The sequence below is a fragment of the Streptomyces sp. NPDC055103 genome (assembly GCF_053607625.1).
Genome location: NZ_JBSGTX010000013.1, coordinates 1 through 56,504, shown reverse-complemented (window position 1 = coordinate 56,504; position 56,504 = coordinate 1). Strand labels below are relative to the sequence as shown.

55 protein-coding genes and 2 pseudogenes (1 of these 57 running past the window's edge) are annotated in these 56,504 nt (G+C 73.6%); 44 read left to right on the top strand and 13 right to left on the bottom strand.

Annotation, left to right across the window (positions count from 1 at the left end):
• From ACWFR1_RS11245 to ACWFR1_RS11210, 8 genes and pseudogenes are all read left to right on the top strand, one after another.
• Positions 1–397, top strand: partial view of a DEAD/DEAH box helicase gene (locus ACWFR1_RS11245; protein WP_453549132.1) — the 3' portion only. Its footprint begins 1,040 nt before the window's first position; only the last 397 of its 1,437 coding nucleotides appear in the window; its start codon lies off the left edge, out of view; the stop codon is at positions 395–397.
• Positions 398–538: 141 nt separating this feature from the next.
• The gene (locus ACWFR1_RS11240; RefSeq protein ID WP_453549130.1) at positions 539–1,819 is read left to right on the top strand and encodes a hypothetical protein; all 1,281 of its coding nucleotides are present in this window, start codon (positions 539–541) and stop codon (positions 1,817–1,819) included.
• Positions 1,820–1,870: 51 nt separating this feature from the next.
• The gene (locus ACWFR1_RS11235; protein ID WP_453549127.1) at positions 1,871–2,542 is read left to right on the top strand and encodes a 4'-phosphopantetheinyl transferase family protein; all 672 of its coding nucleotides are present in this window, start codon (positions 1,871–1,873) and stop codon (positions 2,540–2,542) included.
• Between the two features lie 178 nt (positions 2,543–2,720).
• Positions 2,721–4,478 carry a tetratricopeptide repeat protein gene (locus ACWFR1_RS11230; protein ID WP_453549125.1) on the top strand — a complete coding sequence of 586 codons (1,758 nt, stop codon included), beginning with the start codon at positions 2,721–2,723 and terminating at the stop codon, positions 4,476–4,478.
• 82 nt (positions 4,479–4,560) lie between these two features.
• A complete protein-coding gene (locus tag ACWFR1_RS11225; protein ID WP_453549122.1) occupies positions 4,561–4,992 on the top strand; it encodes a hypothetical protein in 432 nt (143 codons plus the stop codon).
• 99 nt (positions 4,993–5,091) lie between these two features.
• A complete protein-coding gene (locus ACWFR1_RS11220) occupies positions 5,092–5,577 on the top strand; it encodes an SAM-dependent methyltransferase (RefSeq protein ID WP_453549120.1) in 486 nt (161 codons plus the stop codon).
• A gap of 30 nt (positions 5,578–5,607) precedes the next feature.
• Positions 5,608–6,075 (top strand): annotated as a pseudogene (locus ACWFR1_RS11215) (response regulator transcription factor); the annotation flags it as partial.
• Positions 6,071–6,870 (top strand): annotated as a pseudogene (locus ACWFR1_RS11210) (histidine kinase dimerization/phospho-acceptor domain-containing protein); the annotation flags it as partial. The pseudogenes ACWFR1_RS11215 and ACWFR1_RS11210, both read left to right, overlap by 5 nt.
• A gap of 31 nt (positions 6,871–6,901) precedes the next feature.
• Here the strand turns inward: ACWFR1_RS11210 and ACWFR1_RS11205 are convergent.
• The 5 genes from ACWFR1_RS11205 to ACWFR1_RS11185 form a co-directional block, all read right to left on the bottom strand.
• Positions 6,902–7,423, bottom strand: coding sequence for an SgcJ/EcaC family oxidoreductase (locus ACWFR1_RS11205; protein ID WP_453549118.1), 522 nt, complete (start codon positions 7,421–7,423; stop codon positions 6,902–6,904).
• A 107-nt stretch (positions 7,424–7,530) separates the two neighbouring features.
• Positions 7,531–8,994 carry a carboxyl transferase domain-containing protein gene (locus ACWFR1_RS11200; RefSeq protein ID WP_453549116.1) on the bottom strand — a complete coding sequence of 488 codons (1,464 nt, stop codon included), beginning with the start codon at positions 8,992–8,994 and terminating at the stop codon, positions 7,531–7,533.
• Between the two features lie 141 nt (positions 8,995–9,135).
• Entirely contained in the window at positions 9,136–9,618 is a 483-nt protein-coding gene (locus ACWFR1_RS11195) for a DUF6114 domain-containing protein (protein ID WP_453549114.1), read from the bottom strand.
• Positions 9,619–9,620: 2 nt separating this feature from the next.
• Positions 9,621–10,277, bottom strand: a complete 657-nt coding sequence (locus ACWFR1_RS11190) for a DUF6230 family protein (protein WP_453549112.1) — start codon at positions 10,275–10,277, stop codon at positions 9,621–9,623.
• A gap of 196 nt (positions 10,278–10,473) precedes the next feature.
• Positions 10,474–11,148 carry a TetR/AcrR family transcriptional regulator gene (locus ACWFR1_RS11185; RefSeq protein ID WP_453549109.1) on the bottom strand — a complete coding sequence of 225 codons (675 nt, stop codon included), beginning with the start codon at positions 11,146–11,148 and terminating at the stop codon, positions 10,474–10,476.
• Between the two features lie 314 nt (positions 11,149–11,462).
• On the opposite strand from ACWFR1_RS11185, the gene ACWFR1_RS11180 reads away from it, so the two are divergent.
• On the top strand, positions 11,463–12,131 hold the full coding sequence (locus ACWFR1_RS11180; RefSeq protein ID WP_453549107.1) for a Tat pathway signal sequence domain protein: 669 nt from the start codon (positions 11,463–11,465) through the stop codon (positions 12,129–12,131).
• 60 nt (positions 12,132–12,191) lie between these two features.
• On the opposite strand, the gene ACWFR1_RS11175 is transcribed toward ACWFR1_RS11180, so the two are convergent.
• On the bottom strand, positions 12,192–12,650 hold the full coding sequence (locus ACWFR1_RS11175) for a Crp/Fnr family transcriptional regulator (RefSeq protein WP_453549104.1): 459 nt from the start codon (positions 12,648–12,650) through the stop codon (positions 12,192–12,194).
• 228 nt (positions 12,651–12,878) lie between these two features.
• On the opposite strand from ACWFR1_RS11175, the gene ACWFR1_RS11170 reads away from it, so the two are divergent.
• From ACWFR1_RS11170 to ACWFR1_RS11150, 5 genes are all read left to right on the top strand, one after another.
• Positions 12,879–13,574 (top strand): alpha/beta hydrolase, encoded by a 696-nt coding sequence (locus ACWFR1_RS11170; protein WP_453549102.1) that lies wholly within the window; start codon positions 12,879–12,881, stop codon positions 13,572–13,574.
• Positions 13,575–13,739: 165 nt separating this feature from the next.
• Complete coding sequence (locus ACWFR1_RS11165) at positions 13,740–14,495, top strand: amino acid ABC transporter ATP-binding protein (RefSeq protein ID WP_453549100.1); 756 nt, start codon at positions 13,740–13,742, stop codon at positions 14,493–14,495.
• A 43-nt stretch (positions 14,496–14,538) separates the two neighbouring features.
• Positions 14,539–15,387, top strand: a complete 849-nt coding sequence (locus tag ACWFR1_RS11160; protein WP_453549097.1) for a glutamate ABC transporter substrate-binding protein — start codon at positions 14,539–14,541, stop codon at positions 15,385–15,387.
• Positions 15,388–15,397: 10 nt separating this feature from the next.
• A complete protein-coding gene (locus tag ACWFR1_RS11155) occupies positions 15,398–16,063 on the top strand; it encodes an amino acid ABC transporter permease (RefSeq protein ID WP_453549095.1) in 666 nt (221 codons plus the stop codon).
• Entirely contained in the window at positions 16,060–16,974 is a 915-nt protein-coding gene (locus ACWFR1_RS11150) for an amino acid ABC transporter permease (protein ID WP_453549093.1), read from the top strand. Before ACWFR1_RS11155 ends, ACWFR1_RS11150 begins: the two co-directional genes overlap by 4 nt.
• Positions 16,975–17,061: 87 nt before the next feature.
• On the opposite strand, the gene ACWFR1_RS11145 is transcribed toward ACWFR1_RS11150, so the two are convergent.
• Entirely contained in the window at positions 17,062–18,030 is a 969-nt protein-coding gene (locus tag ACWFR1_RS11145; RefSeq protein ID WP_453549090.1) for an anti-sigma factor, read from the bottom strand.
• Positions 18,027–18,611, bottom strand: coding sequence for a sigma-70 family RNA polymerase sigma factor (locus ACWFR1_RS11140; RefSeq protein WP_453549088.1), 585 nt, complete (start codon positions 18,609–18,611; stop codon positions 18,027–18,029). Before ACWFR1_RS11140 ends, ACWFR1_RS11145 begins: the two co-directional genes overlap by 4 nt.
• Positions 18,612–18,834: 223 nt before the next feature.
• Between ACWFR1_RS11140 and ACWFR1_RS11135 the strand changes: the two genes are divergently transcribed.
• Positions 18,835–19,464: a fasciclin domain-containing protein gene (locus ACWFR1_RS11135; protein ID WP_453549085.1), complete on the top strand. Its 630-nt coding sequence runs from the start codon at positions 18,835–18,837 to the stop codon at positions 19,462–19,464.
• Between the two features lie 7 nt (positions 19,465–19,471).
• Here ACWFR1_RS11135 and ACWFR1_RS11130 read toward each other — a convergent pair whose 3' ends face one another.
• Positions 19,472–21,613 carry an MMPL family transporter gene (locus ACWFR1_RS11130; protein WP_453549083.1) on the bottom strand — a complete coding sequence of 714 codons (2,142 nt, stop codon included), beginning with the start codon at positions 21,611–21,613 and terminating at the stop codon, positions 19,472–19,474.
• Positions 21,614–21,746: 133 nt separating this feature from the next.
• A complete protein-coding gene (locus tag ACWFR1_RS11125; RefSeq protein ID WP_453549081.1) occupies positions 21,747–22,241 on the bottom strand; it encodes a MarR family winged helix-turn-helix transcriptional regulator in 495 nt (164 codons plus the stop codon).
• 177 nt (positions 22,242–22,418) lie between these two features.
• Here ACWFR1_RS11125 and ACWFR1_RS11120 point away from each other — a divergent pair, with 177 nt between their 5' ends.
• Positions 22,419–24,032 carry an SDR family oxidoreductase gene (locus tag ACWFR1_RS11120; RefSeq protein WP_453549078.1) on the top strand — a complete coding sequence of 538 codons (1,614 nt, stop codon included), beginning with the start codon at positions 22,419–22,421 and terminating at the stop codon, positions 24,030–24,032.
• Between the two features lie 287 nt (positions 24,033–24,319).
• Positions 24,320–25,699, top strand: coding sequence for a cryptochrome/photolyase family protein (locus tag ACWFR1_RS11115; protein ID WP_453549076.1), 1,380 nt, complete (start codon positions 24,320–24,322; stop codon positions 25,697–25,699).
• 51 nt (positions 25,700–25,750) lie between these two features.
• On the opposite strand, the gene ACWFR1_RS11110 is transcribed toward ACWFR1_RS11115, so the two are convergent.
• A complete protein-coding gene (locus ACWFR1_RS11110; protein WP_453549073.1) occupies positions 25,751–26,932 on the bottom strand; it encodes a MerR family transcriptional regulator in 1,182 nt (393 codons plus the stop codon).
• Between the two features lie 134 nt (positions 26,933–27,066).
• Here ACWFR1_RS11110 and ACWFR1_RS11105 point away from each other — a divergent pair, with 134 nt between their 5' ends.
• The 15 genes from ACWFR1_RS11105 to ACWFR1_RS11035 all read left to right on the top strand — a co-directional run bounded on the left by ACWFR1_RS11105 (position 27,067) and on the right by ACWFR1_RS11035 (position 43,890).
• A complete protein-coding gene (locus ACWFR1_RS11105) occupies positions 27,067–27,693 on the top strand; it encodes a sigma-70 family RNA polymerase sigma factor (protein WP_453549071.1) in 627 nt (208 codons plus the stop codon).
• A 200-nt stretch (positions 27,694–27,893) separates the two neighbouring features.
• Positions 27,894–29,519: a molybdopterin-dependent oxidoreductase gene (locus ACWFR1_RS11100; protein WP_453549069.1), complete on the top strand. Its 1,626-nt coding sequence runs from the start codon at positions 27,894–27,896 to the stop codon at positions 29,517–29,519.
• A gap of 115 nt (positions 29,520–29,634) precedes the next feature.
• Positions 29,635–31,794 (top strand): ATP-binding protein, encoded by a 2,160-nt coding sequence (locus ACWFR1_RS11095; RefSeq protein ID WP_453549067.1) that lies wholly within the window; start codon positions 29,635–29,637, stop codon positions 31,792–31,794.
• Positions 31,795–32,006: 212 nt separating this feature from the next.
• Positions 32,007–32,783: a hypothetical protein gene (locus ACWFR1_RS11090; protein ID WP_453549065.1), complete on the top strand. Its 777-nt coding sequence runs from the start codon at positions 32,007–32,009 to the stop codon at positions 32,781–32,783.
• A gap of 117 nt (positions 32,784–32,900) precedes the next feature.
• Positions 32,901–34,046 carry a sulfite oxidase gene (locus ACWFR1_RS11085; RefSeq protein ID WP_453549063.1) on the top strand — a complete coding sequence of 382 codons (1,146 nt, stop codon included), beginning with the start codon at positions 32,901–32,903 and terminating at the stop codon, positions 34,044–34,046.
• Positions 34,047–34,122: 76 nt separating this feature from the next.
• Entirely contained in the window at positions 34,123–34,953 is an 831-nt protein-coding gene (gene nadE / locus ACWFR1_RS11080; RefSeq protein WP_453549061.1) for an ammonia-dependent NAD(+) synthetase, read from the top strand.
• A gap of 68 nt (positions 34,954–35,021) precedes the next feature.
• Entirely contained in the window at positions 35,022–35,414 is a 393-nt protein-coding gene (locus ACWFR1_RS11075) for a VOC family protein (protein ID WP_453549059.1), read from the top strand.
• 78 nt (positions 35,415–35,492) lie between these two features.
• Positions 35,493–36,173, top strand: a complete 681-nt coding sequence (locus ACWFR1_RS11070) for an ABC transporter permease (protein ID WP_453549056.1) — start codon at positions 35,493–35,495, stop codon at positions 36,171–36,173.
• On the top strand, positions 36,170–36,844 hold the full coding sequence (locus ACWFR1_RS11065; protein WP_453549053.1) for an ABC transporter permease: 675 nt from the start codon (positions 36,170–36,172) through the stop codon (positions 36,842–36,844). The genes ACWFR1_RS11070 and ACWFR1_RS11065 overlap by 4 nt, the downstream gene beginning before the upstream one ends.
• Positions 36,841–37,791 carry an ABC transporter substrate-binding protein gene (locus ACWFR1_RS11060; RefSeq protein WP_453549051.1) on the top strand — a complete coding sequence of 317 codons (951 nt, stop codon included), beginning with the start codon at positions 36,841–36,843 and terminating at the stop codon, positions 37,789–37,791. Before ACWFR1_RS11065 ends, ACWFR1_RS11060 begins: the two co-directional genes overlap by 4 nt.
• Positions 37,792–37,945: 154 nt before the next feature.
• The gene (locus tag ACWFR1_RS11055) at positions 37,946–39,427 is read left to right on the top strand and encodes a cellulase family glycosylhydrolase (protein WP_453549049.1); all 1,482 of its coding nucleotides are present in this window, start codon (positions 37,946–37,948) and stop codon (positions 39,425–39,427) included.
• Between the two features lie 86 nt (positions 39,428–39,513).
• The gene (locus tag ACWFR1_RS11050; protein WP_453549046.1) at positions 39,514–40,821 is read left to right on the top strand and encodes an alpha/beta fold hydrolase; all 1,308 of its coding nucleotides are present in this window, start codon (positions 39,514–39,516) and stop codon (positions 40,819–40,821) included.
• Between the two features lie 145 nt (positions 40,822–40,966).
• A complete protein-coding gene (locus ACWFR1_RS11045) occupies positions 40,967–42,118 on the top strand; it encodes a substrate-binding domain-containing protein (RefSeq protein WP_453549044.1) in 1,152 nt (383 codons plus the stop codon).
• Between the two features lie 90 nt (positions 42,119–42,208).
• Complete coding sequence (locus ACWFR1_RS11040) at positions 42,209–43,141, top strand: SIS domain-containing protein (protein ID WP_453549042.1); 933 nt, start codon at positions 42,209–42,211, stop codon at positions 43,139–43,141.
• Positions 43,138–43,890, top strand: a complete 753-nt coding sequence (locus ACWFR1_RS11035; protein WP_453549040.1) for a PIG-L deacetylase family protein — start codon at positions 43,138–43,140, stop codon at positions 43,888–43,890. Before ACWFR1_RS11040 ends, ACWFR1_RS11035 begins: the two co-directional genes overlap by 4 nt.
• A gap of 25 nt (positions 43,891–43,915) precedes the next feature.
• Here ACWFR1_RS11035 and ACWFR1_RS11030 read toward each other — a convergent pair whose 3' ends face one another.
• A complete protein-coding gene (locus ACWFR1_RS11030; protein ID WP_453549038.1) occupies positions 43,916–44,689 on the bottom strand; it encodes a VOC family protein in 774 nt (257 codons plus the stop codon).
• A 182-nt stretch (positions 44,690–44,871) separates the two neighbouring features.
• Positions 44,872–45,840, bottom strand: coding sequence for an NAD(P)/FAD-dependent oxidoreductase (locus tag ACWFR1_RS11025; RefSeq protein ID WP_453549268.1), 969 nt, complete (start codon positions 45,838–45,840; stop codon positions 44,872–44,874).
• 123 nt (positions 45,841–45,963) lie between these two features.
• Here ACWFR1_RS11025 and ACWFR1_RS11020 point away from each other — a divergent pair, with 123 nt between their 5' ends.
• The 12 genes from ACWFR1_RS11020 (at position 45,964) to ACWFR1_RS10965 (ending at position 56,443) form a co-directional block, all read left to right on the top strand.
• On the top strand, positions 45,964–46,554 hold the full coding sequence (locus ACWFR1_RS11020; RefSeq protein ID WP_453549036.1) for a helix-turn-helix domain-containing protein: 591 nt from the start codon (positions 45,964–45,966) through the stop codon (positions 46,552–46,554).
• A gap of 113 nt (positions 46,555–46,667) precedes the next feature.
• Complete coding sequence (locus ACWFR1_RS11015; protein ID WP_453549034.1) at positions 46,668–47,636, top strand: NADPH:quinone oxidoreductase family protein; 969 nt, start codon at positions 46,668–46,670, stop codon at positions 47,634–47,636.
• On the top strand, positions 47,633–48,814 hold the full coding sequence (locus ACWFR1_RS11010) for an acyl-CoA dehydrogenase family protein (RefSeq protein WP_453549031.1): 1,182 nt from the start codon (positions 47,633–47,635) through the stop codon (positions 48,812–48,814). Before ACWFR1_RS11015 ends, ACWFR1_RS11010 begins: the two co-directional genes overlap by 4 nt.
• Entirely contained in the window at positions 48,811–49,914 is a 1,104-nt protein-coding gene (locus tag ACWFR1_RS11005; protein WP_453549029.1) for an acyl-CoA dehydrogenase family protein, read from the top strand. The genes ACWFR1_RS11010 and ACWFR1_RS11005 overlap by 4 nt, the downstream gene beginning before the upstream one ends.
• Positions 49,915–50,025: 111 nt before the next feature.
• Positions 50,026–51,651, top strand: coding sequence for an ABC transporter substrate-binding protein (locus ACWFR1_RS11000; protein WP_453549027.1), 1,626 nt, complete (start codon positions 50,026–50,028; stop codon positions 51,649–51,651).
• A complete protein-coding gene (locus ACWFR1_RS10995; RefSeq protein ID WP_453549025.1) occupies positions 51,648–52,640 on the top strand; it encodes an ABC transporter permease in 993 nt (330 codons plus the stop codon). The genes ACWFR1_RS11000 and ACWFR1_RS10995 overlap by 4 nt, the downstream gene beginning before the upstream one ends.
• A complete protein-coding gene (locus ACWFR1_RS10990) occupies positions 52,633–53,469 on the top strand; it encodes an ABC transporter permease (RefSeq protein ID WP_453549023.1) in 837 nt (278 codons plus the stop codon). The genes ACWFR1_RS10995 and ACWFR1_RS10990 overlap by 8 nt, the downstream gene beginning before the upstream one ends.
• Before the next feature lie 20 nt (positions 53,470–53,489).
• The gene (locus ACWFR1_RS10985; RefSeq protein ID WP_453549265.1) at positions 53,490–54,485 is read left to right on the top strand and encodes an ABC transporter ATP-binding protein; all 996 of its coding nucleotides are present in this window, start codon (positions 53,490–53,492) and stop codon (positions 54,483–54,485) included.
• Complete coding sequence (locus ACWFR1_RS10980) at positions 54,478–55,149, top strand: ABC transporter ATP-binding protein (protein ID WP_453549021.1); 672 nt, start codon at positions 54,478–54,480, stop codon at positions 55,147–55,149. Before ACWFR1_RS10985 ends, ACWFR1_RS10980 begins: the two co-directional genes overlap by 8 nt.
• Positions 55,146–55,715 carry a hypothetical protein gene (locus ACWFR1_RS10975; RefSeq protein WP_453549017.1) on the top strand — a complete coding sequence of 190 codons (570 nt, stop codon included), beginning with the start codon at positions 55,146–55,148 and terminating at the stop codon, positions 55,713–55,715. The genes ACWFR1_RS10980 and ACWFR1_RS10975 overlap by 4 nt, the downstream gene beginning before the upstream one ends.
• 66 nt (positions 55,716–55,781) lie before the next feature.
• On the top strand, positions 55,782–56,087 hold the full coding sequence (locus ACWFR1_RS10970; protein ID WP_453549015.1) for a transposase: 306 nt from the start codon (positions 55,782–55,784) through the stop codon (positions 56,085–56,087).
• Positions 56,084–56,443: an IS3 family transposase gene (locus ACWFR1_RS10965; RefSeq protein ID WP_453549012.1), complete on the top strand. Its 360-nt coding sequence runs from the start codon at positions 56,084–56,086 to the stop codon at positions 56,441–56,443. Before ACWFR1_RS10970 ends, ACWFR1_RS10965 begins: the two co-directional genes overlap by 4 nt.
• Positions 56,444–56,504 lie beyond the last annotated feature (61 nt).

Genomic DNA, 56,504 nt, shown 5'->3' with positions numbered 1-56,504 from the left:
CGTCGACCCGCCCGCCGACCACAAGGACTACCTGCACCGCGGCGGCCGTACGGCGCGGGCCGGCGAGTCCGGCAGCGTCGTCACCCTGGTCACGCCCGACCAGCGCAAGGACGTGGCCCGCCTCATGGCGGACGCGGGCATCCGGCCGGAGATCACCCAGGTCCGCTCCGGCGAGGCCGAGCTGACCCGGATCACCGGCGCCAAGACCCCGTCCGGCGTCGCCATCGGAGGCAACGCGCCGGTCACCCCGGAGCGCTCCCCGCGCGGCGCGGCCTTCCGCGGCATGGGCACCGTCCCCGGCAAGCCCGGCCGGGCCAAGAACGAGTCCCGCCGCTCCGCCGAGGCGCGCAAGCAGGCCGAGGCCCGCCAGGCCGCCCGCATCCGGCGCGGCGCCTGACCCAAGGGTGGCCCAAGACCGTAGAGACCGGTCTTGCTTCCGCGCCGGAGTCGTGATCGTATGTCCCGTCTGTTTCATGATCATGACCATGGGGGGTTACGAATGACCGGGAACATGGACCGACGGTCGCTCATACGCGGAATGGCGACGGCCGGCGCGGGCGCGGCGGGCGCCATGGCGCTGGGCGGAAGCCCCGCGTACGCCGCGGGCGCGGGGGACGACCCGTACAGCGTCGACGTCATCAGCAAGGGCGCGGACCCGACCGGCGCCACCGCGAGCGACGCCGCCTTCCGCGCGGCCGCCGCCGAGGTGCTCGCCTCCTTCCAGCCGGACCCGATCTCGGGCGCCGTCCCGAAGAAGGTGCTGGTCATCCCGCCCGGCACCTACCTGCTGACCCAGCCCGACTCGCTGCTGCCCAACGTCAACGGCGAGGGCGGCGGCGGCATCGTCGACGGTCTCTCGATCACCGGCTACGGCAAGCGGCTGTCCCGCATCGTGTACGCGCCGACCGCGAACGACACCACGCTGTGGACCAACTACCAGCGCTACAAGAACATCCGGATCTCCGGGCTGACCTTCACGAGCGAGAACGCCACGTCGAGCTTCTGCTACGCGTACTCCTCGGCCGCCTACGGCGTGCAGGACACCTGGTACACCGACGTGGAGTGGCGCGGCGGCTGGAAGCGCGGCATCGGCCTCGACGGTCCGGCCACCACCTCCAACCTCAACAGCGAGATGGGCTGGGACCGTTGCCAGGTCGGCGGCTCCTACTCCGACGCGTTCCTCGTCATGGGGATGACCACGGCCGCGACCCAGCAGGACCAGTTCCTCAACTACTGGTTTCGCGACTGCAAGGTCGAGTACCAGTCCGGCGTGTTCGTGAAGAACAACCGCGGCGGCTCGATGAACTTCGTCGGCGGCTCGTACATCCTCACCGACGCCGCGTCCAACGGCACCTTCTTCCAGCTCACTTCGGACGCTGCCACCCGGTCTGACTCCACCATGCGCCTGTACGCCCAGGGCATCCGGTTCGAGCTGCGCGGCCTCGGTCACAAGGTGATCGACTCCCGCTGGTACAAGGGCAGCATCAGCTTCGTTTCGTGCGACGACACCGCGCTGAGCTTCAAGTCGTGGGCTCCGGACGCCGTGACCCACACCTACGCCTTCAACGCGAACGGCGACCGCGGCCCGACGGTCCGCTACACCGACTGCGCCCTGATGGGCTCGCACCAGGTGGCGACCGGCGCCACCGCCACCACCGCGGGCAAGCTCATCTACGACGGATGCCGATTCATCGACATGACGTCCGCGACCGGCGCCACCGGCTTCCTGCGGTGGACCGGAACGACCGCGCCCCGGTACGAGATCCGCGACTGCCTCGGCGGCGCGACCTACGTAGCGGACGTCAAGAACCCGGCCTGACGTTCCGGCCCGGCGCCACCCCGTGACCACCCCGTCCATGGAGGGAACACCATGATCGGCGAGCTCGTGCCCGGTTCGGTCGCCACGGAGTGGCGCCTCGACGATTCCGAACCGGTCACGCTCTTCCCCGAGGAGACGGCACTCGTCGCCAGAGCGGTCGAGCGGCGGCAGCGGGAGTTCGCCACGGTCCGGCACTGCGCGCGGCTCGCGCTGGGCCGGTTCGGGGTGCCCGGGGTCCCTCTGACACCGGGCCCGCGCGGGGAGCCGCGGTGGCCGGCGGGCATCGCCGGCAGCATGACCCACTGCGACGGCTACCGGGCCGCCGCGGTGGCCAGGACGGCCGACGTCGTGTCGCTCGGCATAGACGCCGAGCCCGCCGGGCCCCTGCCGGAAGGTGTCCTCGCGGTGGTGTCGCTGCCCGAGGAACGCCGCCACCTGGCCGCCCTGGAGGCCAGGGTGCCGGACACCTCCTGGGAGAAGCTCCTCTTCAGCGCCAAGGAGAGCGTCTTCAAGACGTGGTACCCGCTGACCGGGCGCGAACTGGACTTCGAGGAGGCGGTGGTCGAGTTCACCCCGGAGGACGGCGAAGGCCGGGCGGGCACCTTCGACGCCCGGCTGCTCGTCCCCGGGCCGACGGTCGGCGGTGCTCCGCGGGAGCATTTCACCGGCCGCTGGCTCGCCAGGGGCGGACTGGTGATCACGGCGATCGTCCTGACCCGGTAGCCCGCCCGCGGTCACCCGCCCGGGATCACCCGCCCGGCCCGGGATCACCCGGCGACGATCACCCGACCGCGGTCACCGCCTCCGGCAACCCGCCCCGGCGCGCGATCTCTTCATCAGGAATTCACGGGCGTCCGGCATCGTCTCCCTCCCATTTTCCTTTCGGGCCAGGGGGAGCGCCATGCCGCACGGGGAGACACCGGAGACGGACGGGACGGCCGAGGCCGAGCGGGCCGTCGCCGCGCTGCGGCGCGCGGCGGCCGCCGACCCGGCCCGCCGCCTTCCCGAACTCGCTCACGCCCTGCTGGCCTTGGGCTCCCTCCTCGCCGGCGACCCGGACCGCCACGGCGAGTCCACCGACATCCTGCGCGAGGCCGCCGAGGTGTACCGGGGACTGGCCGAGGACGCGTCGGATCCCCCTCTCGCCGGCCTGGCCGTCGCTTCACACCGACTGGCCCTCGGCCTGGGTGTCGTGGGACGGCGTGAGGAGGCCCGCACCGTGGCGCGCGAAGCCGTCGGTCTCTGGCGCCGGATCGTGGAGCGGCGCGTCGACGGCAGCCGCGGTGAACTGGCCGCCGCTCTGGTCAATCTCGGCAACCAGCTCGCCGAGACAGGACACCACCACGAGGCCCTCGACCGGATCACCGAGGCCGTGGAGATACGGCGCTCCCTCGTCGACCCGGTGAGCGGAGCGGGCCGCCACGAACTCGCTTCAGCACTCGGGGACCTCGGCATCAAACTGGGGGAGATGGGCCGCCGGAGCGAGGCCCTCGACGTGCTGCGGACGGCTGTCGGCACGTACCGCGAGAGCGAGGCCGCGGGGCGGGTGCGCGGGGCCGCGACGCGGGACACGGGGGAGCTCGCCGAGCACGCGGCGGTCGCCTTCGCCGCCGCCCGCACGCTCATCGGCCTCGGGCGCACCGAGCAGGCCCGCCCGTATGCCGCCGAAGTGGCCGCGCTCCGCGCCGAGATCGCCGCGCGCGAGCCCCGAGCCACCGCGTTTCTCGATCGGCTCCTCCACGGCTATGGGTACCGGATCACCCGGGAGGGCGGGATCGAGAGGGAGGAGCGGGTGGCCGGGGGAGAAGGAGGAAGGACTGGGGGAGGGGGAAGCGGCGCCCTCGAAGAGGCCGAGCGGCTGAACGCGCGCGGTATCGCCCTCGCGGACTCCGGCCAGGTGGACCTCGCCGGGCAGGCCCTGACCGAGGCCGTCGCCCTCGCCCGTACGGCAGCGGCCGACCGCACCACCGGAATACTCGTCGCCCTCGCCCGGACCCTGCACAACCTCGGTCTGGTACGGGCCTGGGCCGGCCGGCGCGCGGAGGCGCTCGAAGCCGCCGACGAGGCCGTCCACCTCTCCAGGCGCTGTCTCGTCGCGGCACCCGACGCCGTCCGGCCCCTCCTCGCCGAGGCCGTGGACAGCCTGGGCAGCCGGCTCGCGGCCCTCGGGCGTCACCGCGACGCCGTCGCACCCGCGACGGAGGCCGTGGCGCTCTACCGGCAACTCGCCCACACCGACCCGTCCTTGTACAAGGGAGAGCTCGCCCGGACGCTGAACAACCTCAGCATCCGGCTCACCGACAGCGACCGGCACACCGAGGCGCTCACGGTCACGGAACAGGCGGTCGACCTCCAGCGGTGCCTGCACCGCCGTGACCCCGAGACGCACCTCCCCGGCCTCGTCCACGCCCTGTCCAACCTCGCGCTCCGGCTGGCCCGCGTCGAACGGCCCGACGAGGCCGTGCGCCCCACGGCGGAGGCCGTCCGGCTCCTGCGGTCCCTGGACCGGATCCACCCGAGCAACGACGTCGCCGCCCTGGCCGAATCCCTGGACTGGCTCGCCTGGTACCTGCGGAAGCGGGGCCACCGCGAAACCGCCCGGGAGGCGGCGCGGGCGGCACAGGACCTGCGCCGGCGCGTCCCGAAACCGGGCAGGTGATCCGTACGACACCGGACCACGGGGGCTCCGGCCGCGCGGCGCGGGGGGAACCGCCGGGCGCCCGCCGGCGTCCGTACCCGACATGAGCGCTGGGGACCGGGCGGAGAGTCCCGGGAGCGATGACGGGGACGAACGTGACGAGCATGAGGAACGCGACGAGCGTGGCGAACGCGAAGAGCCCGACGAGCGGGTGCTGAACGGCGTCGGCTGTCTGCTCGCCGTCGCCGGCCTCCTGGTCGCGGCGGTCTACGCGGTGCCCCGGGCGGCGTACAGCTACGACGGCGGCTTCGAGAGCCAGTACACCGACTGGGGCGTGGTCTTCGTCGACGTGCCGCTGATCCTCGTCGCCGGGTTCGCCCTGCCGACCCTGACCTGGGTGGCGGCTGCCCGACGTCTGCGGCCGTGGCCGGCGGCGGTCGTCTGCCTGGCCGTCGTCGCGCTCGGGCTCTGGGGCCTGGACACGGCCTGGCACCCGAAGCAGGGACCGGATCCGGGGTACGGGCCGGGGATCTGACGGCCGCGCGCACGCCCGGTCCGCGACGGGAGTACGGTCTTCGTGATCACGTACGGACGGGGCACGGGGCGTCCCCGCAGGTGAAGAGCGAGGAACCGTATGACACAGGAACAGCGCACCCAGGTGACGGTCGTCTCCTACCCGGTGGGGCACGTCGTCGGCGGGCGGGACGAGGTGCGCGACGACGAGTGGGGCGACGTGGAGGCGGTCGTCCGGCTGGACGCGGCGTCCTTCGGCCCCGAGGCGCTGGCCGGGCTCGACGCCTTCTCGCACCTGGAGGTCGTCTACCACTTCGACCGCGTGCGGCCGGACGCCGTGCAGACCGGGGCCCGGCACCCGCGCGGCAACACCGAGTGGCCGCTGGTCGGGATCTTCGCCCAGCGCGGGAAGAACCGCCCCAACCGCCTCGGTGTCTCGCGCTGCCGGCTGATCCGCGTCGACGGCCTGGACCTCCATGTGCGGGGCCTTGACGCCGTCGACGGCACGCCGGTCCTCGACATCAAGCCGTACATGGCCGAGTTCGGCCCCCAGGGGGAGACCACCCAGCCCGCCTGGGCCGACGAGATCATGCGCCGCTACTACTGAGCGAGGGCCCGACGGCGACGGGTCTCCTGTGTGCGTGTACTGCTGGTGGAAGACGACGAGCCGATCGCGGAGTCCCTGCGGCGCGGGTTGCTGCGCTACGGGTTCGAGGTGGAGTGGGTGACCACGGGAGCCGCGGGACTCGCCGTCACCACGCCCTACGACCTCGTGCTGCTCGATCTGGGCCTGCCCGACACCGACGGCCTCGACGTCTGCCGGGCGTTGCGGCTGCGCGAGGACGTGCCGATCATCGTGATCAGCGCGCACAGCGACGAGACGGACCGCGTGGTCGGCCTGGAGATCGGGGCGGACGACTACGTGTCCAAACCCTTCGGGGTGCGCGAGGTCATCGCCCGGAACCGGGCCGTGCGGCGGCGGTCACGGCCCGAGAACCGCCCTGCGGGGCCGCAGAGTTACGGCTCGCGGCTCAGCGTCGACCGGAAGGCCGGGCGGGTGCGGCTCGACGGTGCCGAGGTGGCGCTGACGCCGAAGGAGTACGATCACCGCCCAACTCCGCGGCGATACAGAGGAGTCGGTATGCCGCGAGGCCACCACGATGGCGCTGCTCCTCGGTGACGGGGACGAGCCCGCCCGGCAGGCGCTCGCCCGGATCGTCACCGTGCCCGTGTACGAGGGGCGGCACGCGGTACGGGGGCCGGGGGAGGAGGAGCGGATCACGGGCGCCGTCCGCATCCGCTACGCGACCGCCGACCTCAGCGACCGGCTGTGGCGGATCTGGGGGTTCGGGGCGATCCTCGCGATCGGGGTGCTCGCGTTCGCGGCCGGCCTCGGCGCTGTCGTGGCCCGGCTGTTGACCAAGACCCTACGTCAACTCAAGGACTTGGCAAGCCGGTTCGGGGACGGTGACCTGACGTCCCGCTCGCCCGTCACGGGACCGCAGGAGACGCGGACCCTGGCCCGGACGCTCAACCAGGGCGCCGAACGCTCGACAGCCTCGTCGCCTCGCAGCGCATCATCGTCGCGGACGCCTCGCACCAGCTGCGTACCCCGCTGACCGCGCTGCGGCTCGCACTCGACAACATCGCGGACGGCGTCGACGACGACTTCGTACGGGAGGACGTGGACCAGGCCACCGCAGAAGTGGTCCGCATGAGCCGGCTCGTCAGCGCTCTGCTCGTGCTCGCCCGCGCCGAGGCCAAGGTGGCCGCGCCCGAACCGCTCGCCCTGCGCGAACTCGTCGAGGACCGGCTGAACGTGTGGCGGCCCGCCGCCGACGAGCGCGGGGTGACGATCGTCCTCGCCGGACCCGCCGACGACGGCCCGCCGGTGCTCGTCGGCCGGACGGCGGCTGAGGGGCCCCGGTGGATCAGCCCTCGGCCGGGACCACCGAGGAGTGGTGGTTGACGATCAGCCACTGGCCGTCGCGCTTCTCGTACTCGTAGGTGTAGCGGGCGTCGACCACCTTGGTGACACCCGTCTTCGGGTCGGTGAGGTGGAACCGGTAGAGACCGGCGTCGATCGCCGAGTTCCGGTCGAGGACGTGGATCACCGAGCGGACCTTCTCGCCCCGCGGCTTCTTCTGCAGGAAGTGCGCGAAGTAGTCCGCTATCTCCGCGTGGTTGGTGCGGATCCTGGGTGAGGCGGTCGGCAGCAGCACGGCGTCCTCGGCGTACCGGTCGGTGACCTTCTCCGGGTCGCCGGTCAACAGCGCCGCGTTCCACTCGTCGAAGAGCGCGGCGATCTCCCGCTCGCCGGCCAGGCCGCGCTGTTCCCCCTCCTTCTCGTCGCTCCTCTCGCCGGCCACCCCGATTCCGGCGGCGAAGGTACCGAGCGTGGCCACGGCGAGCGTGGCGGCGAGGACGGCACGGACACGGGACTTGGGCGTCATCGGGGCTCCTGCGGCGAGTGGACTTCTCCCGAACACCGAACGGTTCGAGTGGTGCCACTCTCGCGGCCGGTGGTCCAACGCCCGTACAGCGGATGGCAAGAGCCCGGTCAAGACTCGGGAAAGACCTCGTCGGCGTCTCGGTCGTGGACGGGGCCGTCGACGATGCCCCGGACGGCGCCGAGGGCCAGGAGGTCCCGGGGGCGCAGCCGGAGGAGGTCGGCGACGGTGGCGGATTCCTCGGGGGTGCGCTTGAGGATCGCCGTGGCGAGTTCCGGTGCGATGACGGAGAAGTAGCTGTCCGGGGTGGCCCAGGTGTTGTCGGGAGCGGCGAGGGCGAGTGCGCCGCCCGAGCCGCCCTCCCCGATGAGGAGGGTGGTGAGCGGGACGCGGGCGGTGGCGACGGCTTCGAAGAGGGCGGCGATGGCGGGGCCCGCTCCTTCCCGTTCGGCCCGGGGGTCGTTGGCGGCGCCGGGGGTGTCGACGAGGGTGAGGACCGGGATCCCGAGGCGGTCGGCCAGGCCGACGAGGCGGGCCGCGGTACGGAAGCCGGCGGGCCGGGTGGCGGTGCCGCACTGGGCGGCGTAGGCGACGGTGCGGCCGTCGGGGCGCTGCCCGAAGCCGCAGAGCATGCCCGGGTCGGTGCCTCCGCAGCGGTCGCCGGAGATCTCGGCGCGGTGCGTGAAGTGGGCGTCGAGGTAGGCGGGTGCCCGGGGCCGGTCGGGGTGCCGGGCGCGGGCCACGGCCTCGCGACCGGACTCGGCGCGTGGCAGGGTGTCGGTGTCGGTGTCGGTGTCGGTGTCGGTGTCGGTGTCCGTCCCGGTCCCGGTGCCGATGTGGGCGTCCTTGCCGGCGCCCGTGCCCGTGCCGAGGGCGTACGGGGGAGGGACCGGGCCCTCGGCGGGACGCGTGAGGAGCGTGAGCCAGCGGCCGATCGTGGCGCGCAGCTCCTCGGGCGGGACGACGGCGTCGATGTGGCCGTGGGCGAGCTGGGCCTCCGCCGTGTACGCGTCCGGATCGGCGTCCGGCGGGCGCACCCGCGAGCCCGCGAAACCGACCTGGGCGCCCGGCAGGGCGAGCGCGATGTCGGAGCCCGCCCCGAGGGTGGCCCAGCCGCCACCGGTCGTCGGGTCCCGCAGGACCGCGATCTGCGCCAGACCGGCGGCCCGGGTGAGCGCCGACTCGCGTGCCAGCACCTGGAGTTGGAGGAGGGCCCGCATGCCCTCGTGCATCCGGCTCCCGCCGGTGGCGGGCAGCACGACCACGGGCAGCCGCCGGGCGCGGGCGAGCCGGTGCGCGGCGACGGCGCGCGCTCCGGTCCGCTCGCCGATGGAGCCGCCGAGGAACCGGAACTCGAAGGAGATCAGCACCACCGCCACGCCGCCGATCGTGCCCGTACCGCAGATCACCGACTCGGACTCGCCGGACCGGGCGGCGGCGCGGCCGTGCGCGGCGGAGTAGCCGGGCCAGCCGATCGGCCCGTCCTCTTCCAAAGGCCCCTCGGAGCAGGCTAGTTCGGTGAAGTCGTCGGTGACGAGCGCGATCGCCTCGCGTGCCGTCATCGGGTCAGTCATGCGCGCCTCGCCGCTCGTCGCCGGGTCTGTCCGTACGGGTTGGTCGGTGGAGCGCCTCCACCGTACCGTCGGCCGGTCGAGGCGCGACGGAGTGCCCCGGCCCGCGGGGCGAGCGGAGACACGACCGGCCGTACGGACAGGTCAGACGCCGGGCCGTGGCTCCGGCGCGGGTCCGGCCGCCGCTCCGGCCGGCGCCGCCGTCCCGCTCCCGGCCTTCGCCGGTTCCCGGCGCCGGCTCCTGCGCCAGGGGCGGCGCCGGGGGCGGTCGGGCAGCCAGCCGAAGGCGAGCGAGCTGCCGACGAGCCCCAGCGTCATGCCGATGACGAACCCGCCGAGGTTGGAGGTCACCCAGCTCCCCAGGGACGCCAGGACACCGACGACCGAGTAGAACAGCCGCTGGCGCGGGTTGAGGACGACGAGCAGTCCGCAGATCACCATGAGGACGGGCAGGACGTAGCCCACCAGGCTGTCCGCCCCCGCCGTGAGGATCACGGTGATGCTCGCCCGCTGGGTCAGCAGGATCTCGGCGCCGCCCAGGGCGAGCGTGAGGCCCGCGCCGAACGGGCGGCGGTACCGCCATTGCCGGAAGGCCCGCCAGGGATGGCGGGGGCGGCCGGACGCCACGTTCAGCAGCCCTTCGAGCTGAAACGCATGTGCAGGTCGGGCAGGGTGAACCGGACGGCGGTCGTGGCGTAGTTGGTCTGCCGCAGGTCCTTGATGCGCACCGTGTCGGCCTGTTGGCCGAACACGCCCAGCGGCCCCTTCACCGGGGGCTTCTCGAAGGTGCTGGCGTCGCCGCCGATCTCGATGTTGTCGAAGTCGGCGACCTTGCCGGAGATGTCCGTGGAGTCGGTGGTGAGCCCCGAGGCCTTGACCGGGGTGCCCTTGGCGCCCGCGGTGATGTGCAGGTAGGTGCCGCCGAGCTCCACGCTCTGGCAGAGGTTGGTGAGTTCGGCCTCGCGGATCGCGGTGACGATGACCAGGACCTGGCCGCCGGTGTCGCCGGCGTTGGGGCTGCCCTCGGGCATGTTGTCGAGGCCTCCGAACTGCCCGAAGCCCCGGCCTTCCAGGCTGTCGGCGGTCACCGTGAACGGCATGCCCGAGATGGCGAACTGGGCGGCGAGGGCCCCTTGCGCGGTCAGCACCACGAGGGTGGCCGCCGCGGCGAGGGCGGGCCCGCCCATCAGGGCGGCGCGGCGGAACCGGACCCGGCCGCGTCTGCCGGATCCCTCGTCGGGTAACGGGGTGTGCGGGTCGGTGGGGGTGTTTTCGGACAGGGCCATGAGGTGCTCCTGACATGGGTGAGGAAACAGACCTGCGCGGCGGCGTCCTGGCGCGGACCGTTCCCCGAGCTGCCCGGGTCTTCCTCGCGTGGTGCGGAGGCAGACGTGCCGCAGGGAACTTCCCGGACCGTAAGGCTTGTGGTTACCCGGGGTCAACCAGCGTGCATGTGCTGCCTGTTGGTCATTCGACGATCGATCATTCAGGGGTGAACGGAGCCACGACGACGTGCACGAGGGTGTCGAGCAGCGGGGGAAGATCGGCGAACCGCCCCTCGTCGACCGCGCGATGGACCGCCGCGTGCACGGCGCCCACCACGATGTCCACCAGCTCGCCCCGTGCCACCCAGGCCGGCCCCGGCGGCGCGTCCGCGAAGAACCGTCGAAAACTGGCCAGAAGTTCCGCGCGGGCCCGGCGACCCGCGGGCCCCACCGACTCGATCTCGACCACCATCGTGGCGAAGGCGGGGTTCTGGGTGAGCAGGGTCAGGAGCACCTGCAGCCCGGCCCGTACGGAGGCCGGCCAGTCCGCCGCGCCGCCAGCCTCGTCGTACGCCCGCTGCATGGCGCGCACCACCTGCTGCGTACCGCCCCGGTAGGCGGCGATGACGGCGTCCTCCTTACCGGAGAACAGCTCGTAGAACACCGGTCGGGTCACCCCGGCCTCGCGGCAGATGTCGCTGATGCGCGCTCCGGCGTAGCCGCTCTCCGCGACCGTCCTGGCCACCCCGTCGAGCAGTCGCTCCCGCTGTCGCGAGGCCACCTGCTCGGGGCTCAGCCGACGCGGCCCGGGGCGCAGGGAGCGCCCCGGCTCGCGGCCCGAGCGGGCCCCGGGCAGGACGAGCTCCTCCTCCGCCTCGCGGGCACTCGTCATCGGCCACATCCTTCCGGGCTTGTTGACGTCACATACTCGGCAGGATTACAACCCTCGTGGGTTTTCCTCTCGGTTCGCCGAGTGTCATCGGGTGTTCTCACCTGTTCGGTGGAGCCGCTCCCCGAGGGACGGGACGCGTCCCCACCGCACACCGCACCGAGTATCACGCTCCGCACCCCTCACGAACACCGCTGCCGGACATCATCCGTGGCGCCGGACCGTTCCGGCAGCGGCCGCACCGCGCTCCGTACACCCCTACGTCCACACCCCCCACCCTCCGTCACCCCTCTCTCCGTACGGAAGGAAGCATCCCCATGCGCAAGCACGCTCTCCTCGCCGCCGTCACCCTCGCCGTCTCCGCCACGCTCGCCTCGACCGCCCAGGCCGGTGCCTCGGGTGCCGCCGCCGGCGAGGTCCTCACCACCGGCTCCGCCGCCGGGACCGCCGTCGCGGTCGGTGACGTCCTCTCCGCCTCGCTCCCCACCGGAACCAAGGCCCGGATCGCCACCACCCAGGGCGGCAGCACGGGCATCACCTGCGGCACCTCCGCGTTCACCGCCACGGCCACCGGCAACCCCGCCGCGCCCGGCACCGCCACCGAGACCGTCACCGCCCACACGCTCAGCAGCTGCACCACCAACATCGTCGGGGCCACCGGCGTCCAGAGCATCACTGTCAACAACCTGCCGTTCAGCACGGCCGTCGTCTCCGGCGGGTCGCTCACCGTCACGGCGGGCGTGGCGGGCCCGATCCAGACCACCCTGAAGATCAACAGCATCCTCGGCGTGATGACCTGCGTCTACCGGGCCGGCAGCCTCACGGCCACGCCCTCCAACACCGACAACTCCCTCACCTTCACCGACCAGCTGTTCACCAAGGCCAGCGGCCCCGGCACCTGTCCGGCCAACGGCTACTTCTCGGCGAAGTACGGACCCGTCCTGGACACCAGTCAGGCGGGCAGCCCCGCCGTCTTCGTGAACTGATCCGGCTCGCGGCCACGCCCCCCTCCCCGTGCGGGTCCCCGTACGCGGAGGGGGCGTGGCTCACGCGAGAATGCCGCTCCCGTGCGGGGCGTACAGGTCAAGGAGCCGGACCCGGGTCACGTTCAGCCGGTGGGCCAGGATGGCCCCCACCCAGAACATGACCGAGGCGCCGAACTCCGTGTCCGAGCGGCACATCGACCGGACGGCGGGGGCGTCGAACTCGTACGCCCGTACCGGCGTCATCGCCTCGGCCCCCGACTGGCACAGGTACGGCGGGAACATCCACGACAGGCCGACCAGCTCGCCGTGGCGCAGGGTCTCGATCACCGGCGACCCGCGGCCCGGCACCTTGGCGTCGAGCGTCACCGCTCCCGTCTTCACGATCCAGAACCGGTCGGCGCGCTGCTGCTCCTCGAACAGCCGGTGACCGGAATCGAAGTACACGTTCTCGGCGAAGGCCATCAGCCGCTCCCGGTGCTCCGGCGGCAACGTGCTGACCTTGGGCGCGGCACTGATCATGGCGGACCCTCCTCGGACACTCGGCTCCCACCCCCCAGTGTCCGCCAGGCCGCCCCCGCGCGCAGGGACGGTCCGGGCGTGCGGCGAGGACCGGGCGTGCGGGTACGGGCCAGGGTGTGTACGAGGACGGGTCCGGGCGTGCGGGGCCGCCGCCGCGCACGTCCGCGGGGGGACGGGGAGGGAGCAGGGGGCGGGATCCATCCCTCGCACAGATCGGTACGAAAACCCATGGCAGACAAGCCCACGATCGTCCTCGTGCACGGTTTCTGGGGTGGCGCCGCCCACTGGTCGGAGATCATCGGCGAGCTCCATCGGCGCGGCTACGACAAGCTGCACGCGGTGGAGAACCCGCTCACCTCGCTCGCCGACGACGCCGAACGCACCTGGAAGATGGTCAAGCAGGTCGACGGGCCCGTGCTGCTCGTCGGTCACTCCTACGGGGGCGCCGTCATCACCGAGGCCGGTGACCTGCCGAACGTGGCGGGACTCGTCTACGTCGCCGCGTTCGCCCCGGACGCGGGGGAGAGCCCGGGACAGATCAGCCAGGAGAAGCCGCCGGCGGCCTTCGACAACATCGTCCCCGACTCGGACGGCTATCTCTGGATCAAGCAGGAGGCCTTCCACGACAGCTTCGCCCAGGACCTCACCCAGGAGGAGGCGCTGGTCATGGCCGTCACACAGAAGGCTCCGCTCGCCTCCACCTTCGGCGACGTGGTCACCGCCCCCGCCTGGTGCGTCAAGCCGTGCTGGTACCAGGTGTCGACCCAGGACCGCATGATCCACCCCGACAACGAACGCCGCATGGCGCAGCGCGTGGAGCCGCGCAAGACCATCGAGCTCGACGCGAGCCATGCCTCGCTCGCCTCCCGGCCGGCCGAGGTCTGCGACCTCGTCGAGCTCGCCGTACGGGAGACCGTCGGCTGATCCCTCAGCCCCGGGCACCCTCCGTTCAGGCACCCTCCCTCCCCGCCTCCTTCCCTCCCTTCCCGTCTCCCTCCCTCCTCCGCCCGGCGTGCGCCTGCCCGGCGGAGGGCGGAGCATGAACATGAGGAGGGAGCGGCAAACGGGGGCGTGACCCAGGAGGGTGCCATGCCCGTCCCGGAAGGCGGCGACGCGCTCGTCGAGCTGCGCGCGGTGGACAAGCACTTCGGCACCCTGCACGTGCTCCAGTCCATCGACCTGACGATCCACCGCGGCGAGGTGGTCGTCGTCATCGGGCCGTCCGGCTCGGGGAAGTCGACGCTCTGCCGGGCGATCAACCGTCTGGAGCCCGTCGACGCGGGCGAGATCGTCATCGACGGCCGTCCCCTCCCGGCCGAGGGCCGCGAACTGGCGGCCCTGCGGGCAGACGTCGGGATGGTCTTCCAGTCGTTCAACCTCTTCGCGCACAAGACGGTGCTCGACAACGTCACCCTGGGCCAGATCAAGGTCCGCAAGAAGGACCGGAAGGCCGCCGAGCAGCGCGCCCGCGCGCTGCTCGACCGGGTCGGGGTCGCCGAACAGGCGGACAAGTACCCGGCGCAGCTCTCCGGCGGCCAGCAGCAGCGCGTGGCGATCGCCCGCGCCCTCGCCATGGATCCGAAGGTGATGCTCTTCGACGAGCCGACCTCCGCACTCGACCCCGAGATGATCAACGAGGTCCTGGAGGTCATGCAGCAACTCGCCCGGGACGGCATGACGATGGTGGTCGTCACCCACGAGATGGGCTTCGCCCGTTCCGCCGCCCATCGCGTCGTCTTCATGGCCGACGGACGGATCGTCGAGGCGACGACCCCGGACGAGTTCTTCAGCAATCCGCGCAGCGATCGGGCCAAGGACTTCCTGTCCAAGATCCTCCACCACTGAGCCCCGGCCGTCGCCCGATCAGCAGCCCCCAGGGGTGATCCACATGAACGCGCACAGGACCGGCAGGGCCGGCGTCGCGGTCGCCGCGGCCGTCGTCCTCTCCTTCACCTCCGCGGGACTCGCGTCCGGCGCGGCCGGAGGGGTGCCCCGAGATCACGGTGGCGACGAGATCACCGTCGGGATCAAGTACGACCAGCCCGGCATCGGACTGAAGACCCCCGACGGCACCTACACGGGCTTCGACGTCGACGTGGCGACGTACATCGCCAAGGAGCTCGGCCATGACCCGTCCGACATCGTGTGGAAGGAGGCCAAGAGCGCCGACCGGGAGACGCTGCTCCAGCGCGGTGACGTGGACTTCATCGCGGCCTCCTACTCGATCAACGACAAGCGGGCGGAGAAGGTCGACTTCGCGGGCCCCTACCTCCTGGCCCACCAGGACGTCCTCATCCGGGCCGACGACGACTCCATCAAGCAGCCGTCCGACCTGAACAACAAGAAGCTCTGCTCGGTCACCGGCTCCACCTCCGCGCAGAACGTCAAGGACAAGATCGCCCCCGACGCCCAGCTCCAGGAGTACGGCGGCTACTCCGAGTGCCTGACCGGCCTGGAGAACGGGGTCATCGACGCCGTCACCACCGACGACTCGATCCTCGCCGGGTACGCCTCGCAGGCCGAGTTCAAGGACAAGTTCAAGCTCGGCGGCTTCAAGATGAGCAACGAGAACTACGGCATCGGCGTCCAGAAGGGCAGCGACCTCAAGGCCGAGATCAACACGGCTCTCGAGAAGATGGTCGCCGACGGCTCCTGGGACGCGGCGGTGAAGAAGAACTTCGGCCCCGCCGGCTACCAGAACGAACCCGCCCCGAAGATCGGCGTCATCGTCAAGTGAGCAGGCCGTCGTGTTCGACTTCCTCCAGGGGTACGACCTGCTCGGAGCCTTCTGGGTGACGGTGCAGCTCACCGTCTACTCCGCGATCGGCTCCCTGATCTGGGGGACGCTGCTGGCCGCCATGCGCGTCAGCCCCGTCCCCCTGATGCGGGGCTTCGGCACCGTCTACGTCAACGTCGTCCGGAACATCCCCCTCACCGTCATCATCGTCTTCACCTCGCTCGGCCTGTTCCAGACGCTCGGGGTGAGCCTCGGCGCCGACAGGTTCACCACGATCAACTTCCGGCTCGCCGTCCTCGGCCTCACCGCCTACACCAGCGCCTTCGTCTGCGAGGCGCTCCGCTCCGGCATCAACACCGTCCCCCTCGGCCAGGTCGAGGCGGCCCGCGCCATCGGGCTCAGCTTCCCGCAGGTCCTGCGCATCATCGTGCTCCCGCAGGCCTTCCGCTCCGTCGTCGGCCCCCTCGCCAACGTCCTGATCGCCCTCACCAAGAACACCACCGTGGCCGCGGCGATCGGCGTCGCCGAAGCGGCCCTGCTGATGCGCGAGATGATCGAGAACGAGGCCCAACTCATGCTCATCTCCGCGATCTTCGCCCTCGGCTTCATCTGTCTCACCCTGCCCACCGGGCTGTTCCTCGGCTGGATCGCCAAGAAGGTGGCGGTGAGACGGTGAAGACGAAACCCACGGTCCTCTACGACGTCCCCGGGCCGCGCGCCCGTCGGCGCAACCTCCTCTGGACGCTGCTGTTCGTGGTCGCCCTCGCCGCGGTGGTGTGGTGGGTCGTGGTGAGCCTCGCCGACAAGAACCAGCTCGAATGGGCCAAGTGGGCACCCTTCTTCACCGACGCCCGCGTCTGGGAGACGTACCTCCTGCCCGCCCTGAAGAACACCGTGATCGCCGCGGCGCTCGCCATGGTGATCGCCCTGCCGCTCGGCGCCCTCCTCGGCATCTTCCGGCTCTCCGACCACCGGTGGCTCCGGGGCGCGGCCGGCACCGTCGTCGAGTTCTTCCGGGCCATCCCCGTCCTGATCCTCATGCTCTTCGCCAACGCCGCGTACTCCGAGTTCACCGACATCAGCCCGGACACCCGCCCCCTGTACGCGGTCGTCACCGGCCTCGTCCTCTACAACGCCTCCGTGCTCGCCGAGGTCGTCCGCGCCGGCATCCTGGCCCTGCCCAGCGGCCAGACGGACGCGGCGAAGGCCATCGGCATGCGCATGGGCCAGACCATGGCGTACGTGCTGCTGCCGCAGTCGGTCACCGCCATGCTCCCCGCCCTGGTCAGCCAGCTCGTCGTCATCGTCAAGGACACCGCGCTCGGCGGCGCGATGCTGGGGTTCTCCGAACTCCTCGCCTCCGTAAGGCCGATGAGCGCGAACTACGGCGCCAACGCGATCGCCTGCTTCACGGTCGTCGCCGTGATCTTCGTCGTCCTCAACTTCGCGCTCACCACCTTCGCCTCCTGGCTCGAAGGCCGGCTGCGGCGCGGCAAGAAGTCGACGGGCGCGGTCGTCGGCGTCGAGGCCGTGGAGGAACTGGCCACGCCGGGCGAGCACCTGGGCCCGACCGACGGGACCAGATGACAGCACCGCCGCGCCGCGCGCGGGTCCGGGCCGGCCTCGTCCGGGTCCGCGCGCGGGCCCGCGTGGGTCCGCGCGCGGGGCGGCGCGTCAGGCCTCGGGGAAGGCGAGCACCGCCACGGGGGCGGAGGTCGGCTGCGGCGAGCCACCGGCCGGTTCGACGGTGATCCCCATCCCCGCCGCTCCGTCCACGGGACCTTCGAGGAGGGTCGCCTCGGCGGTGGCGCCCGGGTCCATGAGCCCCGCGGGCCGCATCGTCCCGTCGTCGTCGTACCAGAGCTGGTAGACCTTGCCGGCCGGCGGAGGCGCCATGCCCGACGCCGCGAACACCGCCTGGTCGAGCGAGGCGGAGACGACGACCGTGCCCACGGCGCCCCCACCGAGCCGGCTGGTGGACACCTGGGCGTCCGGCGCGGCCAGGACCACGGCGACGGCGTCGTTCGCCGCCCGCGCCTGTTCCGTCTCCTCCCGGGCCTCGCCGGCCTGCCGGCCCTGCCAGGCCGCGATCCCGCCCAGCCCGACAGCCCCGGCGAGACAGGCCGCGAGGGCCCAGCGCGACCACCGGGCTCCGCGCCGCCCGCGCGGGGTCCGCGCGGCCTCCGAGGCCCGTACGGCCGCCGGGGGTGACGGTGTCTCGGAGGCCCGCTCGGCCGCTGAAGCCCGCGCGGACTCCGGGGGCGACGGCGTCTCCGAAGCCCGCTCGGCCTCCGAGGTCGGCCCGGCCTCGGGAGCGGGCGCCGCTTCCGGGTTGCGCGCCGCCTCCGAGGTCCGCGCCGTCTCCGGGTTCCGCGCCGTCTCCGACGTCCGCGCCGCCCGCGGCGTCGGCGGCGGCTCCTGGCGTACGGTCGCGATGCGCTCCATCACCCCCGCGCGGAGCGAGGCGGGCGGCGGCACCGCGACGGCGAGGCCGAGCCGGGCCACGGTCTCGGAGAACTCCTCGACCTCCCGCGCGCACGACGGGCACCCGGCCAGGTGCAGCCGCACGGCCGCGCGCTCCTCGGGGTCCAGGGCGTCGAGCGCGTACGCCCCGGTCAGCGTGTGCGGATCCACGGCGTTCACGCGCCCACCCCCAGGCAGTCCCTCAGCCGGATGAGACCGTCGCGCATCCGCGCCTTGACGGTACCCAGCGGTGCGGAGAGCAGTTCGGCGACCTCCCGGTAGCTGAGGCCGCGGTAGTAGGCCAGCGTCACCGACTGGCGCTGCAGCTCGGTCAGGCCGCGCAGACAGCGCCGTACCTGCTCGTGTTCCAGACGGCTCTCCACCTGCTCCACGACCTCGTCGTAGGCCGGCGTGTGTTCGAGGAGCGCCACCCGCTTCTCACGGTCCGACGACGCCTGCTCGGAGCGCACCCGGTCGACGGCCCTGCGGTGCGCGAGCGTCAGGACCCACGTCATCACCGATCCGCGCGCCGGCTGGTAGCGGGCCGCGGTGCGCCACACCTCGACCAGCACCTCCTGGGCCACCTCCTCCGACTGGGCGGGGTCCCGCAGCACGGTCCGCACGAGCCCCAGTACCGGTCCGGAGACGGCCTCGAAGACGCCCGTGAAGGCCTGCTGGTCGCCGAGGGCCACCCGGCCCATCAGTTCGGGCAGGTCCGGAGCCGTGGACCGGGCTCCGCCGATCCGCACGTTCTCTGTCACCGGGGAGATCCTCCAGAAAGCAGTCGGGTACGCAGAACATTCGGAGCCGTCGGCCCGCCGGACGGGTCGGATCTCCGAAGTCGCGCACAGCTCCGTTCCACCGAGGGGCGACGGCGCGTCCTCATCACTCATTCGGGCGACAGAGCCGTCCGGATGCGGGCCCGCGCCGAATACCGGGCGTGGGACACACCGGCCGGTGAGCCCCGAAGCCCGAGGAGCGATCATGAACAGCCAGACCTTCCGCCGCGCCACCGTCGCCGTGACCGCCGCCGTCCTGCTGCCGCTGGGCCTGACCGCCTGCTCGGCCGAGGCGAGCGGCGACGGAGCGGCGGCCCCCGCGGCGGCTCCGTCGCAGTCGACCGCGGCCGCCGCGACGGCCGACGGTCCCTTCGGCCCCGGGTGCGCCTCGGTGCCGAAGGAGGGCGCCGGCTCCTTCGACGGGATGGCCGACGACCCGGTGGCCACGGCCGCGTCGAACAACCCGGAGCTGTCGACGCTGGTCGCGGCCGTCAAGCAGGCCGGCCTGGTGGACACCCTCAACAACGCGGAGAACATCACCGTGTTCGCGCCGACGAACGCGGCCTTCGCCAAGATCCCGAAGGCCGACCTGGACAAGGTCCTCGCCGACAAGGCGATGCTGACCGACATCCTCACGTACCACGTCGTGGGCGAGAAGCTGGCCCCGAAGCAGCTGGAGAAGGGCTCCTTCGAGACCCTCCAGAAGGGCACGCTGACCACCGAGGGCTCCGGCGAGTCCTTCACGGTCAACGACTCCGCGAAGGTGGTCTGCGGCAACGTGCCCACCGCCAACGCCACGGTCTACATCATCGACACGGTGCTGATGCCGAAGTAGTCGGCCCTCAGGAGGTCCCGGCGGCGGTCGCGTCCTTCGGCGGAGCACCGCCGCCCCCCGGTCCCGTCGCGCTCCGGCTGAGTTCACCCGGCCACCACGCGACGGGGCCGAGGTCGCGTACGAGGGCGGGGACGAGCAGCGAGCGGACGACGAGGGTGTCCAGGAGCACGCCGAACGCGACGATGAAGGCGATCTGCGCCAGGAAGGCGAGCGGGATGACGCCCAGGGCCGCGAAGGTGGCGGCCAGGACGACACCCGCCGAGGTGATGACACCGCCGGTGGCGGTCAGCCCGCGCAGGACGCCCTCCCGGACGCCGTGCCGCAGCGACTCCTCCCGGACCCGGGACATCAGGAAGATGTTGTAGTCCACCCCGAGCGCCACCAGGAACACGAAGCCGTAGAGCGGTACCGAGGCGTCCGTCCCGGTGAATCCGAAGACGTACCGGAAGACGAGGGCCGAGACGCCGAGCGTGGCCACGAAGTTCAGCGCCACCGTGGCGACCAGCAGCAGCGGCATCAGCAGGGAGCGGAGGAGGCCGACGAGGATGGTCAGGATGATGGCGAGCACCACCGGCACGATCAGTGTCCGGTCGCGCTCGGCGGTCCGCTGGGTGTCGTACCTCTGCGCCGTGTAGCCGCCGACCAGGGCGTCCGACCCCGGGACGGCGTGGACGGCCGGGCGGAGCCGGGCGACGGTCGCCGCGGCGGCTTCGCTGTCCGCCGCGTCGGACAGGGTGACGTCGATCCGGACCCGTCCGTCGACGACCAGGGGGGCGCCGGCGCCCGGCCGGCCGGAGGCGGTGAACGGGACCGCCGAGTCGACTCCCTCGACGTCCTCGGCCGCCGCCGTCACCGCGGCGAGCGAGTCCGCCCCGGCGATCACGACCGCCGGATTGCCCGCCCCGCCGGGGAAGTGGCGCCCGAGCGTCTCCTGCGCGGCGACGGACGGGGCGTCGTTGACGAAGATCTCGTCGAGGGGGACCCCACGGGAATCCAGGACCGGGGCGAAGGCGGCGCAGGCGAGGAGCCCGGCGAGGGTCGCCGCCCAGACCTTGCGCGGGGCCCGGTCCACCAGCGCGGCGACCCGCCGCCAGATGGTGGTGCCACCGCTCTCGGCGTCGGCCGGGCGCGGCCGGGCGGGCCAGTACGCGGCGCGGCCGAGCAGGACCAGGACGGCGGGCAGGAAGGTCAGGGTGCTGAGCACCGCGCAGACGATGCCGATCGCACCCACCGGTCCGAGGGCCCGGTTGTTCGTCAGATCGCTGAGGAGGAGGGCGAGCAGGCCGAGCGCCACCGTGGCCGCGCTGGCCGTGATCGGCCCGGCGGACCGGCGCAGCGCCGCACCCATGGCCGGGAAGCGGTCCCCCTCGCGGCGGGCCAGTTCCTCCCGGTACCGGGCGGCGAGGAGGAGGGCGTAGTCGGTGGCGGCGCCGATGACCAGGATCGACAGGATGCCCTGCACCTGGCCGTCGACGCGGACGATGTCGTGGTCGGCGAGCACGTACACGACCGCGCAGGCCAGGGCGAGCGAGAGCACCGCGCCGACGATGATGACGAGCGGCAGCAGGACGCTGCGGTACACGAGCAGCAGGATGAGCAGCACCGTCACCAGGGCGACCGCGAGCAGCAGCCCGTCGATGCCGGCGAAGGCGTCCGACAGGTCGGCCTGGGTGGCGGCGGGGCCGGCCAGCTGGACGGTCGTCCCGGGGACCGAGGAGGCGGCCCGGTCGATCGCTTCGAGCGTGGGAGCGAGCTCCTCGCCGAGGTCCGGGCGAAGCTGGACGACGCCGCGCAGCGCCTCACCGTCCTCGGACGGGAGGGCCGGGGACGGGGCGCCGACGACGCCGGGTCGGCCGTTCAGCGTGGCCAGCGCGCGGGTGGCTGCGGTCCGCGCCTCGGCGGGGACCGGACCGCCGTCGGGCGAGGTCCAGACGACGAGGGCGGGAAGGGTCTCTTCCTGGCGGAAGGCCCGCTGGGCCTCGATCACCCGGGTGGACTCGGCGCTGCGGGGGAGGAAGGCGGCCTGGTCGTTGGTGGCCACCTCGCCGAGTTTCCCCGCGTACGGGCCGAGGCCGCCGCCGACGGCGAGCCAGAGGAGGAGCAGGACGAGGGGCACGAGACGGACTGCCCGGCGCGTGGGGCGGTACATGCGGACTCCAGGAACGAGGGAGGTCTGGAACATATGTTTCAATGAAAAAGAATCTCAATGATTGAGAGAGATTGAAGCACGGGTGCGGCGGTCACGGGCCCAGGGGGTGGGCGACGACGACGGAGCCGGCCGGTCAGCGGCGGGGCACGCGCAGTTCGCCGAGTTCCTCGTTCAGCGCGTCCAGGAAGCGCAGCGCGGCCGTCAGCTCCTCCTCGTCGAACCTGTGCCGGGCCCGGTCCGCGGCCTGCGCCAGCGGCATGAAGTAACTCCGTGCGGCTGCCCTCGCCCCGTCCACGTAGTGCACGTGCACCACCCTGCGGTCGGCGCTCTCCCGGGAACGCCGGATGTGCCCCGCCTTCTCCAGGCGGTCGAGACAGGCCGTGACGGCCCCCGACGTCAGACCCAGGTGCTCCCGCAGACGCCCGGGAGTCAGCGGCTCCGGGCTGTCCAGGACGACCGAGAGCGCCTGCACGTCCGTGGGATGCAGACCCTGCGCGAGAGCGAAACCATGGACCAGTCGGTTGATCTCGCCGTTCGCCCGCCGCAGCGCGCGGGCGAAGCTCTGGAGATCTCCAGGAGCGCGCTCGGGGCGGGTCCCACCGGTCCCGGAATCCTCTGTACTGGCCACACGATCAGCCTATAGATACCCAGGTGCATCCACAGCGGCGGCGTTCGGGGAAGGGATCAGGAAGCCCCCAGACCCCGCGGGAAGCCTCGCGAGCCGACGGGGCGGCACTCGGAAGGGTGGAGGGCGCCCTCGGAGCAGCCGGGGGAGCCCCTCCCGACAGCGGAACGGAGCAGGTCCATGAGCAAGGCGTCAGGACAGGAGTCCCCGGGGCCGCTCTGCCTCGTCACGGGCGTCAGCGGGTACATCGGCGGACGTCTCGTCCCCGAACTCCTCGCGGCCGGATACCGGGTGCGGTGCCTGGCCCGTACCCCCGCGAAACTCCGGGACCACCCCTGGGCCGGAGAGGTCGAGATCGTCAAGGGGGACGTCACCGACGCCGAAACCCTCGCCCCGGCCCTCCGGGACGTGGAGATCGCCTACTACCTGGTGCACGCGCTGGCCGGCGGGCCCGACTTCGAGCGCACGGACCGCCTGGCGGCCCGCACCTTCGCCGAACAGACCCGCGCCGCCGGCGTCCGCCGCATCGTCTACCTCGGCGGCCTCACCCCCCGGGACATCCCCGACCGGGAGCTCTCGCCGCATCTGCGCTCCCGCGCGGAGGTCGGGCGGATCCTCCTGGAGTCCGGGGTCCCGACGACCGTGCTCCGGGCCGCCGTCATCATCGGCTCGGGCTCGGCCTCCTTCGAGATGCTCCGCTACCTGACCGAGCGCCTGCCGGTGATGGTCACCCCGAGCTGGGTGCGTACCCGGATCCAGCCGATCGCCGTCCGGGACGTGCTGCGCTACCTGGTCGGCAGCGCGCGGATGCCCCAGGAGGTCAGCCGCTCCTTCGACATCGGCGGGCCCGACGTCCTCACGTACCTGACGATGATGCACCGCTACGCCGAAGTCGCCGGGCTGCGGCGCCGGGTCATCGTCCCCGTACCCGTCCTGACCCCAGGGCTGTCGAGCCACTGGATCGGCCTGGTCACTCCCGTGCCGCGGTCCATCGCCCGCCCGCTCGCCGAGTCGCTCCGCTACGAGGTCGTCTGCGACGAGCACGACATCGCCACGTGGGTACCGGACCCGCCCGGCACGCCACTCGGCTTCGACACGGCGCTCTCGCTCGCCCTCGAACGGGTCCGCGAGGCCCGGATCGCCACTCGCTGGTCCTCCGCCTCCGTCCCCGGCGCGCCGAGCGATCCGCTGCCCACCGACCCCGACTGGGCGGGCGGCAGCCTCTACACCGACGAGCGCGAGCTGACCGTCGACGCGTCGCCGGAGGCGCTGTGGCAGGTCGTCGAGGGCATCGGCGGCGAGAACGGCTGGTACTCCTTCCCACTCGCCTGGGCCGTCCGCGGCTGGCTCGACCGGTTGGTCGGCGGCGTCGGACTGCGCCGCGGCCGCCGCGACGCCACCCGTCTGAGGGTCGGCGACTCGCTGGACTTCTGGCGGGTGGAGGAGATCGAACGCGGCCGGCTGCTGCGGCTGCGCGCCGAGATGCGCCTCCCGGGCCTCGCCTGGCTGGAGATGTACGTCGAGCGCGACGGGAACGGAGCGACCCGCTACCGACAGCGGGCGCTGTTCCACCCGCACGGCCTGGCAGGTCAGGCCTACTGGTGGAGCGTCTCGCCGTTCCACGCCGTGGTCTTCGGCGGGATGGCCCGCGAGATCGCGCGGACCGCGGAGACCAACGGGGCGGCGGAACCGGACGGGCGTGGCGGGGAGCCGGGCGACGGGGCGGCCGGGGGCCCGCGTCCCGCGCCCGCGGGGAGCCGCGCGGCCGCGTCCACGCCGGACCGCGAGGAGTGAGGGAGCGCGTCGGGCGGGGGGCGTCGGTGCCCGGGGTCCGTGGAGCGCGGCGTTCCGGCCGCGGGTGGGCCGGGACCGGGCGTTCCGGGGCGCGGGAGGGCCGGGACCGGGCGTTCCGGGCGCGGGAGGGCCGGGACCTGGCGTCGCCGATCCCCTGCCCTCCTCCGCCCGGGGAGCGCATCCGACCGGACCCTGCGGCGCGAACGACTTCCGCAAGGTCAGTCCAGTGACCACCGGGCCGGCCGCGTGCCACGCGGCCGGCGGGGTCCCCTGCCAGGAACGGTGCCATGAACGTCTCGGTCGTCCTCTTCACCTCCGACCTCCGCGTCCACGACCATCCACCCCTGCACGCCGCCGTGGGCCGGGGGAACGAGGTCGTCCCCCTGTTCGTGCGGGATCCGGCGGTGGACCGCGCGGGCCCGGCCGCACCCAACCGGCTCGCCTTCCTCGCGGCCTGTCTCGCCGACCTCGACGCCGGTCTGCGGGAGCGCGGCGGCCGGCTCGTCGTGCGCTCGGGCGACCCGGTCGCCGAGGTGTGCGCCGTCGTGCGCGAGGCCGATGCCGACGACGTCCACATGGCGGCCGGCTGCAGCGGTTTCAGCGCTCGCCGTGAGGACCGCCTGCGCCGCGCCCTGGAGGCCGACGGGCGGCGCCTGTACGTCCACGACGGCGTCGTCACCGCACTGCCCCCCGGCGCCGTGACACCGAGCGGCTCGGACCACTACGCGGTCTTCACCCCCTACTTCGACCGCTGGTCACGTGAGCGGCTGCGCGCACCGATCGCGGCGCCCCGCCACATCCGGGTACCCGGCGGGATCCGCTCCGAGGACCTGCCGTCCCCGACGGACGTCCCCTCCGTCTCCCCGGGCCTCGCCACCGGCGGGGAGACGGAGGGACGGAAGCGCCTCACCGCCTGGCTGGCCCGGGGCGCCGACGGCTACGAGGAGGGCCACGACGACCTCGCCGGTGACCTGACCTCGCGCCTGTCGCCGTACCTCCACTTCGGGGCGGTCTCGGCGGGCGAGGCCGTCCACCGCGCCCGGTCGCGGGGCGGGCCCGGCGCGCAGGCGTTCGTACGGCAGCTCTGCTGGCGCGACTTCCACCACCAGGTCCTCGCCGCGCGCCCCGGCGCGGCCGCGGACGACTACCGCACCCAGCACGACCGCTGGCGGCGCGGGAAGGCGGCCGAGGCCGACCTGCGGGCGTGGCAGGAGGGCCGCACGGGCTACCCGGTCGTGGACGCCGCGATGCGGCAGCTCGCACACGAGGGGTGGATGCACAACCGCGGACGGCTGCTCGCGGCTTCGTTCCTGACCAAGACGCTGTACCTCGACTGGCGCGAGGGCGCCCGGCACTTCATGCGCCTGCTCGTCGACGGCGACGTCGCGAACAACCAGCTCAACTGGCAGTGGATGGCCGGCACGGGCACCGACAGCCGCCCCAACCGGGTGCTCAACCCGATGATCCAGGGCAAGCGGTACGACCCCGACGGCGCCTACGTACGGCGCTGGGTACCGGAACTCGCCGGGCTCGAAGGCCCCGCCGTCCACGAGCCATGGCGACTGCCCGGGCTGGAACGGGCCCGGTTCGACTATCCCGACCCCGTCATCGAACTCGCCGACGGGCTCGGCCGGTTCCGCCACGCACGGAACCGCGACCGGGGCTGAACGAGGCGCACCGGGAACGGGGGGAGAGAGAAGCCCCGCCCGGTCGGGCACTCAGGTCCGCCGCGCCGGCGAGGCGGCGGGCGGCTCACCCTCCTGCGACGTATCGCGGAGCCCGCGCAGGAGGGCCAGGGCCTCCCGCAGCCCGCCGGGGCGCAGCAGCCCCGGCGCGGGGGTCCGGCCCGCCCAGCCGGGTCCCGCGAGGAGGACGACCGGACGGGTCCTGGCGCCCCTGACGCCCCAGGACGTGTCGGCGACGTGCCGCGCCAGCGGATGGTGCGCCGTGGACCGGGCCTGGGCCCACAGCACGACCGCGACGGGTCCCGTCCTCCGTACCGCCTGGTCGAGCGCCTCGGGTGGCACCGCCGCGCCGAACATCAGCGTGGGCGCGCCGATCTCGGCGAGGCCGGCGGCGAGCGCCTCCAGGGGGAGCGTGTGCTGCTCGTCGGGCACGCAGGCGAGCAGGACCGGGGGAGGGCCGGCCGCCGCGGAGCCCGGGCGGGCCGTGGCGCCGAACCGGCGCAGCGCCGACGACACGTGCCAGGAGAGCAGATGCTCGACCTCGACGTACCGGTCCTCCGAGGTCTGCCACTTGCGGCCGACGGCGTGCAGGGCCGGGGCCATCACCTCCTCCCAGGCCGCGACCAGGCCGTGCCGCGCGATGGCGGCCTCCAGGAGCTCGTCCATGGCCCCGGAGTCCAGCCGGACGGCCGCCCGGCCCAGGCCCCGGGCCTGCCGCCGGGCCTCGTCCGCGGACGACTCGTCAGCCGAGCGGGACGCGGGGGGCTCGGCTTCCGCGGAGGGCCGCGCGAGGGGTCCGGAGCCGGGCCGCGGGGCGGGGCCTGCCCCGGCGGAGGCCGGGCCGGTGGGGTCGGCCGGGCCTGTGGGGTCGCTCGGGTCGATGGGGTCGGTCGGGTCGGCGGGGTCGCTCGGGTCGGCGGGTGGGACGGCCGGTCCGGTCGGGGCGGCGTGTCCGGTCAGCGCGGCCGGCCGTGTGCGCGCCGCGCCGGCCAGGGCGGCACAGGCCGCCTCCGCCGGCGGGACTCCCGACGCGGTCAGCCGGCACATCTGCCGCAGGACGGCGACGTCGTCGGGGGTCCACCGTCGGTGCCGGCCGTCCTGGCGGGCGGCCGGGCCGATGCCGTACCGGCGGTCCCAGGAGCGGAGGGTCGTGGGCGCCACTCCCAGACGGCGCGCCACCGCGCCGGTGGTGAGACCCGGCGAGAGCTCGGTCATGGCTCCACGATACGACGCACAAGCGTTGCGAGTGGAGCGCGAACGGTGTCTCGACAGAGCCTGGGAGAGCCCCGCGAGGGGGTCCCGCCCCGTTCGACCGGTCGTCCCCGGTCCAGGCCAGAGGAGCAGTCGTCATGACCGCACCGCGCGTCGTCCTGCGGTCGCCGTCCCCGGCGGAGGCCCGCACCCTGTCCGACCGCGAGGTCGCCGAGGGCTTCGTGCGCGGCGACGACCGGTGCCTCGCCGTCGCGTACGTCCGGTGGTCCGGCCTCGTGTCCGCGCTCGCCACCCGCTGCCTGGGCGACGCCAAGGAGGCCGAGGACGTCGTCCAACAGGTCTTCTTCGCCGCCTGGCGCGGCCGCGCCGGTTACCGACCGGAGCGCGGTCCGTTCCCCGGATGGCTCGTCGGCATCACACGGCGGAAGATCGCCGACGCCCTGACGGCGCGCACCCGCCGCCGGGACCTGGTGGTCGCGGCCGGGGTGCGACTGTCCCTGGGGGACGACGTGGCGGCCCACGGCCCCGACGCCGTCCTCGACCGTCTCGTGATCACCGGTGAGCTGGCGAAACTCCCCGCCGCGCAGCGCGAGGTACTGGCGATGGCCTTCTACGGGGACCTCACGCAGGCGCAGATCGCCGCGCGTACCGGACTACCGCTGGGCACGGTGAAGAGCCACGCCCGGCGGGGGCTCGACCGGATGCGGCGCTCCCTGAGCGAGGTGCCCGCCGGGAGCGGTCGCGGCACGGCCCTCGCGAGCTGAGAGAGCCAACGACGCACGAGCGACGCGGTCGACCAGAGGGTAGGGCGGCACGCGTCCGGACCGCGTCCCCGCCCCCTGCGGGGGGCGGGGACGCGGACGGGGTCGTGGAGGGGCGGCCCGGGAGGGCCGGTCGCTTCCGTGTCTCACCCTTCGGGGTGAATCACCCCCATCCTGGGCGCCGTTGATGCCGAATGAGTGGCATGACCCTCTCCTCGCCCCCGCGCGAGCCCACACGCACGGACCGACTCCTGGCGGCGGTCGGCGGTTTGCTCGCCGCCTATGTCTCCCTCGCCGTGGCGGACGTCGCCGCCTTCTGGGTGCGGCCCGAGGCGAGCCCCGTACCCGCCGTGGGCGGCGCTGTCGTCGACCGGACCCCCGCCGCCGTCAAGGACTGGGCCATCCGCGCCTTCGGCGAGGCCGACAAGGCCGTCCTCCAGCTCGGCATCCTCGTCCTGCTCGGGGCTCTCGCCGCCGGGATCGGCCTCCTCGCACTGCGTCACCGACTCCTCGGCGCGGCAGCGGTCGGCGCGTTCGGCCTCCTCGGCGCCCTGGCGGCCGTCACCCGCCCCGACTCGGACTCGGCCATTGACGCCGTGCCCTCCCTCGTGGGCGCGGCCGCCGGCGCGCTCCTGCTCTACATCCTGATCGGCTGCCTCACCCGTGGCGCCGCCGGAACAGGAACCGAGGCCGGAGCCGGAACCGGAACCGGGACCGAGGCCGGAGCCGGAGCCGTCCGTGACGGCCGCCGGAGCTTCCTGATCGTCGCCGCGGCCGGCGGCCTCGCCGCGACCGGCGCCGCCGCCGTCGCCCGCGCGGTCGGCAGCCCCGTCGAGGGGAACGCCGTCGCCTCCCGTGCCGCCCTGCGCCTGCCCCGGCCCACGTCCCCCGCACCGGCCGTACCGGCCGGGACCCAGCTCCGGGTGCCCGGGATCAGCCCGTTCCTCACCCCCAACCGCGACTTCTACCGCGTCGACACCGCGCTCGTCGTCCCCAAGGTCGACGCCGAGCGCTGGCGCCTGCGCCTCCACGGCAGCGGTGTCCGCGAGGAACTCACCCTCACGCTGCCGGAGCTGATTTCCCGTCCGGCGATCGAGCGCGACATCACCCTCGCCTGCGTCTCCAACGAGGTCGGCGGACCCTATGTCGGCAACGCCCGCTGGCTCGGCGTCTCCCTCGCGGACCTCCTTCGCGAGGCCGGCGTCCGCCCGCCCTCGGAGGGCGGACCCGCCGACCAGCTCGTCGCCCGCTCCGTCGACGGCATGACCATCGGCACCCCCGTCGAGGAGGTCATGGACGGCCGTGACGCCCTCCTCGCCTTCGGCATGAACGGCGAACCCCTGCCCTTCACCCACGGCTTCCCCGTCCGCATGCTCGTTCCCGGTCTCTACGGGTACGTCTCGGCCTGCAAGTGGATCGAGTCGATCGAGCTCACCACCTTCGACGCCTACGACGCCTACTGGGTCCCGCGCGGCTGGGCCGCCGAGGCACCCGTCAAGACGCAGTCCCGCATCGACACCCCCCGCCCCCTGGCCCGGCCCACCGCCGGCACCGTGATGATCGCCGGAGTGGCCTGGGCCCAGCACCGGGGCATCACCCGCGTCGAGGTACGGATCGACGAGGGCCCCTGGCGGGACGCCCGCCTCGCCGCCGAGGACAGCCGTGACACCTGGCGCCAGTGGACGTACCCCTGGACGGCCGACCCGGGCCGGCACACCCTCACCGTGCGCGCCACCGACGGCACCGGCACCACCCAGTCCGAACAGCGCACCGACACGATGCCCGACGGGGCCCAGGGTTGGCACTCCGTCGTCGTGACGGTGAAGTGACCCGGTGGTACGGCGCGACGAATCGTAACGAAGCGGTTCCGCCGGTCCGTTCGGGCCGTTCATGAGGGACACTGCTTCCGTGCGTGGACATCTTCCGGACGAGAACCCTGGGTTCGTGGGGCGCCGCACGGAACTGGGCCGAATATCCGCCGCGTTGGCGGAGCGCCGCCTCGTCACCGTGACCGGCGTCGGCGGCGTCGGCAAGACCCGTCTCGCGCTGCGCGCCGCGCACCGCGCGGCCGGGCGGTTCCCGGACGGCGCCTGGTGGACCGACCTGACCCCCCTCGACGGCGACCGCCTCCTCGTCGCGCTCGTCGCCGACTCCGTCGACCTCGCCGACCACACCCCCGGCATGGCGAGCACCGCGCTCTGCCGGAGGCTCGCAGAGGACCGGCTGCTCCTCGTCCTCGACTCCTGCGAGCACCTCGCCGGTCCCTGCGCCCGGCTCGTCGCCGACCTGCTCGCCGCCGCCCCCGGACTCACCGTCCTCGCCACCAGCCGCCGCCCCCTCGGTGTCGACGGCGAGCGGATCGTCGCCCTCGACCCGCTGCCGCCCGCCGGGCGGGACGCCCTGGAGCTGCTCCGCCGGGCCGCCGGGGAGGACTTCCCCGCCGCCGGGCCCGCCGGGGAGATCTGCGTACGCCTCGAAGGCATCCCCCTCGCCCTGGAACTGGCCGCCGCGCAGATCCGCCTCCAGGGCGCCGAGGCCGTCCGCGACCAGCTCGGGACCCGCCTCGACACCCCGCCGGGAGCCCGCTTCGAGCTGCTCGCCCACACCGACCGGGTGTGGCCGAGCCGCCATCAGACCCTGCGCGCCGCCATCGGCTGGAGCCACGAGCTGTGCGCCCCGCTCGAACGCCTCCTCTGGGCCCGTCTCTCCGTCTTCCGCGGCCCCTTCGACCTCCCGTCGGCGATCGCCGTCTGCTCCGGCGGTCCGCTGACCCCCGCGTCCCTGCCGGAAGCCCTCGACGGACTCGTCCGCTCCTCCGTGGTCCGCCCGCCCGACGCGTCCGGACGCCACCGGATGCTCGACACGATCCGCGCGTACGGGGCGACCTGGCTGGACCGGACCGGCGAGACCGGGACGGTCGCCGACCGGCACGCCGCCCACTTCCGTGGCCTCGCCCGCCGGGCGGACACCGAGTGGCTCGGCGCCCGCCAGCTCCGCTGGTACCGCAGCGTCGACGCCCACCACACCGATCTCCGTACCGCCCTCGACCGGCTGCTGCGCACCGACCCGGACGCGGCGCTCGACCTCGTCGGCTCCGTCGCCTTCGCCTGGTCCTGCCGCGGGCGCCTCCGCGAGGCCCGCGACGGCCTCGAACAGGCCCTGCTCCTCAGCGACTCCCGGGGCCGCGCCCGAGCCCGCGCCCTCTGGGCGCTCGGCGTGACCCTCGTCCTCCAGGGCGAGTCCGGCCCGGCCCAGGAGGTCAGCGAACGCTGCGCCCGTGAGGCCCGCTACACGGAGTACGAGGAGGCCTTGGAGGGACGGTGGGGGGAGCGGCCCGGGGGACGGTCGGACGAACGGTCCGGGGAACGGCCGGGGGAGCGGCCCGAGGGACGCCCGGGGTCCCGGCCGGCAGGTGCGCCGGACGATCCGGACGCGGTGGCCGGGCGGCCCCGGCCCGGTGACCTCACCCTGGACGCCGCCGCCCTGGCGGGGCTCCTCGCCCTGACCACCGCCCGCCCCATGGCCGCCTTCGTCGTCGTGGACCACGTCCTCGACGCCGTGCCCGGCGGACCGGCCGACTCCGCCGCCCGGCTGCGCTGCGGCCTCGTACGGGTCTTCGCCCTCACCGGCCTCGGCCGGCTCGCCGAGGCCCGCGAGCGGGCGCTCGCGCTGCGCGCCCTCTGCGAGGAGCTCGACGAGCACTGGACGCGCACCGCCCTGGAGTACCAGCTCGCGCTCACCGGCCTCCTGGAGGGCGACCCCGCGGCCGCCGCCGGACACGCCCGCGAGATGCTCGAAGGCACCCGGCGGCTCGGCGCGAGCCTGGGCGTCGCCCTCGGCCTCGACGTCCTCGCCACGGCCCTCGCGGCCGCCGGAGACGGTGAGCGCGCCGCCGACGTCTCCGGCACGGGCGAGGCGTACTGGCGCTCCACCGGCCAGCCCCGCCGTGGTCTGCCCGGGCTGCGCGCCCTCCGCGAGAAGTACACCGACACGGCCCGCGCGACGATCGGCGAGCCCGCCTACGAGGAGATCTTCCTGCGCGCCCTCGCGGGCCTCCCGCAGGACGGCCTCGACCGGGCGCTGCGCGGCTCCCCGCAGTCCTGACGACGGCCCGAGCCGTACCGGCCGGCGCCGGCGGCCACGGCCGGCCCCGAGACCGTCGCCGACCGGTCCGGCGCCGGGGTGTCGTGGGGCTGTCCTGGCAGTGTTCCGGGTCTGTGACACAGCGGTCTCCGGTACTGCGTCGGGGCCGGGCCGTTGCTACGTTCCGGGCAGGGGTGCGGCCCGCGGGGCCGCCCGAACAGGGGGAGTCCCGAATGAACGTCGACCGCCTCAGACCCACCGTCCTCACGCTGGCCGCCCTCACCCTGGCCGTCGCGCTCACCGGCTGCCAGGAGAGCGGATCCGCCGCCGGGGGCGCCGCGCCGGGTGTGACCGCCGAGGCGCCCGAGACGTCAGGGGACCCGGGGCCCACCGCCGAGCCGTCGGCGGAGCCTCCGACCGAGGCCCCGACCACTCCGGCCCCCGCACCGACGACGACGAAGCCCACGACCGACAAGCCCGCGACCGACAAGCCCGCGACCGACAAGCCCGCGACCGACAAGCCCGCGACCGACAAGCCCGCGACCAACAAGCCCACGACCGACAAACCCGCGACGAAGAAGCCCTCCACGAAGAAGCCCGGCGGGTCGAAGTCCGGGGCGTCCGAAGACGCGTCGGCCGACTGTGTCGACGCGCCGCCGAGCCCCGACGACGTCGACCCCGACGAGATCGCCCTGTACCGCGTCGAGGAACTCGACGGCAGCACCGGGAAGGTGAACCTCGTCCTCCAGCACGGAGCCTGGGGCTGCGGTGCGGCGGACACCGACGGCGCTCCCTTCGTCGGCACCGGCGAGGAGAGCCGCTGGGCCCTCGACCAGGCCGCGTACGTCACCGTCACCACCCCGATCGTCGAGAGCACCGAGAACCAGCGGATCGGTGTCCAGGAGCTGATCGACTGGGTCGACGCGCATCCGGACTCGGGCCTGGTCTTCCGGTACGAGACCGGCGACGACGGGGCGATCCACCGGTTGGAGCAGGTCTTCACCCCGTGAGCCGAGCGGGGACGCGGCGGCGGCCCCACTCGTCGGCAGGCAGACGGCGCCCCTTTCCGGACACGACCTGGCACCCATCGGCAGGACACCACGACGCGCCCGGCGCACCATGAGGGGATGGACGGATCCCCGAGCGGGCCGGGTGACATCAGCGCACCGGGACGGCTCGCGGGCCCCGAGGAGGGCATCACCTCCGAGGAGCTCGCCCTCGCCGCCCGCAACCACGGGCTGCCCCTCGAAGCGCTGCGGTACGACGTCACCCCGCCCGGCCTCCACTACGTGCTCGTGCACTACGACATCCCCGCCACGGACCCGGACGGCTGGCGGCTCACCGTCGGCGGGCGGGTGCTCCGGCCGCTCGCCCAGGACCTCGACGCGCTGCGCGCACGGCCCTCCGTCACCCGCCGCGTGACCCTGGAGTGCGCCGGGAACGGCCGCGCCCGGCTCACCCCGCGCCCCGTCAGCCAGCCCTGGCTCGTCGAGGCGGTCGGCACCGCCGACTGGACGGGCATCCCGCTCGCCGCGCTGCTCGCGGAGGCCGGGACCGCCGAGGACGCGGTCGAGGCCGTGTTCACGGGCGCCGACCACGGGGTCGAGCGGGGCGTCGAGCAGGACTACCGCCGCGGCCTGCCCCTGTCGGTGGCGGCCGACCCGGCGCGGGACGTCCTCGTCGCGTACGCGATGAACGGCGCGCCCCTGCCCCCGCAGCACGGCTCCCCCCTCCGGCTCGTCGTCCCCGGCTGGTACGGCATGGCCCACGTGAAGTGGCTCCACGACATCACGGTCACCGCAGACCCGTACACCGGCTTCCAGCAGAGCGTCGCCTACCGCGTCCGGGGCGCGACGGCCGCCGACGACGACCCCGGCGAGCCCGTCACCCTCATCGCGCCCCGCGCCCTGATGATCCCGCCCGGCTTCCCGGACTTCATGTCCCGCGCCCGGGTCGTCCGCCCCGGGCCCGTCCCCCTCGCCGGGCGCGCCTGGTCCGGCCACGGACCGGTCACGCGCGTCGAGATCAGCGTGGACGGCGGCGCGGCCTGGACGGATGCCGCGCTCGACCACGACACCGCGCACCCCTGGGCCTGGTCGTCCTGGTACGGCACCTGGACGGCGACACCGGGGCGGCACCGCCTCACCGCGCGGGCGACCGACGCCGAGGGGCACGTCCAGCCGCTCGCCGCCCCGTGGAACCGCGGCGGCTTCGCGAACAACCTCGTGCAGCGGGTCGAGGTGTTCTGCGTACCGGACCCGTCCGACGCCTGATCGGGCGGCGCGTAGAGTCGTCCCCGGTATCACCGCGGTACACCGCACCCCGCCCGACCCCGACGAGGAGACCCCCGTGACCGACCCGGCGTCCACCGCCCTCCAGCAGCAGATCGCCCGGGAGCTCGAGGTGTCCGACACCTTCGACCCGGCCGTGGAGATCGAGCGCCGAGTGGCCTTCCTCGCCGAGCGCCTCACCTCCACGGGGCTGCGCTCCCTCGTCCTCGGCATCAGCGGGGGCGTCGACTCGACCACCGCCGGCCGGCTGTGCCAGCTCGCCGTCGAGCGGGTCCGGGCCGCCGGGCACGACGCGACCTTCTACGCCATGCGCCTGCCGTACGGCGTCCAGGCCGACGAGAGCGACGCGCAGACCGCCCTCGGCTTCATCCGCGCCGACCAGGTCCTCACCGTCGACGTGAAGGCCGCGAGCGACGCCGCCCTGGACGCCTGCCTCGCGGGCGGGGTGGCCTTCCGCGACGCCCACCACCAGGACTTCGTCCAGGGCAACATCAAGGCCCGCCAGCGGATGATCGCCCAGTACGCGGTCGCCGGCGCCCACGACGGTCTCGTCGTCGGCACCGACCACGCCGCCGAGGCCGTCTCCGGCTTCTTCACCAAGTTCGGCGACGGCGCCGCCGACGTCGTCCCGCTCACCGGCCTCACCAAGCGGCGCGTCCGCGCGGTCGCCGCCGAGCTCGGCGCCCCGGCCGGTCTGGTGTGGAAGGTCCCGACGGCCGACCTGGAGACCCTGGACCCGGGCAAGCCCGACGAGGACGCCCTCGGCGTCACGTACGACGACATCGACGACTTCCTGGAGGGCAAGCCGGTCGCGGAGGCCGCCTTCGCCTCCATCGTCCGCCGCTACCGGCTCACCGAGCACAAGCGACAGCTGCCGATCGCTCCCTGAGCGGTTCACGGCCCGTCGGCGGATCCTGGAAGGGGGTCTCGGAAGAGTCTCCCGGAAGGGAGTACGCCATGTTCGGCGAGACCACGGCGTTCAGCGGCTTCTCGGTCGACGACCTCGACGCCGCCCGGCGCTTCTACGGCGAGACCCTCGGTCTGAAGGTGGAGGGACAGGGGGAGGGCGACATGCGCATGCTCCTCCTCACCCTGGCCGGCGGGGCGCGGATCTTCGTCTACCCGAAGGAGAACCACACCCCCGCCTCGTTCACGATCCTCAACTTCGAGGTCGACGACGTCGACCGGGCCGTCGACGAGCTGGCGGCGCGCGGGGTGACCCCGGAGCGCTACCCCGAGTTCGAGGCGGACGAGAAGGGCATCATGCGGGGCGGTGACGGCAGGCCGACGATCGCCTGGTTCACGGACCCCGCGGGGAACGTCCTCTCCGTCCTCAACGAACACGGCTGAGCCGCCGGGACCAGGGGTTCCGCACCCGAACGGCCCGGCCGCGGTGCGGACCGCCCCCGTTCCCCCTGCAATGGGAAGGTGACCGCGCCGCCCGACGACTGCCTCGCCCGCAACGAGTGGATCTGCGGCGCCTACGTGTCCTCACGGCGCGAGATCCTCGCCGACGCCGTCGTCCAGCACCTCCAGCTCACCGCGGTCTCGGTCGCCCTCGCCCTGCTGCTCGCCCTGCCGCTCGCGATCGTCGCCCGCCGCTGGCGCTGGGCGGCCGGGCCCGTCCTCGGGATCACCACGGTCCTGTACACGATCCCGGCGCTCGCGATGTTCTCGCTGCTCCTGCCCGTGTACGGACTCTCCGCCGCCCTGGTCGTGGCCGGTCTCGTCCTGTACTCGCTCACCCTCCTCGTACGGAACGTCCTCGCCGGGCTCCGCGCCGTCCCCGAGGAGACGCGCCAGGCCGCGCGCGGCCTCGGGTACGGGCCGATCCGCCTCCTCCTCGCCGTCGAACTGCCCCTCGCGCTGCCCGCCGCCATGGCCGGGCTCCGCATCGCGACCGTCTCCGCCGTCTCCCTCGTCACCATCGGCGCGATCGTCGGCCACGGCGGCCTCGGCAACCTGATCTACGCCGGGATGAACACCTACTTCAAGGCCCAGGTCCTCACCGCCTCCGTCCTCTGCGTCGTCATCGCCGTCACCGCGGACCTGCTCCTGCTCGGCGCGCAGCGGCTGCTGACCCCCTGGACCCGGGGGCAGGCCGCGTGACGACGCTGAGCGACGCCTGGTCCTGGCTCACGACCGCCGCTCACTGGTCCGGCGAGAACGGCGTCTGGCAGCGGCTCGGCGAGCACGTGTTCCTCACCGTCGTCTGCCTCGCGCTCAGCTGCCTCGTCGCCCTGCCCGTCGCGCTCGTCCTCGGCCACCTCGGCAAGGGCGGCGCGCTCGCCGTGAACCTCGCCAACGCGGGCCGTGCCGTGCCCACCTTCGCCGTCCTCGTCCTGCTGCTGCTCAGCCCCCTCGGCCCGTACGGCGAGTGGCCGACGATCATCGCGCTCGTCCTCTTCGCGGTGCCCCCGCTGCTCACCAACGCGTACGTCGGGATGCGGGGCGTCGACGCCGACGTCGTGCGGGCCGCCCGGGGCATGGGCATGACGGGCGGTCAGACCCTCGCCCGGGTCGAGCTGCCGCTCGCGCTGCCGTTCGTCCTCACCGGCGTACGGATCGCGGCCGTCCAGCTCGTCGCCACCGCCACCGTGGCCGCGCTCGCGGGAGGCGGCGGGCTCGGCCGCATCATCACCGCGGGGTTCAACCTCGCCTCCACCCCGCAGGTCGTCGCCGGGGCCCTCCTCGTGGCCGCCCTCGCGCTCCTGGTGGAGGGGGTCTTCGAAGCGGTCCAGCGCCTCGCGCCCGCCGGGGCGCGGGGGAGCGGCGCGTGAGGCCGCCCCGCGTACCCCTCGCCGCCCTCGTACTCTCGCTCGCTCTCACCGGCTGCGGCACGGGCCCGAGCCTGGAGGACCAGGGCGAGGTCACCGCCCCGCCGGGGGACAGCCGCAGCCTGACCGTCGGCTCGGCCGGCTTCACCGAGAGCGACCTGCTCGCCCAGATGTACGCGCTGCTCCTTCAAGAGGCCGGCTACCGTACGAAGATCCTCTCCGTCACCAACCGCGAGCTGTACGAACCCGCCCTGGAGAGCGGGCAGATCGACGTCGTGCCGGAGTACGCGGCGACCTTCGCCGACTGGCTGAACGCCAAGGCCAACGGCGCGGACGCGCCGACCGTCGGCTCCCCCGACCTGACCGCGACCATGACCGCTCTCCGCGCCCTCGCCGCCCCGCGCGGGCTCACCGTCCTCGACCCCGGCCGCGCCGTCGACCAGAACGCCTTCGCCGTCACCGCCGCGTACGCCGCCGAGCACCGTCTGAAGACCCTGAGCGACCTCGGCGCCGCCCGGCTCCCCGTCAGGCTCGCGGCCGGCGACGAATGCGTCCAGCGGCCGTACTGCGCCCCCGGTCTGACGAAGGTCTACGGCATCGAGGTGACCGCCGTCGACCCGAAGGGCGTCGGGACGACCCAGGCGAAGCAGGCCGTCCAGAGCGGCCAGGACCAGCTGGTGCTCACGACGACCACGGACGCCACGCTCGACGACTTCGGGCTCGTCCTGCTCGCCGACGACAAGAACCTCCAGAACGCCGATCACATCGTGCCCGTCGTCAACCGAGCCCGGGCCGGGAGAACGGGCGTCACGGAGGCCCTCGACCGTCTCAACACCGTGCTGACCACGGCCGATCTGGCGGAGCTCAACGAACGGGTGGACAGCTGGCGCCGCCTCCCCGAGGACGTGGCGCGGAACTACCTCACCGGCAAGGGGCTGATTCCGCGCTGACGATCGCGGTTCGGGGGTCAGCCCGCTGAACAGCGTCTCTTGTCATGACCCTTGCGGGGCGCTCCGGACCCCTGGTATTCATCCGTCAGGAAAGTTTCCTTCCAGTCCGACGGGCTTTCCCTCACCCCTCGTTCATCGTTCCGTGGAGACCCCCATGACTTCGGCACGATCCGTACGCCCCCGTCCCCACCTCCGCCCCGGACTCCGGCGGCTCGGCGTCGCCGGCACCGCCCTCGGCGCCCTGCTCCTCGGCCTCGCCGCCGCCCCGCCCACCGCGAGCGCCGCCCCCGTCATCCACGAGGCGGAGACGGCCACCGTCTCCCAGGGCCTCGCCGAGTCCGACCATGCCGGATACACCGGCACGGGCTTCGTCAACTACGGCAACGTCAGCGGCAGTTACGTCCAGTGGAACGTCAACGCCGCCCAAGCGGGCACCGCAACGCTCACCCTGCGCTACGCCAACGGCACGACGACCAACCGCCCGATGGACATCACCGTCAACGGCGCCACCGCCGTCTCCGGCAAGGCCTTCGCCGGTACGGGAGCCTGGACCACCTGGGCCACCACCCAGGTCACCGCCACCCTCAAGGCGGGCGCCAACACCGTCCGCGCCACCGCCACCACCGCGAACGGCGGCCCCAACGTCGACCACCTCGCCGTCGACACCGGCACCACGACCCCGCCGCCCACCGGCACCACCCCCGCCGCGATCAACGGCCAACTGAAGGTCTGCGGCACCAAGCTCTGCAACAGCTCCGGCAATCCGATCCAGCTGCGCGGCATGTCCAGCCACGGCACCCAGTGGTACGCCCAGTGCCTGACGGGCGGCTCTCTCGACGCCCTCGCCAAGGACTGGAACGCCGACGTCCTGCGCGTCTCCACGTACGTCCAGGAGGAGGGGTACGAGACCGATCCCCGCAAGTACACCGACCTGGCGCACTCGCTCATCGAGCAGGCCACCGCACGCGGCATGTACGTGATCGTCGACTGGCACATGCTCGACCCGGGCGACCCGCAGTACAACCTCGCCCGCGCCAGGACCTTCTTCACCGAGATCGCCCAGCGCCACGGCGCCAAGACCAACCTGCTCTACGAGATCGCCAACGAGCCGAGCGGCGTCGCCTGGTCCCGCATCAAGAGCTACGCCGAGGAGCTCATCCCCGTCATCCGCGCCAAGGACGCCGAGACCCCGGTCCTCGTCGGCACGCGCGCCTGGTCGTCGTTCGGCGTCTCCGAGGGCTCCGACGAGTCCGAGGTCGTGTCCAACCCCGTGAACGCGGCCAACATCATGTACACGTTCCACTTCTACGCGTACTCCCACCGGGACGAGTACCTGAACACCCTCTCCCGCGCCGCCGACAAGCTGCCCGTCTTCGTCACCGAGTTCGGCACACAGAACTACGCGGGCGAGGGGACGAACGACTTCACCATGACGCAGAAGTACCTCGACCTGATGGCCGCCAAGAAGATCAGCTGGGTCAACTGGAACTTCTCCGACGACGACCGCAGCGGCGCCGTCTTCAAGCCCGGCACCTGCGCCGCCGGGGGAACCTGGACCGGCACCACCTCCCTCAAGCCCGCCGGCGTCTGGATCCGCGACCGCATCAGGACGGCGGACTCCTTCCCCACCTCCTGACCCGCCCCGCGCGTGTCCGGTACGCCCCCGCCGTGTGATCCACTGTCCTGGCGGGGGCGTACCGATCAGGAGCAGCAGGAGCAGCGTTGACCACCTACCGCCAGCCGGGCCTCGTCCTCACCGACCACCGCTTCCCCGTCCCCCTCGACCACGCCCGCCTCGACGGCGAGCGGATCGAGATCTTCGGCCGCGAGCTCGTCGCGAGCGGGAAGACCGAAGGGGACCGGGAGCGGCTCCCCTGGCTGGTCTACCTGGAGGGCGGGCCCGGCTTCGGCGCCCGCCGCTTCGTCGGCCCGCAGGCCTGGCTCGGCCGGGCCGTACGCGACTACCGCGTCCTCCTCCTCGACCAGCGCGGCACCGGCCGCTCCACCCCGGCCAACCGCCAGACCCTGCCCCTGCGCGGCGGCCCGCGCGAGCAGGCCGACTACCTCGCCCACTTCCGCGCCGACTCGATCGTCAAGGACTGCGAGCTCATCCGGCGGCGGCTCACCGGCGGCGCGCCCTGGACCGTCCTCGGCCAGAGCTTCGGCGGCTTCTGCGCCACCCACTACCTCTCGACCGCGCCCGAGGGCCTGGCGACGGTCCTCGTCACCGGTGGCCTGCCCTCCCTGTACGCCACGGCCGACGAGGTCTACCGCGCCGCCTACCCTCGCATCCGGCGCAAGAACGAGGCCCACTTCGCCCGCTATCCGCAGGACGCCGAGCGTGCCCGGGCGATCGCCGCGCACCTCCTCGACCGCGAGGTCACCCTCCCCGGCGGCGGGCTCCTGACCGTCGAGGCGTTCCAGTCCCTCGGCATCCTCCTCGGTTCCGGCGACGGCACCCACCAGCTCCATCTGCTCCTGGAGCACGCCTTCGTCCCCACCCCGGGTGGTCCGGCGCTCGCCGACGCCTTCCTGGAGCAGGTCCAGGCCCACCTGTCGTACGCGGGACACCCGCTCTACGCCGTGCTCCACGAGGCCATCTACGCCCAGGGGCAGGGCCCCACCGACTGGGCCGCCGAGCGCGTCCGGGGCGAGTTCCCGGAGTTCGACGCCGCCTCCGCCCTCTCCGGGGGCGAGCCCTTCCTCTTCACCGGCGAGACCGTCCACCCCTGGCACTTCACCACCGACCCCGCCCTGCGCCCGCTCGGCGAGACCGCCTCCCTCCTCGCCGAGCGGGAGGACTGGGCCCCGCTCTACGACCCCGAGCGCCTCGCCGTCAACGAGGTCCCGGTCGCCGCCGCCGTCTACCACGACGACCTCTACGTGGACACCGCCCACTCGCTCGAAACGGCGGACGCCGTGCGCGGCCTGCGGACCTGGGTGACCGACGAGTTCGAGCACGACGGGGTACGGGCCGGCGGCCCGCGCGTCCTCGACCGGCTGCTGTCCCTCGCCAGGGACGAGGTCTGATCGCCCGGGACCGGTCGTGGTGGCCCAGGACCGGGACCGGTCGTGATCGCCCGGACCCTGTCCTGATCGTTCGGGCATAGGATTCGGCGCGCAATCGACCAGCAATGCGGCCGCGGGTGGCGCGGTGCGTGTGAAGGGGGCCCGGATGGCGGCGCGACGCGAGACTCCGGCGTCCGGCCGGGAGCTGAAGTTCCGGGCCCTCATGGCCGAGCTGCGGCGCGGAATCCTCGACGGCACCTGGCCGCCCGGCAGCAAACTCCCCACCGAGCGCGCCCTCGCCACCGAGACGGGCCTGTCGGTGACGACCGTCCGCCGCGCCTACGAGGACCTCGTCGCCCTCGGCCTCGTCGAGCGGCGGCAGGGTGCGGGCTCGTTCGCCGCCAACCGCCCCGAGCGGGACGGGACCGGCCGGCGGATCGTCGGCGTCCTCGTCCCCGACACCACGTTCTACTACCCCCGCGTGCTCCAGGGCATCGAGAAGGAACTCGCGGCGGACGGCGCCCGGCTCGTCCTCGCCTGCTCCCATTACGACCCCGACGAGGAGGACGCCGCCGTCGAGCGGCTCCTCTCCGACGGCGTTCACGGGCTCCTCCTCGTCCCGAGCCTGCACACCGCCACCGATCCCGGCCGGCGCGCCGAGGAACTCCTCGCCCTGCCCGTGCCCGCCGTCCTCGTCGAGCGCCGGCTCGCCGCCCACGGCCCGGGCGACGCGACCGAGCACGTCTGCACGGACCACGAGGGCGGCGCCTACGACGCCGTGCGCCATCTGAGCGGCCTCGGCCACGAGCGGCTCGGTCTCGTCGCCCGGACCGACGCGCCCACCACCGCGCCCATCGAGTCCGGCTTCGCGCGGGCGCTCGCCGACCTCGGACTCCCCGAAGCGCCGCCGTACGAGCGGGACGTCATGGCCCGCTGGGACCCGGACCGCGCCGACCGGGCCCTGGCAGCCCTGCGGGCCGCCGGGGTCACCGCCGCGCTCTGCTTCGGCGACCGGGAGGCCGCGCTGATGCTCGGCGCGGTCCGCCGGGCCGGGCTCCGGGTGCCCGAGGACCTGGCCCTGATCAGCTACGACAACGAGTTCGCCGATGTCGCGGAGACCCCGCTGACGGCCGTCTCGCCGCCCAAGTACCAGCTCGGACGGCTCGCTGCGCAGATCCTGCTCCGGCGCCTCACGGAGGGCGAGGCCGCCCCGCTCCACCAGGTGCAGCTGCGGCCCCGGCTCGTCGTCCGCGCCTCCTGCGGGGGCGGACGACGCGGCACCGGCGCTCTGGGGAGCGCGGAAAAGTCCAAGCGGTGAGTACCTATTGCTCATGGTGTGCTCCTGCTCCGGGCCGGTAGAACTCGGTCCGGACCCCACTGGGGAGTCCGCGAGGAGAGGACCCGCACCATGAGCACCCACGTCACGGCGGAGATCGCCAGCCAGCCCGACTGCTGGCGCCGGGCCGCCGAGGGCGCCGACCGCCACGCCGCCCGGCTGCCGCGCAGGGGCGAGCGCGTCGCCGTCGTCGGCTGCGGCACCTCGTACTTCATCGCCCGCGCCTACGCCGCGCTGCGCGAGTCCCTCGGCGCGGGCGAGACCGACGCGTTCCCCGCCTCCGACCGGACCCCGCTCGGCCGCGGCTACGACCGGATCGTCGCCCTCACCCGCTCCGGTACGACCACGGAGGTCGTGGACCTCCTCGCCGGCGCGGCCGGCCGCATCCCGACCCTCGTGCTCACGGGCGTCCCCGACAGTCCGGCGGGACGGCTCGCCGACGAGCTCGTCGACCTCGCCTTCGCCGACGAACGCTCCGTCGTCCAGACCCGGTTCGCGACGACGGCCCTCCAACTCCTGCGCGCGGGGCTCGGGGTGGACCTTGCCCCCGCGATCGCCGACGCGGAACTCGTGCTGTACGAGCGGCTGCCGGCCGCCTGGGAGCGGCGCGGCCAGTTCACCTTCCTCGGCACCGGCTGGACCGTGGGTCTCGCCGACGAGGCGGCGCTCAAACTCCGCGAAGTGGCCCGCGCCTGGACGGAGTCGTACGCGGCGATGGAGTACCGGCACGGCCCGATCAGCATCAGCGACCGGACCAGCCTGGTCTGCTGCCTCGGCCCGGCCCCCGCGGGCCTCCGGGACGAAGTCGAGTCCACGGGCGCCCTGTTCGCGGCCGACGCGATCGACCCGGTGGCCGCGCTCGTCCGTGCCCAGCGGCTCGCGGTCGCCCTCGCGGACCGGCGCGGCCTCAACCCGGACCGTCCGCGGCACGTGTCGCGCTCGGTGATCCTCGCCGGAGCGTTCCGCCCGGCTGCCTCCGAAGCGGCCCGTATCCTGCGCTCATGATCGAGAACGACGCCACGGACCTCCTGGACATGCCCCGCGACTGGCAGCGCGCCCTCGCCGTCGTCGCCCACCCCGACGACCTGGAGTACGGCTGCGCCGCCGCTGTCGCCGACTGGACGGACGCCGGCAAGGAGGTCGTCTACGTCCTCGCCACCCGTGGCGAGGCCGGCATCGACACCCTCGCCCCGGACGTCTGCGGCCCGCTCCGCGAACAGGAACAGCGGGACAGCGCCGCCGTCGTCGGCGTGGAGACCGTCGAATTCCTCGACCACCGCGACGGCGTCGTCGAGTACGGGCCGGGGCTGCGCCGCGACATCGCGGCCGCGATCCGCCGCCACCGGCCGGAGCTCGTCGTCACCCTCAACCACCGCGACACCTGGGGCGGGGGCCCGGGCGCCCCCTGGAACACCCCCGACCACCTGGCCGTCGGCCGTGCCACGCTCGACGCGGCGGCCGACGCCGGCAACCGCTGGATCTTTCCCGAGCTCACCGAGCAGGGGCTTGAGCCCTGGGACGGTGTGCGCTGGGTGGCGGTCGCGGCGTCCAGCACCCCGACCCACGCGAGCGACGCGGCCCCGGGCCTGGACCGCGCGATCCGCTCGCTGCTCTGCCACCGCGCCTACATCGAGGCCCTGACGGACGAGGACCTGGAGGAGTACGTCCGCTCCTTCCTCACCGCCACGACGAGCCGAGCCGCCGCCCGCTTCGGCGGCCGCCCGGCCGTGACGTTCGAGCTCTTCGCCCGCTGACGGCGGAGCCGGAGCGGGGCCCGGCTCACCCCATGGGCGCGGGCTTCAGCACCGCGAAGGGCGCGCCGAAGGGGTCGGCGAGCCAGGCGATGCGGCCGACGTCCGGGACGTCGGCGGCCGGCAGGAGGACCGAGCCGCCGTTGCCCTGGGCCGAGCGGGTGATCGCGTCGACGTCCGCGACCGCGAAGTACGGGATCCAGTGGGGTGTCTCCCCCTGGAGTTCGGCGGCTCCGCCGAAGGAGGCGTCCTCCTGGTCGCCCTCGGCGGTGGAGATCACCCGGTACGTCATGCCCGGTGCCGCCATCTCCGCCCAGCGCCAGCCGAACAGCGTCCGGTAGAAGGCGAGGACGGACTCCGGGTCGGTGACGTGGAGTTCCGTCCAGACCAGGGTGTTGTCGGAGGAGGTGCGCTCCAGACCGCGCACGGTCCCCGGCTGCCAGACGGCGAACTGGGCGCCGCCGGGGTCGGTGAGGGCGGCCATGCGGCCCGCGTCCATGACGTCGAAGGCCGGGAGGCGCACCGTGCCGCCCGCGGACTCGGCGGTCTTCGCCGTGGCGTCCGCGTCCGGCGTCTGGAAGTACACCGTCCAGGCGCTGCTCGCGCCCTCCTCGGTGAGCGGGCCGAGCGCGGCGACCGTGCGGCCGTCCTGCTGGAAGAAGCCGTAGCCCCCGGCGTCCGGTCCCGCCGAGCGGAACTCCCAGCCGAGGACGGCGCCGTAGAAAGCGGCGGCGGCCTCGGTGTCGGGGCTGCCGAGATCGATCCAGCTGGGGGAACCCGTGGTGAACTGCGTACCGAGCATGGGAGGTGTCCTGTCCTTCCGTCGTCCGTGCCTGCCGGAGTCGTGGCCGCGGGGTCGTGCCGCCGGAGCCGTGACTGCCGGGGTCGTGCTGCCGGAGCCGTGCCGCCGGTACCACCGGCTTCCGGTCACCATGACCGATCCTCACCCCTGCGTCGCGGCGGCGCAGCCGCAGCACCCCCGGTTCATCCGCGCGGGCGACCGGCCACCGTGTCCTCCAGGTCGCCGAGCAGCAGCTCGGTGTTGATCGCCACACCGGCCCGGTAGCCCAGGGCGACCGCGTTGACGACCTGCTCCTGCGGGCCGGTCACGTTCCCGGCGGCCCAGACGCCGGGAACGCTCGTGCGGCCCGTCTCGTCCACCGTGACGAACTCCCCGAACGGCGTCTCGCTCAGCGCCGCCCCGAGCTGCCGCAGGACGCCGTCGCGGGGCGCGAGGCGGTCGGCCGCGGCGAAGACCACCGAGCGGGCGACCACCCGGCCGTCGGCGAGCCGCACCCCGGTCAGCCGGTCGTCCTCGACGACGAGCCCCGCCACCTCGCCCGCCACGACCGTGACCCCGGCCGCGTCGAGCAGCGCCGTGTCGTGCGTGGAGAGCGCGTCGGCCGTGTGCAGGAAGAGCGTCACGTCACGGGACCAGTGGGCGACCATCAGCGCCTGGTGCGCGGGCATCCTCGGGTGCGCGATCACGCCGAAGGCCTGGTCACGGACCTCCCAGCCGTGGCAGTACGGGCAGTGCAGTACGTCGCGGCCCCAGCGCTCGGCGACCCCGTCGAGCTTCGGGAGCTCGTCGACGAGTCCGGTCGTGACGACGAGCCGCCGCGCCCCCACGGCCGTACCGTCCGCGAGCGACACGGTGAACCCGCCCCGCCCGTCCGGCGCCGCGCCCGTCACCCGCCCGGCCCGCCACTCCACCCCGTACGCGGCGATCTCACGCCGCCCCGCCTCCAGGTACGCGGCGGGGCTCATGCCGTCCCGGGACAGGACCCCCTGCATGTGGGCCGCAGGCGCGTTGCGGGGCTCGCCCGCGTCGACGACCAGCGTGCGCCGCCGCGACCTGCCCAGGATCAGCGCGGCGCTGAGGCCCGCCGCACCGCCCCCGATCACGACCACGTCGTACCGCCCGTCCGGCTCCGTCAGCTCCGGCTCCTTCATCTCCGGCTTCGTCATCTCCGGCTTCGTCATCTCCGTGCTCCTCATGGTCGCGCTCATGAGGGAAGAGTCGCTTTCACCGAATCGAACGGCAACTCTTCTTGCTGTTTCTGCAAGACTGTAGCCATGACCGAAGACGACGACCGCATCGACGCCGTGCTCAACGAGGTCGGCCCCCGGCTCCGCCGCGTCCGCCGCGACCGAGGGGTGACCCTCGCCGAGCTCTCCGCCGCCACCGGCATCTCCGTGAGCACCCTGTCCCGGCTGGAGTCCGGGCAGCGCAAGCCCAGCCTCGAACTGCTCCTCCCGCTCGCCCGCGCCCATCAGGTCCCCCTCGACGAGCTGGTCGGCGCCCCCGCCGTCGGCGACCCCCGGGTCAAGGCCCGGCCGATCGTGCGCCACGGCCGCACGATGTACCCGCTGACCCGGCAGCCCGGCGGCCTCCAGGCGTACAAGGTGATCCAGGAGAAGCCGACCGAGACCCCGGAGCCCCGCGTCCACGAGGGGTACGAGTGGCTGTACGTGCTCTCCGGGAGGCTGCGACTCGTCCTCGGCGAGCACGACGTCGTCCTCGCCGCCGGAGAGGCCGCCGAGTTCGACACGCGCGTCCCGCACTGGTTCGGCCCGGCGGGCGACGGGCCCGTGGAGTTCCTCAGTCTCTTCGGCCCGCAGGGGGAGCGCATGCATGTCAGGGCGCGGCCGAAGAAGTCCGGCTGACGTGCGGGGGAGGCGGGTCGAACCGTCCGAAGAAGTCCGGCCGGCCCCGTTCCCCCGCGGACAAGCGACCGCTTAGTATGCCACCGACCACCCGGTACGGAGGAGGCTCGCGGATGCAGGCATGGCGTGTGTACGAGAACGGCGAACCAGGCGCGGTGATGCGCCGCGAGGAGGTGGAGCCGCCCACGCCCGCCGACGGGCAGGTCCTCCTCAGGGTCCGCGCCGCGAACGTCAACTTCCCGGACGCGCTGCTCTGCCGCGGCCACTACCAGGTCAGGCCCCCACTGCCCTTCACGCCCGGCGTGGAGCTCTGCGGCGAGACCGAGGACGGCCGCCGTGTGATCACCACGGCCGCACTCCCGCACGGCGGCTTCGCGACGTACGCGCTCGCCGACGCCGCCGGGCTGCTCCCCGCCCCGGAGAGCCTCGACGACGCCGAGGCCGCCGCGCTGCACATCGGCTACCAGACCGGCTGGTTCGGCCTGCACCGCAGGGCCGCCCTCCAGGAGGGCGAGACCCTCCTCGTCCACGCCGCGGCGGGCGGCGTCGGCAGCGCCGCCGTCCAGCTCGGCAAGGCGGCCGGCGCCACCGTCATCGGCGTCGTCGGAGGACCGGAGAAGGCGGCCGTCGCCCGCGCCCTCGGCTGCGACCTCGTCGTCGACCGCCGCTCCGAGGACGTCGTCGCCGCCGTCAAGGCCGCGACGGGCGGCCGGGGCGCCGACGTGATCTACGACCCCGTCGGCGGCGAGGCCTACCAGCAGTCCGCCAAGTGCGTCGCCTTCGAGGGCCGGATCGTCATCGTGGGCTTCGCGAGCGGCACCGTCCCCACGCCTGCCCTGAACCACGCCCTCGTGAAGAACTATTCGGTGCTCGGGCTCCACTGGGGTCTGTACGCGGCCAAGGACCCGGCCTCGATCGCCCGCTGCCACGAGACCCTCACCACCTACGCCGCCAAGGGCCTCATCAAGCCCCTCATCGGCGACCGCGTCCCCTTCGCCGGCGCGGCGGACGCCGTCCAGCGCGTCGCCGACGGCACCACCACCGGCCGTCTGGTCGTCCTCCCGGAAGGAGCCCGCGCGTGACCGACGCAGAAGAACTCATCGCCCTCACTCGGCAGCTGCTCGCCGACCATCCGCCCGCCACCACCGACCGCACCGACTTCCTGCGGGCCCGCTTCGACGCCGGACTCGCCTGGGTGCACTACCCCGTGGGCCTCGGCGGACTCGGCGCGCCGCGCTCCCTCCAGGCCGTCGTCGACACCGAACTCACCGCGGCGGGCGCCCCCGACAACGACCCGCGCCGCATCGGCATCGGCCTCGGCATGGCCGCCCCCACCCTCCTCGCCTACGGCTCCGAAGAGGTCAAACGCCGCTTCCTCCGCCCGCTGTGGGTGGGCGAAGAGGTCTGGTGCCAGCTCTTCAGCGAACCCGGCGCCGGCTCCGACCTCGCCGCGCTCGGCACCCGCGCGCTGCGGGACGGGCAGGACTGGGTGATCGACGGCCAGAAGGTGTGGACCTCCAGCGCCCACGTCGCCCGCTGGGCCATCCTCATCGCCCGCACCGACCCGGACGTGCCCAAGCACCGGGGCATCACCTACTTCGTCTGCGACATGACGGACCCCGGCGTGGAGGTCCGGCCGCTGCGCCAGATCACCGGCGAGGCGGAGTTCAACGAGGTCTTCCTCACCGGCGTCCGGATCCCCGACGCCCATCGCCTCGGCGAGATCGGCGACGGCTGGCGGGTCGCGCAGACCACCCTCATGAACGAGCGGGTCTCCATCGGCGGCTCCCGCATCCCCCGCGAGGGCGGCATGATCGGGAAGGCCGCCACGACCTGGCGCGAGCGCCCCGAGCTGCGCACCCACGACCTGCACCGGCGCCTCCTCGACCTCTGGGTCGACGCCGAGGTCGCCCGGCTCACCGGCGAACGGCTCCGGCAGCAGCTCGTCGCCGGCCAGCCCGGCCCCGAGGGCAGCGCGATGAAGCTCGGCTTCGCCCGGCTCAACCAGGCCATCAGCGGCCTGGAGGTGGAACTCCTCGGCGAGGAGGGCCTGTTGTACGGAGACTGGGAGATGCGGCGCCCCGAGCTCGTCGACTTCACGGGGCGCGACGCCGGCTACCGCTATCTGCGCTCCAAGGGCAACTCGATCGAGGGCGGCACGACCGAGGTCCTGCTCAACATCGTCGCCGAACGGGTCCTCGGTCTGCCCTCCGAGCCCCGCAACGACAAGGACGTCGCATGGAAGGACCTCGCCCGATGACCGAAGCGACGGAACAGCCGGCACAGAGCGACCTGCTCTACTCCGAGACCGAGGACGACCTGAGGGCCGCCGTCCGTGCCCTGCTCACCGACCGGGCGGGCCACCAGGACCAGCTCGGCCGGATCGAGACGGACAGCCCGTACGTCCCCGGGCTCTGGAAGGCCCTCGCCGGTGACATGGGCGCCGCCGGACTCCTCGTACCCGAGAAGCTCGGCGGCCAGGGCGCGAGCCACCGCGAGGCCGCCGTCGTCCTGGAGGAGCTGGGGCGCGCGGTGACCCCGGCGCCGTACCTCACGAGCGCGGTCGTGGCCACCGAGACACTGCTCGCCCTCGCGGGGGAGAGCACCCCGGCGGCCGAGCTCCTGTCCGGGCTCGCGAGCGGCCGCGGCGTCGCCGTCCTCGCCGTACCCCTGTCGGCCTCCCCGTACGCGGAGCCGTCGGCGGGGTCGTCCGTCAGCGGTGTCGCGGACGCCGTCGCCGCCGACGTCCTCCTCGTCCTCCGCGCCGACGGCCTGTACGCCGTGCCGGCCGGGGAGGCGACCGTCGAGCCGCAGACGCCCCTCGACCTCACCCGCCCGCTCGCCCGCGTCACCACGGAGGCCGGGACCGGCACCCGGCTCGCCGGACCGGACGAGGCCGGCGCCGCGGTGCGCCGCGGGCTGCTCGCGGGAGCCGGACTGCTCGCCTCCGAGCAGCTGGGGCTCGCCGAGTGGTGCCTGGAGGAGACCGTCCGCCACACCCGCGAGCGTCACCAGTTCAACCGCCCGGTCGGCTCGTTCCAGGCGCTGAAGCACCGCATGGCCCAGCTGTGGCTGGATGTCGTCGGCGCCAGGGCGGCGGCCCGCGCCGCCGCCGACGCCCTCGCCACCGGCAGCCCGGACGCCCCGCTCACCGTGGCGGTCGCCCAGGCCTACTGTTCCAAGGTGGCCGTCCGTGCCGCCGAGGAGTGCGTACAGCTGCACGGCGGAATCGGCATGACCTGGGAGCACCCCGCGCACCTGGCGCTCAAGCGGGCCAAGTCCGACCAGCTCGCGCTGGGCTCGGCGGGCCGCCACCAGGACGCGATCGCCGCCCTGGTCGACCTCCCGGCTCCCGCCTAGGGAACCTGGAGGCCGCCCGGTAAGGGGCCACTGTGTCCGCACCCCTTTACATACTGTTTAATTGCGAGTTGTTCGCAATAACAGTTGATCTCCAAAAGGGGTGTGGACACGATGACCGCCCGATCCATCCGCGGCACGGCCGCCGCGATACTCGCGGGGGCCCTGACCCTCGCGGCGGCGGCCTGCACGAACCCCGGCTCCACCGCCGGGGCCTCCGGCGGCCCCAAGGATTCCGCGGTCGTCGGCATCGCCTACGAACCCGAGACGCTCAGCCCCCTCCTCGGCTACGGCAAGGACGGCAACTCCAAGATCTTCGACGGGCTCCTCGCCTTCGACGAGACCATGAAGCTGAAGCCGGCCCTCGCCGTGAAGCTGCCGCACGTCAGCGCGGACGGCCTCACATACACGTACACGCTCCGCGATGACGTGACCTTCAGCGACGGAGCGCCCTTCACCTCGAAGGACGTCGTCTTCACCTACCGGACGATCCTCGACCCGAAGACGAACAACCCCTCCCGCACCGAGCTCGACGCGGTCAAGTCCGTCGAGCCGGTCGGCGACGACACCGTCGTCTTCACCCTGAAGTACCCCTACGCGCCCTTCGCCGAGCGCACCGTCCACGCCATCGCGCCCGAGCACGTCGCCGCGAAGCAGGACGTCAACACCGGCGCCTTCACCACGCGGCCCGTCGGCACCGGACCGTACGTCCTCACCGGCTGGTCCAAGGGCGAGAAGCTCACCTTCAAGGCCAACCCCACCTACTGGGACGGCGCGCCCGCGGTGAGGCGGTTCACGATGGCGATCGTCAAGGACGACGACGTCCGCGCGACCCGGCTGCGCGCCGGCGACCTCGACGGCGCCATCCTGCCGCCCAACCTCGCCGCCGGCTTCACGGGCGACAAGAGCAAGCGCACGTACGAGGCGAAGACCTACGACTACCGCACCGTCACCCTCCCCACCCACCACCAGGTCACCGGCGACACCGCCGTCCGCCGCGCCCTCGACATCGCCGTCGACCGGCAGGCCATGGTCGACAAGATCCTCGAAGGGGCGGGCAAGCCCGCCTACGGGCCCGTCCCCACCGACAGCCCCTGGTTCACGAAGGGCACCGAGCGCCGCCACGACCTCACCGGCGCGCGGAAGATCCTCGACGAGGCCGGCTGGAAGCCCGGCCCGGACGGCATCCGCGTCAGGAACGGCGTCCGCGCCGAGTTCCCGCTCTGGTACCTCTCGGGCGACAAGCTCCGCCAGGACCACGCCCTCGCCTACGCCTCCGACGCCAAGAAGGCCGGCATCGCCATCACCACCCAGGCCGGCACCTGGGAGGTCATCGAGCCCCGTATGAAGACCGACGCCGTCCTCGCCGGCGGCGGCTCGCCCGGCGACCCCGACTTCGACCAGTACCTGCTCCTGAAGTCCTCCCTCGGCGGCGACGGCTTCAACAACATGGCCTGGTACGACAACAAGACCGTCGACCGCGCCCTGGAGGACGGCCGCCGGACGAACGACACCGCCGAACGCCGCGCCGCGTACGACACCGTCCAGCGCGAACTGGCCGCGAACCCCGGCTACACCTTCCTCACCCACATCGACCACCTGTACGTCGTCAACGACAGCTGGGACGGGCTCAGCACCCAGATCGAGCCCCACGACCACGGCCTCGCGTCCGGCCCCTGGTGGAACGTCGAGTCCTGGAAGCCGAAGCAGCCGAAGAAGTCGGGAGCGACCGAGCAGTGAAGCGCCGCCTCCCCTGGGGGGCCATGGCACGGATGACGGGACGGCGCGCCCTGGCCGCCGTCCCCGTCCTCCTCGCCGTCACCTTCGCGGTGTTCGCCGTCGCCGAAGCCTCCCCCTTCGACCCGGTCAAGGCCTACGCCGGCACCGCCGGACTGACCGCCTCGCAGGAGAACCTCGACCAGCTCCGCGCCAACCTCGGCGCCGACCAGCCCCTCCTCACCCGCTGGTGGGAGTGGCTGACCTCCGCCGTCACCGGCGACCTCGGCGACTCCTCGGTCATGCGCCGGCCCGTCGCCGAGGTCATCACCGAGCGCCTCGGCTGGTCCGTCCTCCTCGCCGTCTCCGCCTTCCTCGTCGCCATCGTCCTCGGCACCCTCCTCGGCGTCCTCGCGGGCCGCCGCCGCGGCGGCCTGACCGACCGGGCCGTCAGCTCCGCCGCGTACACCCTGGAAGCCGCCCCCGCCTTCTGGCTCGGCCTCCTCGCGATCTGGTTCTTCGCCCTGAAGCTCGGCGTCCTGCCGGCCGGCGGACTCACCGACACCGGCAGCGACACGGTCACCGCCGGCCAGGTCGCCCGCCACCTCGTCCTGCCGGCGCTCGTCCTCGGGATCTCCCAGCTGCCCTGGTTCTTCCTGTACGTCCGCCAGGGCGTCGGCGACGCCCTCGACGAGGACCCGGTGCGCGGCGCCCGCGCCCGCGGCCTCAGCCGCCGTACCGTCCTCACCGGCCACGCCCTGCGCTCCGGAATGCTGCCGATGCTCACCCTCATCGGCTCCCGCGTCCCCGAACTCATCACCGGCGCCCTGCTCGTGGAGACCGTCTTCAGCTGGCCCGGGATCGCGGCGGCGACCGTCACGGCCGCCACCTCCGTGGACTTCCCGCTGCTCGCGGCCCTCACGGTCCTCGCCACCGCCGCCGTCCTCCTCGGCAACCTCCTCTCCGACCTGCTGTACGGCCTCGCCGACCCGAGAGTGGGCTTCGATGGCTGACCAGCGCACCCACCGCCTGCGGCTGTGGACCTCCGCCGTGACCGTCGGCGTCATCCTCCTCGCCGTTCTGCTCGTGCCCCCGCTCGCGCAGCTCGACGAACAGGCCGTCGACCTCTCGGCGAAGCTCCTCCCACCGTCCTGGGACCACCCCTTCGGCACCGACGACCTCGGCCGCGACCTGCTCCTGCGCTGCGTCTACGGGCTGCGGATCTCGCTCCTCGTCGGCCTCGTCGCCGCACTCGTCGCCACCGTCGTCGGCACCGCCGTCGGAGCCGCGGCCGGAGCACTCGGCGGCTGGACCGACCGCTGCCTCATGCGGCTCGTCGACGCCTTCTCCTCCGTGCCGCACCTGCTCCTCGGCATCTTCGTCGTGGCGCTCTTCCGGCCGGGCGTCTGGCCGGTCATCGCGTCCGTCGCCGTCACCCACTGGCTCTCCACCGCCCGGATCGTCCGCTCCGAGGTCCTCTCGCTGCGCACCCGGCCCTTCGTGGACGCCGCCGTCTCCGGCGGCGCCTCACGGTGGCGCGTCACCGTGCGGCACCTGCTGCCCGCCGTCCTGCCGCAGGCCGGGCTCGCCGCCGTCCTCATGATCCCGCACGCCATGTGGCACGAGTCGGCGCTCTCCTTCCTCGGTCTCGGCCTCCCCAGCCACCAGGCGAGCCTCGGCAACCTCGTCCAGAACGCCCGCTCCTCGCTCCTCGCCGGGGACTGGTGGCCCACCCTCTTCCCCGGCCTCCTCCTCATCGTGCCGACCCTCGCCATCGCGGGCCTCGCGGGCGTGTGGCGGGACCGGCTCAACCCACGCCGCCGATCGGAGCTCATGCTGTGAACGCCGCCGACCGCACGGTCCTGCGCGCCCTGGAGGCCGTCACCGCCGAGCGCGCCGAGGACGCCGTCCTCAGCGTCCGCGGCCTGACCGTCCGCTTCCGGCTGCGCGGCGGCCGGACCGTCGCCGCCGTCAGCGACGCCGACTTCGACCTCGGCGCGGGGGAGTGCCTCGCGCTCGTCGGCGAGAGCGGCTGCGGCAAGTCCGTCCTCGCCTCCGCCCTCCTCGGCCTGCTCCCGGGCAACGCGGAGACCTCCGGAACGGCCCTCCTGGAGGACGCCGCAGGAGCCGGACCCACGGACCTCCTGGCCGCCGACGAGAAGACCCTCGCCCGCACCGTACGGGGCCGGCGCGTCGGCCTCGTACCGCAGAGCCCCGCCGCCCACCTCACCCCCGTCCGCACCGTACGGTCCCAGCTCGAGGAGACCGTACGAGCCCTCACCGGCACCCCGCGCCGCGCGCGGCGGAAGGCCGCCGAGGACGCCGCCGAACGGGCCGCCTTCCCCGCCGGCCACCTCGACCGGTACCCCCACGAACTCTCCGGCGGCCTCGCCCAGCGCGCCGCCACCGCCCTCGCCCTCATCGGCGACGCCCGCCTCCTCCTCGCCGACGAACCGACCACCGGACTCGACCGGGACCTCGTCGACCGCACCGTCGACGAACTACGCCGCCACGTCGACGAGGGCCGGGGCCTGCTCCTCATCACCCACGATCTCGCCGCCGCCGCGCGCATCGCCGACCGCGTCGCCGTCATGTACGCGGGCCGGATCGTCGAAGTCGCCCCCGCCCACCGCTTCTTCGGCCCGACAGGGCCCCGCCACCCCTACGCGCGCGGGCTCCTCGACGCCCTCCCCGACCGCGCGTTCACCCCCGTCCCAGGGCTGCCCCCGGAACTCTCCGCGCTGCCCGACGGCTGCGCCTTCGCCACGCGCTGCTCCCTCGCCACCGACCTCTGCGCCACCCGCCCCGAGCCGCGCGCCGGGGTGGCCTGCCACCACCCGGAGCCGTCCCGTGCTTGAACTCGACTCCATCACCGCCGGATACGAGCGCCGCGCCCCCGTCTTCCACGGAGCCTCGCTCACCGTCGCCACCGGCGAGTCCGTCGGCCTCCTCGGCCCCAGCGGCTGCGGCAAGTCCACCCTCGCCCGGGTCGCCGCCCTTCTCCACCGCCCCGACGCGGGCCGCCTCGTCCTCGACGGCTCCGAGATCCGCGCCTGGCGCCACCGCGCCCCGCGCGAACACCGCACCGCCGTCGGCGTCGTCTTCCAGCAGCCCCGCACGGCGGCCGACCCCCGCCTCACCCTCGCCGATCTGATCGCCGAACCGCTCCGCGCGACCGGCCGCCGCGCCGAGGCGGCCGACCGGGTCGCGGCACTCGCCCCGGCCGTCGGCCTCACCCCCGACCTCCTCGTCCGCCGCCCCCACGAGGTCAGCGACGGCCAGCTCCAACGCGCCTGCCTCGCTCGCGCCTTGACCCTGCGCCCCCGCTGGCTGATCTGCGACGAGATGACCGCGATGCTCGACGCCTCCACCACGGCGGCGCTCGTCGCCGCCGTCGAGACCTACCGCGCGGAGACCGGAGCGGGCCTGCTCGCCGTGGGCCACGACCGCGTCCTGCTGAACCGCTGGTGCGACCGTACGGTGGAGTGGAAGGACTGCCTGCCCGCCGAGGAGAACCCGTGACCACCCCCTGGGGCCGCGCCGCCGACGACGATCCCCTCGACGGGCTGCGCGCCGCGGTCACCGCAGCCGGCTGCGGCTTCGAGCCCCAGGGCGGATACGAGGACCGCTGCTGGCTCCTCCACTCGGTCCACGACGGTCCCGTACGGCTCCGCTGGGACGAGGTGCTGTCCCGAGCCGGGCGACGGCTGGCCGACTGGCCCGGCACCCTGTCCCACCTGGTCTTCGAGGGCGTGGAGGGGAGCGACGACCTCGAAGGACCCGACCCGGCGGAGCCGGACCGCGCGTGCCTGGCCCTGCTCGTCGAGCACCTGGTCCGCAGCGGCCCCCAGGGGCCGGACACCCCCTGCGCGGGCGTCCGGGCCCCCGTGGCGACGTCCTTCGAGGAGCGGATGCTCCACGGCGAACGGCTGGTCGCCCGGCGCGGCCGGCTCGGCGACGCCCTCGCCCACCACGACGCCATGCCCGACGGGTGGTTTCCCGCCACCTGGTGGGCGACGGACGGAAGCTGGCTTGTAGGGTCTCAGGCTCCGTGGCCAAATCTCAGGACGGTTGGCCACGGGCCTTGACCCCGGGTCTTGGACACCGGAGAGACTTGGATCTTGATGGTCCAGGAGAACGGAGTCCCCGTGGGGATGAAGCACTACCCCGCCGAGTTCAGGGCGGACGCGGTCGCGCTGTACCAATCCCGTCCGGGAGCGACGATCAAGTCGGTCGCCGCTGATCTCGGGGTGAACACCGAGACACTGCGGAACTGGATACGGGCTGCCGACGGCCGCCGCTCCGGTGCCCGCTCCGCGCCGCCGGCCACTGCGCAATCTGGTGGTAACGCCGTCCAGGCGGAGCTGGCCGCGGCGAGGAAGAGGATTCGCGAGCTGGAGGAAGAACGAGACATCCTCCGCAAGGCGGCCCGGTATTTCGCCGGGGAGACGCGCTGGTGAACCGCTGCCAGTTCGTTGACGATCACCAGCGCCGATACGGCGTCAAGCGGCTCTGCGACATCCTCGGGATCGCCCGCTCGAGCTTCTACTACTGGCGCCCCACCGCCCCGGACCGGGCGGCCCGCCAGGCCGCCGAGGCCGAAGTCGCGGCCCGGATACGCCAGGTCCACAAAGACTCCGACGGCACCTACGGCGCCCCGAGGATCACCGCCGGGCTCCGCGACGAGGACGGCCTGGTGGTCAACCACAAGCGCGTCGCGAGGATCATGCGGACCATCGGCCTTGAAGGCGTCCGCCTGCGGCGCCGGCACCGCACCACCGTCCGGACCCGGCCGCCGCGAAGGCACCGGACCTGATCGGCCGGGACTTCACCGCCGTGGTCCCGAACACGAAGTACGTCGGCGACATCACTTACCT

Bases quoted from the DNA above. Each gene is read 5' to 3' on its own strand.
- ACWFR1_RS11240 (WP_453549130.1), top strand. From the start codon at position 539: ATGGCGACGGCCGGCGCGGGCGCGGCGGGCGCCATGGCGCTGGGCGGA.
- ACWFR1_RS11235 (WP_453549127.1), top strand. From the start codon at position 1,871: ATGATCGGCGAGCTCGTGCCCGGTTCGGTCGCCACGGAGTGGCGCCTC.
- ACWFR1_RS11230 (WP_453549125.1), top strand. From the start codon at position 2,721: ATGCCGCACGGGGAGACACCGGAGACGGACGGGACGGCCGAGGCCGAG.
- ACWFR1_RS11225 (WP_453549122.1), top strand. From the start codon at position 4,561: ATGAGCGCTGGGGACCGGGCGGAGAGTCCCGGGAGCGATGACGGGGAC.
- ACWFR1_RS11220 (WP_453549120.1), top strand. From the start codon at position 5,092: ATGACACAGGAACAGCGCACCCAGGTGACGGTCGTCTCCTACCCGGTG.
- ACWFR1_RS11205 (WP_453549118.1), bottom strand. From the start codon at position 7,423: ATGACGCCCAAGTCCCGTGTCCGTGCCGTCCTCGCCGCCACGCTCGCC.
- ACWFR1_RS11200 (WP_453549116.1), bottom strand. From the start codon at position 8,994: ATGACTGACCCGATGACGGCACGCGAGGCGATCGCGCTCGTCACCGAC.
- ACWFR1_RS11190 (WP_453549112.1), bottom strand. From the start codon at position 10,277: ATGGCCCTGTCCGAAAACACCCCCACCGACCCGCACACCCCGTTACCC.
- ACWFR1_RS11185 (WP_453549109.1), bottom strand. From the start codon at position 11,148: ATGACGAGTGCCCGCGAGGCGGAGGAGGAGCTCGTCCTGCCCGGGGCC.
- ACWFR1_RS11180 (WP_453549107.1), top strand. From the start codon at position 11,463: ATGCGCAAGCACGCTCTCCTCGCCGCCGTCACCCTCGCCGTCTCCGCC.
- ACWFR1_RS11175 (WP_453549104.1), bottom strand. From the start codon at position 12,650: ATGATCAGTGCCGCGCCCAAGGTCAGCACGTTGCCGCCGGAGCACCGG.
- ACWFR1_RS11170 (WP_453549102.1), top strand. From the start codon at position 12,879: ATGGCAGACAAGCCCACGATCGTCCTCGTGCACGGTTTCTGGGGTGGC.
- ACWFR1_RS11165 (WP_453549100.1), top strand. From the start codon at position 13,740: ATGCCCGTCCCGGAAGGCGGCGACGCGCTCGTCGAGCTGCGCGCGGTG.
- ACWFR1_RS11160 (WP_453549097.1), top strand. From the start codon at position 14,539: ATGAACGCGCACAGGACCGGCAGGGCCGGCGTCGCGGTCGCCGCGGCC.
- ACWFR1_RS11135 (WP_453549085.1), top strand. From the start codon at position 18,835: ATGAACAGCCAGACCTTCCGCCGCGCCACCGTCGCCGTGACCGCCGCC.
- ACWFR1_RS11130 (WP_453549083.1), bottom strand. From the start codon at position 21,613: ATGTACCGCCCCACGCGCCGGGCAGTCCGTCTCGTGCCCCTCGTCCTG.
- ACWFR1_RS11120 (WP_453549078.1), top strand. From the start codon at position 22,419: ATGAGCAAGGCGTCAGGACAGGAGTCCCCGGGGCCGCTCTGCCTCGTC.
- ACWFR1_RS11115 (WP_453549076.1), top strand. From the start codon at position 24,320: ATGAACGTCTCGGTCGTCCTCTTCACCTCCGACCTCCGCGTCCACGAC.
- ACWFR1_RS11110 (WP_453549073.1), bottom strand. From the start codon at position 26,932: ATGACCGAGCTCTCGCCGGGTCTCACCACCGGCGCGGTGGCGCGCCGT.
- ACWFR1_RS11105 (WP_453549071.1), top strand. From the start codon at position 27,067: ATGACCGCACCGCGCGTCGTCCTGCGGTCGCCGTCCCCGGCGGAGGCC.
- ACWFR1_RS11100 (WP_453549069.1), top strand. From the start codon at position 27,894: ATGACCCTCTCCTCGCCCCCGCGCGAGCCCACACGCACGGACCGACTC.
- ACWFR1_RS11090 (WP_453549065.1), top strand. From the start codon at position 32,007: ATGAACGTCGACCGCCTCAGACCCACCGTCCTCACGCTGGCCGCCCTC.
- ACWFR1_RS11085 (WP_453549063.1), top strand. From the start codon at position 32,901: ATGGACGGATCCCCGAGCGGGCCGGGTGACATCAGCGCACCGGGACGG.
- ACWFR1_RS11075 (WP_453549059.1), top strand. From the start codon at position 35,022: ATGTTCGGCGAGACCACGGCGTTCAGCGGCTTCTCGGTCGACGACCTC.
- ACWFR1_RS11055 (WP_453549049.1), top strand. From the start codon at position 37,946: ATGACTTCGGCACGATCCGTACGCCCCCGTCCCCACCTCCGCCCCGGA.
- ACWFR1_RS11045 (WP_453549044.1), top strand. From the start codon at position 40,967: ATGGCGGCGCGACGCGAGACTCCGGCGTCCGGCCGGGAGCTGAAGTTC.
- ACWFR1_RS11040 (WP_453549042.1), top strand. From the start codon at position 42,209: ATGAGCACCCACGTCACGGCGGAGATCGCCAGCCAGCCCGACTGCTGG.
- ACWFR1_RS11035 (WP_453549040.1), top strand. From the start codon at position 43,138: ATGATCGAGAACGACGCCACGGACCTCCTGGACATGCCCCGCGACTGG.
- ACWFR1_RS11030 (WP_453549038.1), bottom strand. From the start codon at position 44,689: ATGCTCGGTACGCAGTTCACCACGGGTTCCCCCAGCTGGATCGATCTC.
- ACWFR1_RS11025 (WP_453549268.1), bottom strand. From the start codon at position 45,840: ATGAAGGAGCCGGAGCTGACGGAGCCGGACGGGCGGTACGACGTGGTC.
- ACWFR1_RS11020 (WP_453549036.1), top strand. From the start codon at position 45,964: ATGACCGAAGACGACGACCGCATCGACGCCGTGCTCAACGAGGTCGGC.
- ACWFR1_RS11015 (WP_453549034.1), top strand. From the start codon at position 46,668: ATGCAGGCATGGCGTGTGTACGAGAACGGCGAACCAGGCGCGGTGATG.
- ACWFR1_RS11005 (WP_453549029.1), top strand. From the start codon at position 48,811: ATGACCGAAGCGACGGAACAGCCGGCACAGAGCGACCTGCTCTACTCC.
- ACWFR1_RS11000 (WP_453549027.1), top strand. From the start codon at position 50,026: ATGACCGCCCGATCCATCCGCGGCACGGCCGCCGCGATACTCGCGGGG.
- ACWFR1_RS10990 (WP_453549023.1), top strand. From the start codon at position 52,633: ATGGCTGACCAGCGCACCCACCGCCTGCGGCTGTGGACCTCCGCCGTG.
- ACWFR1_RS10970 (WP_453549015.1), top strand. From the start codon at position 55,782: ATGAAGCACTACCCCGCCGAGTTCAGGGCGGACGCGGTCGCGCTGTAC.